The 56,686-nt window shown below is 72.8% G+C and carries 48 protein-coding genes and 2 riboswitches (1 of these 50 cut by a window edge); of the genes, 28 read left to right on the top strand and 20 right to left on the bottom strand.

The features are described from left to right. The 4 genes in view from ACVUH9_RS00240 to ACVUH9_RS00225 are tightly spaced (at most 5 nt apart) and all read right to left on the bottom strand, a layout consistent with a single transcriptional unit that may run on beyond the window. Window positions 1-43, bottom strand: partial view of a sugar ABC transporter permease gene (locus tag ACVUH9_RS00240; RefSeq protein WP_475752779.1) — the 5' portion only. It extends 1,229 nt beyond the left edge of the window; only the first 43 of its 1,272 coding nucleotides appear in the window; its start codon is at window positions 41-43; the stop codon falls past the left edge of the window. Beyond that, complete coding sequence (locus ACVUH9_RS00235; protein ID WP_475752777.1) at window positions 40-981, bottom strand: ATP-binding cassette domain-containing protein; 942 nt, start codon at window positions 979-981, stop codon at window positions 40-42. The genes ACVUH9_RS00240 and ACVUH9_RS00235 overlap by 4 nt, the downstream gene beginning before the upstream one ends. Before the next feature lie 5 nt (window positions 982-986). Next, on the bottom strand, window positions 987-2,126 hold the full coding sequence (locus ACVUH9_RS00230; RefSeq protein WP_475752775.1) for an ABC transporter substrate-binding protein: 1,140 nt from the start codon (window positions 2,124-2,126) through the stop codon (window positions 987-989). Further along, the gene (locus ACVUH9_RS00225; protein WP_475752773.1) at window positions 2,123-3,337 is read right to left on the bottom strand and encodes an ROK family transcriptional regulator; all 1,215 of its coding nucleotides are present in this window, start codon (window positions 3,335-3,337) and stop codon (window positions 2,123-2,125) included. Before ACVUH9_RS00225 ends, ACVUH9_RS00230 begins: the two co-directional genes overlap by 4 nt. Before the next feature lie 260 nt (window positions 3,338-3,597). Between ACVUH9_RS00225 and ACVUH9_RS00220 the strand changes: the two genes are divergently transcribed. The 3 genes from ACVUH9_RS00220 to ACVUH9_RS00210 all read left to right on the top strand — a co-directional run bounded on the left by ACVUH9_RS00220 (window position 3,598) and on the right by ACVUH9_RS00210 (window position 6,359). Continuing rightward, window positions 3,598-4,308, top strand: a complete 711-nt coding sequence (locus ACVUH9_RS00220; protein WP_475752771.1) for a FadR/GntR family transcriptional regulator — start codon at window positions 3,598-3,600, stop codon at window positions 4,306-4,308. After that, on the top strand, window positions 4,305-5,552 hold the full coding sequence (locus ACVUH9_RS00215; protein WP_475752769.1) for a CynX/NimT family MFS transporter: 1,248 nt from the start codon (window positions 4,305-4,307) through the stop codon (window positions 5,550-5,552). The genes ACVUH9_RS00220 and ACVUH9_RS00215 overlap by 4 nt, the downstream gene beginning before the upstream one ends. 147 nt (window positions 5,553-5,699) lie before the next feature. Then, the gene (locus ACVUH9_RS00210; protein ID WP_475752767.1) at window positions 5,700-6,359 is read left to right on the top strand and encodes a glutathione S-transferase family protein; all 660 of its coding nucleotides are present in this window, start codon (window positions 5,700-5,702) and stop codon (window positions 6,357-6,359) included. 15 nt (window positions 6,360-6,374) lie between these two features. Here the strand turns inward: ACVUH9_RS00210 and menD are convergent, their stop codons facing one another. Continuing rightward, the gene (gene menD, locus ACVUH9_RS00205; RefSeq protein ID WP_475752765.1) at window positions 6,375-8,183 is read right to left on the bottom strand and encodes a 2-succinyl-5-enolpyruvyl-6-hydroxy-3-cyclohexene-1-carboxylic-acid synthase; all 1,809 of its coding nucleotides are present in this window, start codon (window positions 8,181-8,183) and stop codon (window positions 6,375-6,377) included. 54 nt (window positions 8,184-8,237) lie between these two features. Between menD and ACVUH9_RS00200 the strand changes: the two genes are divergently transcribed. Continuing rightward, window positions 8,238-8,990, top strand: coding sequence for an alpha/beta fold hydrolase (locus ACVUH9_RS00200; RefSeq protein WP_475752763.1), 753 nt, complete (start codon window positions 8,238-8,240; stop codon window positions 8,988-8,990). Window positions 8,991-9,004: 14 nt separating this feature from the next. Here the strand turns inward: ACVUH9_RS00200 and ACVUH9_RS00195 are convergent, their stop codons facing one another. Together ACVUH9_RS00195 and ACVUH9_RS00190 are read right to left on the bottom strand one after the other, a co-directional pair. Beyond that, window positions 9,005-9,232, bottom strand: a complete 228-nt coding sequence (locus ACVUH9_RS00195) for a peptidoglycan-binding domain-containing protein (RefSeq protein ID WP_475752761.1) — start codon at window positions 9,230-9,232, stop codon at window positions 9,005-9,007. 321 nt (window positions 9,233-9,553) lie between these two features. Further along, window positions 9,554-10,447 carry a deoxyribonuclease IV gene (locus ACVUH9_RS00190; protein ID WP_475752759.1) on the bottom strand — a complete coding sequence of 298 codons (894 nt, stop codon included), beginning with the start codon at window positions 10,445-10,447 and terminating at the stop codon, window positions 9,554-9,556. 120 nt (window positions 10,448-10,567) lie between these two features. On the opposite strand from ACVUH9_RS00190, the gene ACVUH9_RS00185 reads away from it, so the two are divergent. The 3 genes from ACVUH9_RS00185 to ACVUH9_RS00175 all read left to right on the top strand — a co-directional run bounded on the left by ACVUH9_RS00185 (window position 10,568) and on the right by ACVUH9_RS00175 (window position 13,112). Next, complete coding sequence (locus ACVUH9_RS00185; protein WP_475753974.1) at window positions 10,568-11,284, top strand: AzlC family ABC transporter permease; 717 nt, start codon at window positions 10,568-10,570, stop codon at window positions 11,282-11,284. Further along, the gene (locus ACVUH9_RS00180; RefSeq protein WP_475752758.1) at window positions 11,281-11,592 is read left to right on the top strand and encodes an AzlD domain-containing protein; all 312 of its coding nucleotides are present in this window, start codon (window positions 11,281-11,283) and stop codon (window positions 11,590-11,592) included. The genes ACVUH9_RS00185 and ACVUH9_RS00180 overlap by 4 nt, the downstream gene beginning before the upstream one ends. Before the next feature lie 161 nt (window positions 11,593-11,753). Then, window positions 11,754-13,112, top strand: a complete 1,359-nt coding sequence (locus ACVUH9_RS00175) for a cytochrome P450 (RefSeq protein ID WP_475752756.1) — start codon at window positions 11,754-11,756, stop codon at window positions 13,110-13,112. Between the two features lie 14 nt (window positions 13,113-13,126). Here ACVUH9_RS00175 and ACVUH9_RS00170 read toward each other — a convergent pair whose 3' ends face one another. From ACVUH9_RS00170 to menB, 4 genes are all read right to left on the bottom strand, one after another. Beyond that, complete coding sequence (locus ACVUH9_RS00170) at window positions 13,127-15,373, bottom strand: MMPL family transporter (RefSeq protein ID WP_475752754.1); 2,247 nt, start codon at window positions 15,371-15,373, stop codon at window positions 13,127-13,129. Window positions 15,374-15,585: 212 nt separating this feature from the next. Then, on the bottom strand, window positions 15,586-16,641 hold the full coding sequence (locus ACVUH9_RS00165) for a mandelate racemase/muconate lactonizing enzyme family protein (RefSeq protein ID WP_475752753.1): 1,056 nt from the start codon (window positions 16,639-16,641) through the stop codon (window positions 15,586-15,588). Between the two features lie 69 nt (window positions 16,642-16,710). Next, a complete protein-coding gene (locus ACVUH9_RS00160) occupies window positions 16,711-17,634 on the bottom strand; it encodes a 1,4-dihydroxy-2-naphthoate polyprenyltransferase (protein WP_475752751.1) in 924 nt (307 codons plus the stop codon). A 28-nt stretch (window positions 17,635-17,662) separates the two neighbouring features. Next, window positions 17,663-18,571 (bottom strand): 1,4-dihydroxy-2-naphthoyl-CoA synthase, encoded by a 909-nt coding sequence (gene menB, locus ACVUH9_RS00155; RefSeq protein ID WP_475752749.1) that lies wholly within the window; start codon window positions 18,569-18,571, stop codon window positions 17,663-17,665. 68 nt (window positions 18,572-18,639) lie between these two features. Here menB and ACVUH9_RS00150 point away from each other — a divergent pair, with 68 nt between their 5' ends. The 3 genes from ACVUH9_RS00150 (at window position 18,640) to ilvC (ending at window position 22,047) form a co-directional block, all read left to right on the top strand. Beyond that, the gene (locus tag ACVUH9_RS00150) at window positions 18,640-19,965 is read left to right on the top strand and encodes a class I adenylate-forming enzyme family protein (protein ID WP_475752747.1); all 1,326 of its coding nucleotides are present in this window, start codon (window positions 18,640-18,642) and stop codon (window positions 19,963-19,965) included. 62 nt (window positions 19,966-20,027) lie between these two features. After that, complete coding sequence (locus tag ACVUH9_RS00145; protein WP_475752745.1) at window positions 20,028-20,909, top strand: class I SAM-dependent methyltransferase; 882 nt, start codon at window positions 20,028-20,030, stop codon at window positions 20,907-20,909. Window positions 20,910-21,045: 136 nt separating this feature from the next. Continuing rightward, window positions 21,046-22,047 (top strand): ketol-acid reductoisomerase, encoded by a 1,002-nt coding sequence (gene ilvC / locus ACVUH9_RS00140; RefSeq protein WP_475752744.1) that lies wholly within the window; start codon window positions 21,046-21,048, stop codon window positions 22,045-22,047. Window positions 22,048-22,353: 306 nt separating this feature from the next. Here ilvC and ACVUH9_RS00135 read toward each other — a convergent pair whose 3' ends face one another. After that, on the bottom strand, window positions 22,354-23,376 hold the full coding sequence (locus ACVUH9_RS00135; protein WP_475752742.1) for a hypothetical protein: 1,023 nt from the start codon (window positions 23,374-23,376) through the stop codon (window positions 22,354-22,356). A 52-nt stretch (window positions 23,377-23,428) separates the two neighbouring features. On the opposite strand from ACVUH9_RS00135, the gene ACVUH9_RS00130 reads away from it, so the two are divergent. Then, complete coding sequence (locus ACVUH9_RS00130) at window positions 23,429-23,854, top strand: DUF3052 domain-containing protein (protein ID WP_475752740.1); 426 nt, start codon at window positions 23,429-23,431, stop codon at window positions 23,852-23,854. A 102-nt stretch (window positions 23,855-23,956) separates the two neighbouring features. Here ACVUH9_RS00130 and ACVUH9_RS00125 read toward each other — a convergent pair whose 3' ends face one another. The 4 genes from ACVUH9_RS00125 to ACVUH9_RS00110 form a co-directional block, all read right to left on the bottom strand. Next, complete coding sequence (locus tag ACVUH9_RS00125; RefSeq protein WP_475752738.1) at window positions 23,957-25,435, bottom strand: carboxypeptidase M32; 1,479 nt, start codon at window positions 25,433-25,435, stop codon at window positions 23,957-23,959. 45 nt (window positions 25,436-25,480) lie between these two features. Further along, window positions 25,481-26,629 carry a carboxylate-amine ligase gene (locus ACVUH9_RS00120; protein WP_475752736.1) on the bottom strand — a complete coding sequence of 383 codons (1,149 nt, stop codon included), beginning with the start codon at window positions 26,627-26,629 and terminating at the stop codon, window positions 25,481-25,483. Continuing rightward, a complete protein-coding gene (locus ACVUH9_RS00115; protein ID WP_475752734.1) occupies window positions 26,626-28,038 on the bottom strand; it encodes a circularly permuted type 2 ATP-grasp protein in 1,413 nt (470 codons plus the stop codon). The genes ACVUH9_RS00120 and ACVUH9_RS00115 overlap by 4 nt, the downstream gene beginning before the upstream one ends. A 77-nt stretch (window positions 28,039-28,115) precedes the next feature. Further along, entirely contained in the window at window positions 28,116-28,889 is a 774-nt protein-coding gene (locus ACVUH9_RS00110) for a gamma-glutamyl-gamma-aminobutyrate hydrolase family protein (RefSeq protein ID WP_475752732.1), read from the bottom strand. Between the two features lie 128 nt (window positions 28,890-29,017). Beyond that, a riboswitch (ZMP/ZTP riboswitch) is annotated at window positions 29,018-29,108 on the top strand. 25 nt (window positions 29,109-29,133) lie between these two features. On the opposite strand from ACVUH9_RS00110, the gene serC reads away from it, so the two are divergent. Beyond that, window positions 29,134-30,309, top strand: coding sequence for a phosphoserine transaminase (gene serC / locus ACVUH9_RS00105; RefSeq protein ID WP_475752730.1), 1,176 nt, complete (start codon window positions 29,134-29,136; stop codon window positions 30,307-30,309). A 16-nt stretch (window positions 30,310-30,325) separates the two neighbouring features. Beyond that, entirely contained in the window at window positions 30,326-31,939 is a 1,614-nt protein-coding gene (gene serA, locus ACVUH9_RS00100; protein WP_475752728.1) for a phosphoglycerate dehydrogenase, read from the top strand. A 51-nt stretch (window positions 31,940-31,990) separates the two neighbouring features. Here the strand turns inward: serA and ACVUH9_RS00095 are convergent, their stop codons facing one another. Next, window positions 31,991-32,617 carry a malonic semialdehyde reductase gene (locus tag ACVUH9_RS00095; RefSeq protein ID WP_475752726.1) on the bottom strand — a complete coding sequence of 209 codons (627 nt, stop codon included), beginning with the start codon at window positions 32,615-32,617 and terminating at the stop codon, window positions 31,991-31,993. Between the two features lie 238 nt (window positions 32,618-32,855). On the opposite strand from ACVUH9_RS00095, the gene ACVUH9_RS00090 reads away from it, so the two are divergent. From ACVUH9_RS00090 to ACVUH9_RS00080, 3 genes are all read left to right on the top strand, one after another. Next, on the top strand, window positions 32,856-34,508 hold the full coding sequence (locus ACVUH9_RS00090) for a 2-isopropylmalate synthase (protein ID WP_475752724.1): 1,653 nt from the start codon (window positions 32,856-32,858) through the stop codon (window positions 34,506-34,508). 169 nt (window positions 34,509-34,677) lie between these two features. Beyond that, entirely contained in the window at window positions 34,678-35,403 is a 726-nt protein-coding gene (locus ACVUH9_RS00085) for a ferritin-like domain-containing protein (RefSeq protein WP_475752722.1), read from the top strand. A 214-nt stretch (window positions 35,404-35,617) separates the two neighbouring features. Then, window positions 35,618-36,970, top strand: coding sequence for an NCS2 family permease (locus ACVUH9_RS00080; protein WP_475752720.1), 1,353 nt, complete (start codon window positions 35,618-35,620; stop codon window positions 36,968-36,970). A gap of 534 nt (window positions 36,971-37,504) precedes the next feature. Here the strand turns inward: ACVUH9_RS00080 and ACVUH9_RS00075 are convergent. Beyond that, complete coding sequence (locus ACVUH9_RS00075; RefSeq protein ID WP_475752719.1) at window positions 37,505-38,122, bottom strand: RNA polymerase sigma factor; 618 nt, start codon at window positions 38,120-38,122, stop codon at window positions 37,505-37,507. 283 nt (window positions 38,123-38,405) lie between these two features. Here ACVUH9_RS00075 and ACVUH9_RS00070 point away from each other — a divergent pair, with 283 nt between their 5' ends. From ACVUH9_RS00070 to thiC, 6 genes are all read left to right on the top strand, one after another. Continuing rightward, complete coding sequence (locus tag ACVUH9_RS00070; protein WP_475752717.1) at window positions 38,406-39,011, top strand: helix-turn-helix domain-containing protein; 606 nt, start codon at window positions 38,406-38,408, stop codon at window positions 39,009-39,011. A 55-nt stretch (window positions 39,012-39,066) separates the two neighbouring features. Further along, window positions 39,067-40,482 (top strand): 3-isopropylmalate dehydratase large subunit, encoded by a 1,416-nt coding sequence (gene leuC, locus ACVUH9_RS00065; RefSeq protein WP_475752715.1) that lies wholly within the window; start codon window positions 39,067-39,069, stop codon window positions 40,480-40,482. A gap of 33 nt (window positions 40,483-40,515) precedes the next feature. After that, window positions 40,516-41,121 (top strand): 3-isopropylmalate dehydratase small subunit, encoded by a 606-nt coding sequence (gene leuD, locus ACVUH9_RS00060; protein ID WP_475752713.1) that lies wholly within the window; start codon window positions 40,516-40,518, stop codon window positions 41,119-41,121. Window positions 41,122-41,202: 81 nt separating this feature from the next. Then, on the top strand, window positions 41,203-42,054 hold the full coding sequence (locus ACVUH9_RS00055; protein WP_475752711.1) for a class I SAM-dependent methyltransferase: 852 nt from the start codon (window positions 41,203-41,205) through the stop codon (window positions 42,052-42,054). An 87-nt stretch (window positions 42,055-42,141) separates the two neighbouring features. After that, on the top strand, window positions 42,142-43,182 hold the full coding sequence (gene leuB / locus ACVUH9_RS00050) for a 3-isopropylmalate dehydrogenase (RefSeq protein WP_475752709.1): 1,041 nt from the start codon (window positions 42,142-42,144) through the stop codon (window positions 43,180-43,182). A gap of 104 nt (window positions 43,183-43,286) precedes the next feature. Beyond that, a riboswitch (TPP riboswitch) is annotated at window positions 43,287-43,395 on the top strand. Next, entirely contained in the window at window positions 43,384-44,766 is a 1,383-nt protein-coding gene (gene thiC, locus ACVUH9_RS00045) for a phosphomethylpyrimidine synthase ThiC (RefSeq protein WP_475752707.1), read from the top strand. (Overlaps the previous riboswitch by 12 nt.) 44 nt (window positions 44,767-44,810) lie before the next feature. Here thiC and ACVUH9_RS00040 read toward each other — a convergent pair whose 3' ends face one another. Beyond that, window positions 44,811-45,023, bottom strand: a complete 213-nt coding sequence (locus ACVUH9_RS00040) for a hypothetical protein (protein ID WP_475752705.1) — start codon at window positions 45,021-45,023, stop codon at window positions 44,811-44,813. Window positions 45,024-45,243: 220 nt separating this feature from the next. Here ACVUH9_RS00040 and ACVUH9_RS00035 point away from each other — a divergent pair, with 220 nt between their 5' ends. The 5 genes from ACVUH9_RS00035 (at window position 45,244) to ACVUH9_RS00015 (ending at window position 51,220) form a co-directional block, all read left to right on the top strand. Further along, window positions 45,244-46,179, top strand: coding sequence for a branched-chain amino acid transaminase (locus ACVUH9_RS00035; RefSeq protein WP_475752703.1), 936 nt, complete (start codon window positions 45,244-45,246; stop codon window positions 46,177-46,179). 164 nt (window positions 46,180-46,343) lie between these two features. Next, window positions 46,344-48,005 (top strand): citramalate synthase, encoded by a 1,662-nt coding sequence (gene cimA, locus ACVUH9_RS00030; protein WP_475752701.1) that lies wholly within the window; start codon window positions 46,344-46,346, stop codon window positions 48,003-48,005. Then, complete coding sequence (locus tag ACVUH9_RS00025) at window positions 48,002-49,129, top strand: DegT/DnrJ/EryC1/StrS family aminotransferase (protein WP_475752699.1); 1,128 nt, start codon at window positions 48,002-48,004, stop codon at window positions 49,127-49,129. The genes cimA and ACVUH9_RS00025 overlap by 4 nt, the downstream gene beginning before the upstream one ends. Window positions 49,130-49,215: 86 nt before the next feature. Then, window positions 49,216-50,577, top strand: coding sequence for an argininosuccinate lyase (gene argH, locus ACVUH9_RS00020; protein ID WP_475752698.1), 1,362 nt, complete (start codon window positions 49,216-49,218; stop codon window positions 50,575-50,577). Between the two features lie 4 nt (window positions 50,578-50,581). Continuing rightward, window positions 50,582-51,220: a DNA-3-methyladenine glycosylase gene (locus ACVUH9_RS00015; RefSeq protein ID WP_475752696.1), complete on the top strand. Its 639-nt coding sequence runs from the start codon at window positions 50,582-50,584 to the stop codon at window positions 51,218-51,220. 85 nt (window positions 51,221-51,305) lie between these two features. On the opposite strand, the gene ACVUH9_RS00010 is transcribed toward ACVUH9_RS00015, so the two are convergent. Further along, the gene (locus ACVUH9_RS00010) at window positions 51,306-53,972 is read right to left on the bottom strand and encodes a transglycosylase domain-containing protein (RefSeq protein ID WP_475752694.1); all 2,667 of its coding nucleotides are present in this window, start codon (window positions 53,970-53,972) and stop codon (window positions 51,306-51,308) included. 92 nt (window positions 53,973-54,064) lie between these two features. Here ACVUH9_RS00010 and tyrS point away from each other — a divergent pair, with 92 nt between their 5' ends. Beyond that, complete coding sequence (tyrS, locus tag ACVUH9_RS00005) at window positions 54,065-55,252, top strand: tyrosine--tRNA ligase (RefSeq protein WP_475752692.1); 1,188 nt, start codon at window positions 54,065-54,067, stop codon at window positions 55,250-55,252. Window positions 55,253-56,686: the final 1,434 nt, after the last annotated feature.

Genomic DNA, 56,686 nt, shown 5'->3' with positions numbered 1-56,686 from the left:
CGGGGGTCGCGTCGGATCCGGGGCCCGGCGTGGTGGTGCTCATGAGGACGTCCCGGGGTCGGGGGTGGGCGGGGCTTCCGGCCCGGTGTCCGGCCCGGTGTCCGGCCCGGTGTCCGGCCCGGTGTCCGGCCCGGTGTCCGATCCGGTGTCCGGTCCGGCTTCCGGTGGGGCCTTCGGCGGGATCTCCGGTGCGGCCTCGACCTCGTCCTCGCCGACGCCGGTGATCGCCGCCACGACCCGCTGGCGCTGGTCGTCGGTGCCGCCGAAGCTGCCGCCGTTGCGGCCGAGCCGGAGGACCTCGATCCGGTCGGCGACCTGGAAGACGTCGACGAGGTTGTGCGAGATCAGGATCACGCCCATCCCGCGCTCGCGCAGCCGGCCGACGAGCGCCAGCACCTGCTCGGTCTGGGCGACGCCGAGCGCGGCGGTCGGCTCGTCGAGGATCGTCAGCCGCGGGGCACCGATCATCGCCCGGGCGATGGCGACCGTCTGGCGCTGTCCCCCGGAGAGCATCCCGACCTCGGCCCGGACGGACCGGAGGGTCCGCACGGCGAGCGAGTCGAGCAGGCTGCGGGCCGCGCGTTCCATCGCGATCTCGTCGAGCAGCGGGCCACGGTGGCGCTCGTGCCCCAGGTGCAGGTTGGCGACGACGTCGAGGTTGTCGCAGAGCGCGAGGTCCTGGTAGACGACCGCGATCCCGAGGTGGCTGGCGTCGCCGGGGCCGTTGATCTTGACGTTGTGGCCGGCGAACTCGAACTGGCCCTCGTCGGCGGGGGTCGCGCCCGAGATCGCCTTGATCAGCGTCGACTTGCCGGCACCGTTGTCGCCGACCAGCGCGACGACCTCGCCGGCGTAGACGTCGAGGTCGACGTCCTGGAGGGCCTGGACGGCACCGAACCGCTTCGACACGCCGCGCAGGCGCAGCAGCGGTTCGGCGCCGGCCGACGCCGGGGTGGCGTCAGCCTGCGTCTCGGTGGACATGGCGATCAGCGGCTCTCCGTCAGGCCGGCGGCCTTGCAGTCCGCCGCGTACTGCTTCGTGCAGATCTGCGCGACGGTGTACGTGCCGCCATCGACGACGGTGGCCTTGATGTTGTCCTTGGTCACCGCGACCGGCTCGAGCAGGACCGACGGGACGTCGACCTTGCCGTTGTTGGTCTTGCCGTTGACCAGCCCGGCCGGCGCCTGCTGGCCGGTCGCGAGCGCGTAGGCCAGCTTCGCCGCCGCCTCGGTCTCCGGCTTCGGGGCCTTGTAGACCGTCATGTACTGCTCGCCCGCGACGATCCGCTGGATCGCGGCGAGCTCGGCGTCCTGGCCGGTCACCGGGATCTTGGTCGGGTCCATGCCGGCACCCTTCATCGCCGCGATCGCGCCGCCGGCGGTCCCGTCGTTGGCGGCGTAGACCCCGTCGATGTTGTCCTTGCCGAGCGCCGTGATCGCCTGCTCCATCTCCGTCTGGGCCTTGTCCGGCGACCAGTCGGGCGTGTCGTAGGACTTCGCGATGTCGACCCCCGAGGGTTCGAGCACCGACAGCGCGCCCTTCTTGAACATCGCGGCGTTGGAGTCGGTCGGGGCACCGTTGATCATCACGATCGGCTTGCCCTTCGGCTCGCCCAGCGCGTTGACGAGCGACTGGCCCTGGAGCTTGCCGACCTTCAGGTTGTCGAACGAGACGTAGTAGTCGACCGGGGCGTTGGCGATCAGCCGGTCGTACGAGATCACCGGGATCTTCGACTGCTGGGCGCGGGTGACCATCGCCCCGGCGGACTCGGCGTCGACCGGATCGAGGACGAGCACGTCGGCCCCGTTCGTGATCGCGGACTCGGCCTGGCTCTGCTGCTTCGAGGCGTCCTGGTCGGCGTTGGAGTAGATGACCTTGCAGTTGGGACATTGCTGCTTGAGCGCGTCGGTGAAGCCCGGACGGTCCTGGGCCTCGTAGCGGGCGGTCTTCGACTCCGGCAGCAGCAGTGCGACGGTCTTCGACGCGCCTCCGCTCCCGGTGCCCGTCGTCGTGCCGGTGGTCGACGAGTCCTTGTTGTCGTCGCCGCCGCAGGCGGTCAGGCCAAGGCCTGCGGCAGGAACCAAGGTCGCCAACAGCAATGCGGTCCTGAACCTCGTCGAGATCATGAGGTAGCTCCCTGTGGGGATGGTGGGGTATGGGTGCGTTTCAGAGGCGTGTTGCCGTCCAGGAGCCGGGCGGCGAGACGGAGGGTCCCGACCACCTGGCCGCGGTCCCCGAGCTGGGCGGGGGCGAGTAGGACGTCGGCGCCGCCACCGGGCAGGCGCCGTCGATCGAGCTCCTCGCGGACGCCGGCGAGCACCGGGTCGGTCGCGAAGGCCGGATCGCCCCCGAGCACGATCATCGAGGGGTCGAGCAGGTGGCAGGCGCCGGAGAGGGCGCGACCGAGAGCGCGCCCGGCGTCGGCGAGCAGGCGCGTCACGCGCGGGTCGCCGCCGTCGAGGGCGGCGAGCAGGTCGTCGGCGGGGATCGTGTCGCCGGCGGTGGCGTGCAGCTGGCGGCGGACGGCGGGGGCCGAGGCGACCGTCTCCAGGCATCCGCGACCGCCGCAGCGGCATGGCAGGCCGTTGGTCACGACCGCGACGTGACCGATCTCGCCGGCGATCCCGGTGCCGCCGCGGAGCAGGCGGCCGCCGCTGATCAGCCCGGCGCCGACGCCCGAGGAGACCTTGACGTAGATCACGTCGTCGACCCCGCGGGCGGCCCCGGCGGCCTGTTCTCCGAGGGCCCCGAGGTTGGCGTCGTTGTCGACGGCCACGGGCACGCCGAGCCGCTCTTCGAGGGCCGTCGCCAGGACGGTCCCGCCCCAGCCGGGGAGCAGCATCGTCGAGCCCACGCGACCGCTGGTGCGGTCGACCGGGCCGGGGACGCCGGCGCCGCAGGCGAGGATCTCGTCGGTGTCGACGTGGCCGTCGGCGATGACCAGGTCGGCGAGCCGGCGGGCGGCGCGGAGGGCGGCCTCCATGCCGCGGTCGACGTCGACCTCGGCGGTCCGCACGCTCAGCACCCGTCCGGCCAGGTCCCCGACGGCGACCCGCACGTGCTGATGTCCGAAGTCGACGCCGAGCACGGCTCCCGCTCGGCGGGTCAGGCGCAGCCGCTCCGGGCGTCGTCCGCTGCGTCCGTCGCGGACCGGGCCGCTGACGCTCTCGAGCAGGCCGGCGCCCTCCAGTTCGCGGATCAGGCTGGAGACGGTCGCGCGGGAGAGGCCGGTGCGGGCGGCGACCTCCGCGCGGGTGCTCTCTGGCGCCTGGCGGAGGGCGTCGACGACCCGCTGGGGCGAGCCCCGCCCAGCGTGATCTGTGCGAATGCTCCCCATAAGGCCAGCATCCTGGACCTATCCGGTAGACCCGTCAAGGGTATTTGTCTGAATCGCGCCAAAACGGGGTACAAACTACGGACTGTTCTGTCGAAAATAGACAGAAGATCAGCCTTGTGGCTGGCAGGCGGCGTGTTCGGCCGGGCGCGCCGCGGATGCGGACGGCGTGCACGCGTTGCCGGAGGGCGGGAGGTCGTTCGACGGCAAGCCTCGGGAGACATGGGATGTTAGGATCATCCGGGTTCTACGAGAGGATCCCCGTGCCGCTGCGATCGACGACCCGCCCCAGCCTGACCGAGCAGGTCATCGCCCAACTCCAGGAGCTGATCGGCTCGGGCGAGTGGCCGGTCGGTCAGCGGATCCCGCCCGAGCCGCAGCTCGTGACGCAACTGGTGGTCGGCCGCAACACGGTCCGCGAGGCGGTCCGGGCGCTGGTCCACGCCGGGCTGCTCGAGACGCGCCAGGGCGACGGGACCTACGTGCGGGCGACCAGCGACCTGCACGCGGCGCTGGGGCGGCGGCTGGCGCGGACGAGCATGCTCGAGGCGATCGAGGTCCGGGCCAGCCTCGAGCGCGACGCGGCGCGGCTGGCCGCGGAACGGCGCACCGACGACGACCTGCGGGCGATCGACGAGGCCTGGGAGCGCCGCAACCGCCTGCGCGAGGGGGACGACCTCGACGGATTCGTCGACGCTGACATCGACCTCCACCTGGCGATCGCCGCCGCCGCCCACAACGCCCTGCTGCTCGAGCTGTACGAACAGCTGACCGAGACGATGCGGGACTCCCTGCGGACCTCGGAGCCGCCGGGGCCGGAGCGGGAGGAGACCGCCACGGCGCACGCCGATCTGGTCGATGCGGTCCGCCGCGGGTCCCCGACCGATGCCGAAGGGGCGATCGCGCGGCTGCTCGACGCGGCCCGCGAGCAGGTCGAGCGGGTCGTCGACGGCGACCGGGAGACTCCGGCATGACCCGCAACCGGGCGCTGCTGCTGGTCGGCGCGATCGTGCTCGTCTCGCTCAACCTGCGGGGGGCGGTCGTCGCCGTCTCGCCGCTGCTGGACGAGATCCGGGCCGCGACCGGGATCTCGGGCGCGGGGGCGAGCCTGCTGACGACCCTGCCGGTGGTCTGCTTCGGGGCACTCGCCCCGCTCGCGCCGCGGCTGGCCCGACGGTTCGGCGGCACGACGGTGATCGCCGGGGCGATGGTGGTGCTCGCCGCCGGCATCCTGCTGCGGCTGATCCCGTCGACGCCGCTGCTGTTCGGGGGCACGATCCTGATCGGCGGCGGGATCGCCGTCTCCAACGTGCTCCTTCCGAGCATCATCAAAGGCAGCTTCGGCCTCCGCTCCGGGCCGGTCATGGGCGCCTACGCCGCTGCGCTGAGCGCCGGGGCCGCGATCGCGGGCGCGACGGTGATCCCGATCCAGCGGCTCGCCGGCACCGATTGGCGCGGGGCGCTGGCGGCCTGGGCGCTGCTCGCGGTCGCGGCGGCGCTGGTCTGGCGGGCGGTGGCCCCGCGGGAACCGCGTCGGGCCGCGGCCGACCGACCCCGCCACGTCCCGATCGGGCTCTGGCGGGACCCGGTCGCCTGGCAGGTGACCCTCTTCATGGGCTTCCAGTCGCTGCAGTTCTACGCGGCGGTGGCCTGGCTGCCGACGATCTTCATCAGCCACGGGATGGCCAGCTCGGACGCGGGCCTGCTGGCCGGCCTGTTCGGGGTGACCGGGATGCTGGCCTCGCTGGTCGTCCCGGTGCTCGCGACCCGCGCGACCCGGCAGAGTCACCTGGCGGTGATCGGGGTACTGCTGTTCGGCTCCGGCTGGGTCGGCGTGTTGCTCGCCCCGATCGGCGGCGCCGTGGCCTGGACGGTCCTGATCGGGCTCGGCCAGGGGACCGGGATCGCGGTCGCCCTGACCCTGATCATGCTCCGCGCCCCCGACGCCGAGCACGCGGCTGAGCTCTCGAGCATGGCCCAGACGCTCGGCTACCTGGTGGCGGCCTCCGGACCGCTGCTGATCGGCGTGCTGCACGACGCGACCGGCGGCTGGAGCGTGCCGATCACGGTGATGCTGGCGCTGCTGGTGCCGACGTTGGTGTTCGGGGCCCTGGCCGGCCGGCCGCGGTTGGTCGGCGGCGTGTCGGCGGGCCCGGGCGATGCGGCCTCCGCGCGGGCAGGCCGGGCGTCGACGGCGACCGGCGTGAGCGGGGACTGAGCGGGCCGGAGGTGAGCGGGACGGTGTCGGGGTGCGTCCCGGGGCCGGCCCGCCGCGGCGCGCTGCACGCGGGAGCGAGCACGAGCCGTCCGGCGTTCCCGCGCCGGGGTGGATCGCCGGAAGGCCCCGGGGCCGTACGATCCGGCGATGGCCGACGTCCGCGTCCTCCGGGTCCCGTTCTCGACGAACGTCGAGCGGGTCGCCCTCGCGGCCGCGCACAAGCGGCTCGACGTCGAGTGGGTCGACGTCGACCCCGACGACCGCCGCGCCGTCCGCGAGGCGAGCGGGCAGGAGCTGGTGCCGGTCGCGATCGATCCCGAGAGCGGCGAGGTCGTCGTCGACTCGCCGCAGATCCTGGCCTGGATCGAGGAGCGTTGGCCCGAGCCGCCGCTGTGGCCGAGCGATCCCGGCGACGCGGCGCTGGCCGACGTCTTCTGCCACCGCTTCAACGAGGTCTGGAAGGGGCCGCCGAACCGGTTGGCGACGCTGCTCGCTCCGGTCGGCTTCGAGGTCGAGCGGCTGCGGGACGCCGACCGCCGGGCGGTCGACGACGACCGCGCCCGGATGCGGGTCTGGCTCGACCGCTTCGAGGAGCGGCTCGACGGACAGGACCACCTCGGCGGCGACGGCTTCGGCATCTGCGACGTCACCGCCTACCCGTTCCTGCGCTACGGGGCCACGGCACCGCCGGTCGACGACGTCGACCCGTTCCACCGCGTGCTCCACGAGTACGGCGGCTTCGACGTCGACTCGCATCCGCGCCTGACCGCCTGGGTCCGGCGGGTCGCCGAGCGGCCGCAGGCGTAGCGCCGGCCCGCCGCGCTAGCCCTCGTCGGGCGCGGCAGCCTCGGCGAGCGCCGCGTGCACGGCCTCGCTCAGCTGGCGGTGCAGCGCGCGGTTCGCGGACCGATCGGTGCGGACGTAGAGCAGCGACAGTCCGTCCTCGGCCGCCGCCGCCCGCAGCGCGGGCACCAGCTCGGCACGGGTCTCGACCCGGTGCAGCCGGGAGCCGGCGCCGGCGACCGCGGCGATCGCCTCGATGTCGAGCCCGGTAGGGGTCATCACGTGCCGCTCGACGTCGGGAGACGGATCCGCGCCGACCGGCAGGAAGTGGAAGATCCCGCCGCCGTCGTTGTCGACCAGCACCACGGTCAGGTCGATGCCGGAGCGGCCGGCCGCGACCAGCGACCCGAGGTCGTGCTGGAGCGCGACGTCCCCGAGCAGGACGTAGACCGGTCCGTCGCCCGGCTGCCGGGCGAGCGCCAGGCCCCAGGCGGTGGCGAGGGTGCCGTCGATCCCGTTCGCCCCGCGGTTGGCGAGCACCCGGATCGCCTCGCGGGGGGCCATGAACCCCTCGACGTCGCGGATCGGCATCGAAGCGGCGACCAGCAGGGTCGCGGCCGGGGGCAGGCTCGCCACCAGCTCGCGGGCGAGCCACGGTTCGTTCGGAGCCGTCTCGTCGGCGCGGTCGAGGATCGCGCTCTGGGCGGCGGCCGCCTGGGCGTCGAGCGCCAGCCAGCGCGTCAGCCAGTCGCCGTCGCGGGCGACGTGCGCGAGCCGTGGCGCGAGCTCCTCCAGCAGCGGGAGCGGCGCGGCGACGAGCAGGTCGGAGAGGACGCCGTCCGGATCCTGCCAGGCCCCGTCCGCGGTCACGTGGACCTGCGGGACGTCGGCGGGCAGCGCGGCCAGCCAGCGCCGCAACGGCTTGCTCGTGGGCAGGTCGCCGAGCCGGACCACCAGCTCCGGGACCGGCAGCAGCCCGGGATCGGCGCCGAGCAGCGCGTCGTAGCGGGAGATCGCCGCCCGCCCGCGGCGGGCGCCGGACAGCGGGTCGGCCAGCAGCGGCAGCGACAACAGCTCGCAGAGGGCGGCCAGCGCCGGGCCGAGCTCGGGGTCGTCCTCGCGACGGCCGGCGACGACGACGGCACGCGGATGTTGCAACAGCAGCTCGCCGAGTCGCCGGACCGCCTCCGGATCGGGGTGCCCCGGGCCACCGCTGCGGGTTACCCACGGGCGACCGTCGGGGCGTCCTCCGCGGTCGCGCGGGGGCGCCTCCTCGGCGGGCACCAGCGGCTCGCGCAGGGGCAGGTTGAGGTGGACGGGCCCGGGGCCACGGCCGGCCGCCCCGGTCGCCGCCTGGAGCGCGCGGGCGGCGAGGGTGCGGGCGAAGCGGATGCCGTCGTCGTCGCCGGTGTCGAGGCCCAGCTCATGCGACCAGCGGACCGCATCGCCGAAGATCCCGCCCTGGGTGATCGTCTGCCCGGCGCCGACATCGCGCAGCTCGCTCGGCCGGTCGGCGGTCACGACCAGCAGCGGGATCCGCGCGTGGTGGGCCTCGACCACCGCCGGCAGGTACTGGGCGACGGCGCTCCCCGAGGTGCAGCAGAGCAGCGCCGGGCGTCCGCTCGCCTTGGCCAGGCCGAGCGCGACGAAGCCGGCCGTCCGCTCGTCGATCACGCTCTGGGCCCGGAACCGCTCGTCGGCGGTGATCGGCAACAGCAGCGGCGTGTTGCGGGAGCCGGGGGAGGTGACCACGTCGGTCACTCCGGCGCGGGCGAGCTCGTCGAGCAGCGCTCCGACGAGGATCCGGCTTCCGTGGCCGTCGCGGGGCGCTGAAGACGTTGCTGGCACAGTCCGAGGGTGCCAGAGAACGCGGTCGGTCGTCGCTCTGGGAAGCTCCCGACGATGGCGTCGCCGACGATCCTCGCCCTCCACGGCTTCGGTGGGTCCGGGCGCTCGTGGGACCCGGTCCGCGAGGCGTTGGCCCGCGAGCGACCCGACCTCCGGCTGGTGACGCCGGACCTGCGCGGTCACGGGGCGGCGGCCGACCGGCGGCCGGTCGACCTCGACGGGGTCCTCGAGGATCTGCTGCCGCTGCTCGCGGAGCTGGCGGCGGACGGGCCGGTCGCCGTGGCCGGCTACTCGCTCGGCGGTCGGATCGCGGTGCAGCTGGCGCTGGCCGCACCGGAACGGGTCGCGCGGCTGGTGCTGATCTCGTCGACCTCGGGTCTCGAGGACCCCGGCGAGCGGGCCGCTCGTCGTGCGCGCGACGACGAGCAGGCGACCTGGCTGGAGGCGCACGGAGCCACGGCGTTCGCCGCGCGCTGGGCGCGGCTGCCGCTCTGGGACGGCGATCCGCCTGACGCGCGGGAGCTTCAGCGTGCCGAGATCGCCGCGGGCGACCGCGACGGGCTGGCCGCGGCGCTACGCGGTCTGAGCCCGGGCACGGTACCCGCGGTGGGGCTTCGACTGGCGACGCTTGCGGTCCCGCTTGCGGTGGTCGTCGGAGCTCGTGATCTCCGTTACCGCGCGATCGGGACGCGCCTCCTCGGACTTGCGGCGGAACCGGCGGGCGAGGTCGTTGTTGCCGACGCCGGCCATGGCCTGTTGCGCGAGGCGCCGTGTGCGGTGGCTACGGCGTTGGGGGCGTGGAACTGAGGTCTCGGACTGGCTCATGAGGAGCTCCTCGTCGGGGGAGTGTTGGAGGTCCCCAGGAGGTGGTCAGCCGTGACGGCATCGACCAAGCCGTCGGCCCGCAGTCCGCGGGAGGCCTGCCAACGGGCGACGGCGGCGCCGGTCCGTGCGTCGTAGGCACCGGTGACGTGATCGGGGGTCAGGTAGCCCTCGCTCACGAGCCGCTGCTGGACCCGGTCGGCGTCGGCCGCTGGAGCGGTCGACATGCCGAGTCCGGTGGCGGACAGGGCAACGACCGAAGCCACGGCCAAGGGCCGGGCGGCGTCACGCACCCGGCGGACCGGGTGGCGGGAGGGTCGTCTGTTGGCGTGATCAGGTGTTTCAGACATCTCGATGACTCCTGGGGGAAGGGAATCGATCTGCCTGCATCCTGTCGTGGTTTCCTCAAGCCCAGATATGTGAAGCCGGAGCGCTTGGTGAAACTTGCGTCGAACAAGGGAGATCCCCGGCACGAAGTCGGGGAGAACCCTGACCCGTTCCGGGGGTTTCCCCGAGCGACGGACGTCGAGGAGCCTGTCGCTCGGCCCCTAGGAGGCGAGTCCGCGGGCGCGTCGGCCCTCGTCGCGCAGGCGCAGCGCGATCTCCATGTCGCTCCGCATCGGCTCCTTGCCGTCGATCCCCGGGCCCTCGAAGATCACCGGCATGCCGCCGAAGCGGGGCTCGCTCAGCACGGCGGCGATCCCGGCCTCGCCGATCTCGCCGGTCCCGAGCGGCGCGTGGCGGTCGCGGTTGGAGCCGAGCGGGGTCTGCGAGTCGTTGACGTGGATGCACTTGAGGCGATCGAGCCCGAACGCGGCGTCGGCCTCGGCCAGGACGCCGTCGAGGGCCTCGATGCTGGTCACGTCGTAGCCGGAAGCGAGCAGGTGGCAGGAGTCGAGGCAGAAGCCGATCCGGTCGTCGCCGCCGGTCGCGTCGAGCAGGGCGTGCAGCTCCTCGAAGGAGCGGCCGAGGGTGCCGCCGGCCCCGGCGGTGTCCTCCAGCAGCAGCGGGCAGCCCTCGGACTCGGCCAGCGCCTCGCGGAAGACGTCGCCGCAGCGCTCGATCGCCTCGCCGACGTGCCCGTCCTTCGCCGACCCCGGGTGCAGGACGACGCCGACGGCGCCGATCTGGCTGCCGACCCGCAGCGAGTGGGTGATCGCGGTCAGCGACTTCTCGCGCAGCTCGGGATCGGGGGTCGCGGCGTTCGAGAGGTAGAGCGCGTGGATCACGACCTGCTCGATCGGCGACGCCGCCAGGTCCTCGCGGAACTGGGCGATCGACTCGTCGCTGTGGTTGGTCGGGGCCCAGCGCCGCGGGGACTGGGTGAAGATCTGGATCGACTCGCAGCCGCGCTCGACGCCGCGCTCGACCGCCTTCGGCAGCCCGCCGGCGGGAGAGACGTGGAGGCCGATGAGGGGGAGGTCACTGGGGCGCTCGGGCATGGTCGGCGCGACCATAGCCGGGATCCTGCGGCGACGCGCGGCGCGTACGGCGCGGACGTTTCGTGTCTGTTCGGACGGCTCGCGTCGACGAGCCGAGCGACCCGCGGCGGCGGCATACTGATCGGCATACCAGTTCCTGCCGCCCTCGTTTCCCCCGCCGAGGAGGACCCTCCACGCGTCGCCTTCCGGCGCGGTCTCTCCGCCGGAGTCCCGTTCGCCACCGCCTCGGTGCTGCTCGCGCTGTCGTTCGGCGTGCTCGCCCAGGGCCAGGGCTTCCCGGCCCTGGCCACGATCGTGATGTCGGCCGTGGTCTTCGCCGGCTCGGCCCAGTTCGCGGCGATCGCGATCGTGGCCTCCGGGGGCGGTCTCGGGGCGGCGGTCTCGGCCGCGGCGCTGATGAACTCGCGGTACGTGCCGATGGGGATGGCGCTCGGCCCGTCGCTGCCGGGCCGGCCGCTGCTCCGCGGCCTCCAGGCGCAGGCGATGGTCGATCCCTCGTGGGTGATGGCGGCGCGCCCGGACGGCAGCTTCGACCGCTGGTTCCTGTTCGGGTCGACCGCGATCCAGTACCTCGGCTGGGTCGCGGGCACCGTCCTCGGCGTGCTCTGCAGCGACCTGATCGGCAACCCCGAGACGTTCGGGCTCGACGCGATCTACCCGACGTTCTTCCTCGTCCTGCTGATCCAGGAGCTGCGGAAGGGCCGCGGTCGCGGGGCCGCCGCGGTCGGCGCGCTGATCGCGCTCGCGCTGGTCCCGATCGCCCCGGCCGGCGTGCCGGTGCTCGCGGCCAGCCTCGGCGCCCTGATCGGCCTCCACCGTCCGTGGCCGAAGCGATGAGCGTCGACCCGTGGATCCTGGTCGCCGCGATCGCCGCGGTGACGGTGGCGATCAAGGCGGTCGGTCCGGTCCTGCTCGGCGGCCGGACGCTGCCGGTGCGTGCCAACGCGGTGGTCGCGCTGCTGGCCCCGGCGCTGCTCGCGGCGCTGGTCGTGACCGGGGTCGCCAGTCACGACGGCAGCCTGCGCCTGGGACCGGAGGCGGTCGGGGTCGCGGCCGGGGGCGCGGCGGGCCTCCGGGGCTGGCCGATCCTGAGCTGCGTGATCGTCGCCGCGGTCGTCACCGCGGCGTTGCGCGCCGTCTTCTGAGCGGGCCACCCGGCGGGGCCCCGGCGCGGCGAGCGCCGAGGTCGGGCGTTGCGGGGCGGACCGCGGCGGTGTCCTGAGGGGTTCGTCCGTGGACGCTTGCGATCGCCGGTACGCGGGTGTACCGTTGCCGCGTCCCGTTCTCTCGGCGCTCGGAACGACCCATGCCGCAATCCTCACCGCCTCGCTTCTCGTACCCCGACGGCCCCCGCAGTCCGCGCGGATGGCAGAGCCTGCTGGCCGTCGTCGCCCAGCTGCCGACCCTTCGGCGGTGGCGGCAGCGCTACGGCGACGCCTTCGGCATCGAGGTGGTCGGGATCGGCCGCGCGGTCGTGATCGCCGACCCCGCCCTGATCAAGCAGACGCTCACCGCGAGCCCCGACGTGCTCTATTCCGGCGAGCGCAGCCCGCTGCGGCCGATCCTCGGGAGCAGCTCGTTGCTGACGATCGACGGCGACCGGCACCTCCGGCAGCGCCGGCTGCTGCTCCCGCCGTTCCACGGCCAGCGGATGCAGGGCTACGAGCGGATCATCGAGGAGGAAGCACGCCGCGAGATCGACCACTGGCCCGACGGGCAGGAGTTCCCGACGCTCGAGCCGATGATGCGGATCACGCTCAATGCGATCCTGCGTGCCGTCTTCGGGGCCCACGGTCAGCAGCTGCGCGAGCTGCAGGAGCTCCTGCCGCCGCTCGTCACGCTCGGATCGCGGATGGCCTTGCTGCGGTTCGCCCAGCGCGACCTCGGGCCGTGGAGCCCCTGGGGCCGGTTCCTGCGGATGCGGCGGTCGTTCGACGCCCACGTCGACCGGCTCGTCGCCGCCGCGCGAGCGGACCCGCGGCTGGAGGACCGCAGCGACGTGCTGTCGCTCCTGGTGCAGGCCCGCCACGAGGACGGCAGCCCGATGAGTCGTGACGAGATCGCCGACCAGCTGCTGACGATCCTCGCCGCCGGCCACGAGACGACCGCCTCGACGCTGGCCTGGAGCGTGGAGCGGCTGCGACGCCACCCGGACCTGCTGCGCCGGCTGACCGATGAGGTCGAGGCGGGCGGGAGCGCGCTGCGCGAGGCGACGATCCGGGAGATCCAGCGGGTCCGGCCGGCGATCCCGATGTTCGGCCGCTACGTGGTCGCGCCGTTTCGGCTCGGCGAGTGGCTGCTGGAGCCGGGCAGCATGATCGTGGTCTCGGCGGTGCTGGTCCACGAGGATCCGCGGATCTACGACGATCCACTGCGCTTCCGGCCCGAGCGCTTCCTCGGGACCAAGCCCGACACCTACCGCTGGATCCCGTTCGGCGGCGGCGTCCGCCGCTGCATCGGGGCGAGCTTCGCCCACATGGAGATGGACATCGTCCTGCGGACGGTGATCGAACGGCTCGACCTCGTCCCGACCTCGGCCCGCGACGAACGCTGGTCGTACCGCGGCGTCGCGTTCGTCCCGGCCCGAGGGGGACGGGCGGTCGTGCGGCGCCGCGCGCGCCCGCTGACGGCGGAGACGCCGCCGGCGGTCGCGGTCGCCGGCTGACCGCGCGAGGTCGCTCAGCGGCCGGCGTCGGCGCTCGCAGCGCTCGCAGCGCTCGCGGTGCGGGCGTCGCGGGCGGCGAAGAACTCGTCGCCCTCGATCGAGATCCGCGGCGCGGCGCGCTGCAGCCAACGCGGCATCCACCAAGCGGCGGGTCCGAGCAACGCCATCGTGGCGGGCACCAGCACGCACCGGATCAGGGTCGCGTCGATCGCGACCGCCGCCGCCATCCCGAGCCCGAACTGCTTGATCGTCGGGTCGCCGCTGAGCAGGAAGGCGAGGAACACGGAGACCATGATCAGCGCCGCCGACGTGATCACCCGGGCGGTCCCCGCGAGCCCGTCGACGACCGCCTCGTGGGCGTCGCCGGTCGCGACGAACCGCTCGCGGACGTGGGTCATCAGGAAGACCTCGTAGTCCATCGAGAGCCCGAAGAGGATCGCGAACATCATCAGCGGCACGTAGGAGACGATCGGCTGCGCCCCGTCGAGGCCGAGCAGGTTGGCCGACCAGTCGTGCCCGAAGACGTAGGTCACGATCCCGAACGCCGCCCCGATCGAGAGCAGGTTCATCACCACCGCCTTGAGGGGGACGACGACCGAGCGGAAGGCGAGCAGCAGCAACACGAACGAGAGCGCGAGCACCACGCCGATCACCAGTGGCAGCTGGCCCGAGATCGCGTCGGCGAGGTCGATGTAGCCCGCGGTGATCCCGCCGACGTCGGCGGTCTGCCCCTGGCCCTTCGTGGCCTGCGGCAGGACCGTGTCGCGGAGGTCGTGGACGAGCGTCGCGGTCGCCTCGTCGGAGGGAGCGGTCTTCGCCTGGACCGTGTAGACGGCGGCGGTCGCGGCGGGGTCGACCAGCGGCTGGGAGACGGACTGCACGCCGGGCGTCCCGGCGATCGCCGTCCGCAGCTGCTGGAGGCCCGGATCGGACGCCGGCGAGCTCGAGCCGGAGGCGGGCTTGGCCGGCTTCGCCAGGGTCGCCGTGACCAGGATCGGGCCGTTCGAGCCGACCCCGAAGCCCGCGGTCATCTGGTCGTAGGACTGTCGCGCGTTGGTGTCCTTCGGCAGCGCGCCGGTGTTGCTCTGTCCGAGCTCCAGCTGGAGGATCGGGAGGGTCAGGATCGCCAGGACGACGACCGAGACGATGACCGCCGGCCACGGGCGGCCGGCGATCCAACGCGCCCAGCGTGCCCAGCCGTGCGGGCGCGGGTCGTGGTGCGGGCGCCTACCCGGCAGCGGCAGCGCGTTGATCTTGAGTCCGACGATCGCCAGCAGCGCGGGCAGGAACGCGATCGCGCCGATCACCGCGACGAGGACCACGATCCCGGCGGTGTAGCCGAGCGTGGTCACGATCGGGATCCCGGCCAGCAGCAGCGAGACGAGCGCGACGATCACGGTCCCCCCGGCGAAGACGACGGCGCCGCCGGAGGTCGCCGTCGCCCGGGCGATCGACTCGTCGCAGTCCATCCCCTCGACGAGCTGCTCGCGGTGGCGCGTGATCACGAACAGCGCGTAGTCGATCCCGACGCCGAGACCGATCATGGTCGCGAGTGCTGGCGCGGTGGTCGGGACATCGACGACGTGCCCGAGCAGGCCGATCATGCTGAGGCCGATCGCGAGGCCCAGGATCGCGGTGACGATCGGCAGGCCCATCGCGACGACGGTGCCGAAGGTGAGGACCAGGATCACGACGGCCGCGAGCAGGCCGACCACCTCGGACGACTCGTTCTCGGCCTTCGAGACCTTCAGGCCGAGGTAGCCGCCGGCGGCGGGATCGAGCCCGGCGACCGCGAGCGGGCTCGCCTTGTCGATCAGGGCATGGGCCTCGTCGTCGGTCAGATCGCCGGAGCTGTCCTTCAACTGGAGGGCGATGTAGCCGTGCGTCTTGCCGGGGCTGAGCTGGCCGGCGCCCTGCTGGTCGAACGGCCCGATCGCGCTGCTGACCTGGGCCGTGTCGTCCGCGTAGGCCTTCGTGACCTGCTTGATCGCGTCCTGCGCGTCGCTGTCGGTGAGCAGGTGCCCCTTGGGGGCGACGAACGAGATCGGGTTCATCCCGTTCGCCTGGGCCGGGAAGCGGTCGCGCAGCACGTCGCCCGCACGCTGGCTGTCGGCGCCCGGGAGCGAGACGTCGTCGCTGGTCTGGCTGCCGGCGCTGGTGACCAGGACGACGAGCACGGCGGCCAGGAGCAGCCAGAGTGGCGCGACCACGAAGCGGTGGCGGACGCAGAGAGTTCCGAGGCGGTACAGCGGACCGGTCATCGTGGCTCCTTCGGCCAGCAGTCCGCAGACGTGCGGACGGGCTGCCGCCTACTCGTACCGCGCCCCGTCCGGGCGGCCCGGGCACATGCTTGCGGGCGGGCCGGCACGATCCTGCTCCACCGCCGGGCGGCGCCGCTGCGATTCTGGGCGGTGCGGCGGTCGCGCCATCGCCCCGCGGTCGGCGGGGCGGGGGCCGCGGGGCCGGGTCGGGCCTAGACCAGTCCGGCGCCGCGGGGGACGCGGATCGTGCCGTCGCGGGCGGTCAGGCGTGCCGCCAGATCGCCGAGGCTCTCGTCGCCGATCCCGACCGCGTCGAGCGCGGCTGGCTCGAAGAGGGTCAGCGTGGCCAGACCCGACGCGTCGCGCAGACGCAGGGCGGCAGCGGCGTGGACCGCGGCGGCGACCCCCAGCGGACCGTCCCAGGCGGAGGCGAGCAGGACGTCGGCGCGGGTCGAGCGGGCGAGCGTCGCCCGTGCGAGCAGGCCGCCGATCCCACCGCTGCGGCCGATCTTGAGCACGACGGCGTCGGCGGCCCCGGAGGCGATCGCTCCCGGTTCGTCGGCAGTCTCGTCCATCGCGACCCGGACCGGAAGTCGATCGCGGATCGTGCGCAGGGCCTCGATCCCGTGGACCGGCTCCTCGACCAGCTCGACGCCGTAGGGGGAGAGGGCGGCGATCACGCTCAGCGCCTCGCCGGTCGACCAGGCGCCGTTGGCGTCCAGGCGCAGCGCGACGTCGGGGCCGATCGCGTCGCGGACGGCGCGCACACGCGCCTCGTCGTCGGGCAGGCCGACCTTCAGCTTGACGGTCTCGAAGCCGGCGTCGGCGGCCTCGCGGGCGTGCTCGGCGGCATCCTCGGGGTCGCCGGCGCCGATCGTGGCGTTGACGGGCACCCAGCGCGACGGCTCCTCGGTCAGCATCGAGGCGACCGAGCGGTCCTCGCGGCGCGAGGCGCGGTCCCAGAGGGCCATGTCGATCGCCGCGAGCGCGTGCGGCACGTCGGTGACCCGGCGGCAGCGCTCGAGCGCGTCGGCGCCGTTGCCGTCCGTCATCTCCCGCAGCGTCCGGCGGCAGCGCTCGAGCGCGTCCCGGCAACGATCGAGCGGGACGCCGTCGTAGGGCTCGAGCGGGGCAGCCTCGCCGCGGCCGATCAGGCCGTCGTCGTCTTCGAGCTCGACCAGCAGCATCCGCCGTTCGGTGACCTCACCCCATGCCGCACGCACCGGCTGCGACAGCCGAAGCGCCACTTCCTGGATCCGCAGCTCCACGCGCCGCAGCGTACGCACCCGCGCTCGCGGGGGTCGCCTGGGTCAGACCGGCCGGTCTGACCGACCCGATCAGGACAGCAGGATTCCCGCCGAGAGCAGCAGGCAGAACAGCAGCTCCAGCTGGCCGGTGCCGGCGAGCGCGCGGTTGAGGGTCGGGCCGTCGACGTGGCTCGAGACCGTCTGGACGAGCCGCAGCGCGATCGGGCTGCTGACCAGCACGATCAGCAGCCACAGCGAGAGGTCGCTGTCGATCGCCCCGACGAGCACGGCGATCACGTAGGCGGCGATCAGCAGACCGGCGTAGAGCTGGCGGGTCCGTTCGCGCCCCAGCCGGACGGCGAGCGTGCGCTTGCCGGCCCGGCGGTCGGTGTCGATGTCGCGGACGTTGTTGACGACGAGCACCGCGGTCGCCATCAGGCCCACCGGCACCGCGAGCGCGAGCGCGGTCGCGTCGAACTCCTCGGCCAGCACGTAGTGCGTGCCGGTCACGGCGACGAGGCCGAAGAAGAGGAAGACGAAGACCTCGCCGAGTCCCTCGTAGCCGTACGGGCGCGGCCCGCCGGTGTAGAGCAGTCCGGCCACGATCGAGGCCGCGCCGATCGCCAGGATCACCCAGCCGACGGTGGCGATCAGGTAGATCCCGCAGATCGTCGCCAGGCCGAAGCTGACCCAGGTCGCGACCAGCACCTGCTGGGGCGGGACGAGGTCGCCGGCGGTCACCCGCAGCGGCCCGAGCCGGTCCTCGGTGTCCGCCCCGCGACGCGCGTCGGAGTAGTCGTTGGAGAGGTTCGCGCCGACCTGGATGAAGAGCGCGCCGAGCAGCGCCGCGAGGAACCCGCCGAGCCGGAACGCGTCTTGGTGGATCGCCAGCGCCGTGCCGACCAGCACCGGGGCGAGGCCGATCGGCAGCGTCCGCGGCCGGGCGGCGAGGATCCAGATCCGGATCGGGCTCGGGCGGGTTCCTGATTCGGTGTGTTCGGCGTGGGTGCTCATCGGCTCGTGACGATCTCGGTGGTCGGGCCTAGGCCCGCTTGGGGAAGCGGCTGAAGTCCGGCTGGCGCTTCTGCTTGTAGGCGTCGCGGCCCTCCTGCGCTTCCTCGCTGCCGTAGAAGAGCAGGTTGGTGTCGTGGGCCAGCTGCTGGAGTCCGGCGTAGCCGTCCTCGGCGGCGTGGAAGCTGGCCTTCAGCAGCCGCAGCGCGAACGGCGAGTTCTGGAGCATCTCGTCGCACCAGGCGACCGTCTCCGCCTCCAGCTGCTCGAGCGGGACGACGGTGTTGACCAGGCCCATCTGGAGGGCCTCCTGCGCGCTGTACTGGCGGCAGAGGAACCAGATCTCCTTGGCCTTCTTCGGACCGACCGCGTCGACCAGGACCGAGGCGCCGAAGCCGCCGTCGAAGCTGCCGACCTTGGGGCCGGTCTGGCCGAAGCGGGCGTTGTCGGCCGCGATCGTCAGGTCGCAGATCAGGTGCAGCACGTGGCCGCCGCCGACCGCGTACCCGGCGACCATCGCCACCACCGGCTTGGGCATCCGGCGGATCTGGACCTGGAGGTCGGTGACGTGGAAGCGCCCGACCGAGGAGCCCGACGGCTGGCGGTCGGGGTTGTCCGGATCGGTGAGGTAGCCGGAGTCGCCGCGGACGCTCTGGTCACCGCCGGAGCAGAAGGCCAGCGGACCCTCGCCGGTCAGGACGACCACGCCGACCGAGGTGTCCTCGCGGGCGCGCTCCATCGCCTGCGAGATCTCGATGATCGTCTGCGGACGGAAGGCGTTGCGGACCTCGGGACGGTCGATCGTGATCTTGGCGATCCCGGCCGGGGCGTCGGACACCTCGTAGCGGATGTCGCTGTAGGTGTCCGCGGTCACACCGCTCGGGGTGCTCCAGGTCGTCTCGGACACGCTGTCTCCTCGGGATCGCTCGGTACGGCTCATGCGCGGGTCTGAGGCTAGATGAAACGCCGGGCGCACCACGTGAGCCGGCTTCCGTAGCCTCCGCGGTCGTGCTCGTCGAGTCCTGGCTCCTGCGTGCCGCCCGGCGGCGTCCCGACCACGAGGCGCTGGTCGGCACGACCTACGCCGCGCTCCTGCGCGAGGTCGACGACCACGCGCGACGGCTGGCGGCGCTCGGCGTCCGGCGCGGCGATCCCGTCGGCGTCGTGCTGCCTCCGGGCCCGGCCTTCGTGGTCACGCTGCACGCGCTGCTGCGGCTCGGCGCGCCCGTCGTCCCGCTCGACCCGCGGTTGCCGGAGGCGGAGCGGGCGCGGCGCCTGCGCGGGGTCTCGGTCGTCGTCGACGGCGGGACCGACCTGACCGAGGTCGCCCCGGACGTCGACGCGCCGCTGCTCGACCGCCACGACCTCGACGCGACGGCGATCATCGTCCACACCAGCGGCACGAGCGGCAGCGCCCGTCCGATTCCGCTGAGCTACGGCAACTGGCTCTGGAGCGCGCTCGGCTCGGCGGCGACGCTCGGCTGCCCGCCCGACGAGCGCTGGCTCTGCGCGCTGCCGCTGAACCACGTCGGCGGCCTCAGCGTGCTGCTGCGGAGCGCGATCGCCGGCACCACCGCGGTCGTTCACGAGGGCTGGGACACCGAGCGGGTGCTGGCCGCCCTCTCCGGTGCGGACGGGCCGGCCCCGACGGTCGTCTCGCTGGTCCCGACGACCCTCCGGCGGCTGCTCGACGCCGGCCTGACCCGGCCGCCGGCATTGCGCTGGGCCCTGCTGGGCGGTGCCGCGATCCCGGCCGGGATGCTGGAGGAGGCCGCCGAGGCGGGAATCCCGGTCGCGCCGACCTACGGCATGAGCGAGACCTGCAGCCAGATCGCGACCCTCGGGCCGCCGCTGTTCTGCACCCGGGTCGCGATCGCGGGGGAGGCGGGGACGCCGGACGCCGCGGTCGGGGCGGTCGGCGAGGTGCTGGTCGCCGGGCCGACCGTCTCGGTCGCGGTCCTCGGCGAGGACGGTTGGCTGCGGACGGGCGACCTCGGACGGCTCGACGCGCGCGGCCACCTCGAGATCGTCGGACGGACCTCGGACACGATCATCAGCGGCGGCGAGAACGTCCTGCCGCTCGAGGTCGAGCGGGTCCTCGAGGCCGACCCGGCGGTCCACGAGGCGGCGGTCTTCGGCCGGCCCGACCCGGAATGGGGGGAGCGGGTCTGCGCGAAGCTGGTCGCCGTCCCGGGAACGACCGTCGACGTCGCCGCGCTGCGGGAGTCGCTCGCGGCCCGGCTGCTCCCGCACCAGCGCCCGCGGGAGATCGAGGTCGTCGCCGGGCTGCCGCACACCGCGTCCGGCAAGCTGCTCCGCCGCGAGCTCTCCTGAGCGGCGCTCTCGGGGGTGCAGCGTCGGGCGTCCCGCGCCAACGTCCGTGCGACGATGGAGGGGTGAGCGCCGAGCCGGATTCCCCGACCCCCGACGACCTCCGGGCCGCCAGCCGTGAGCGCTGGGAGAGCCAGGCGTCGGAGTGGGAGACCCACCGCGTCTGGTTCCAGTCCGGCGTCGAGGCCGTCTCCCACGCGATGATCGAGGCGATCGCCCCGCAGCCCGGTCACGTGGTGCTGGAGGCCGCCGCCGGCGTCGGCGACACCGGCCTGCTCGCCGCCGAGCTGGTCCATCCCGGCGGCAAGGTGATCCTGTCCGACGGCGCCGAGGCGATGGTCGAGGCCGCCAAGCGCCACGCGGCCGAGCGCGGGATCGTCAACGTCGAGGTCACGCCGATGGAGCTGGAGTGGCTCGACATGTCGGCGGCGTCGATCGACGGCCTGCTGGTCCGGTTCGGCTACATGCTCGTGCCGGACCCGGAGAGCGCCCTCCGCGACGGCCGCCGGGTGCTGCGTCCCGGCGGTCGGATCGCGCTTGCCGTCTGGGACGTGCTCGACGACAACCCCTGGTATCGGGTCCCGATGGAGGTCCTGGCCCGCCACGGCCTCGTCGCCCCGTGGCCGCCCGCGCCGGACGAGCCGGGCCCGTACGCGCTCGCCTCCCGCGAGCGGCTCGACGACCTGCTCGGCGCGACCGGCTTCGTGCTGCCGCGGATCGAGCGGGTCGACGTGGTCTTCCGCTCCCCGGACGCCGCCTCCCACCGGACCCGGCTGCTCGCGCTCTCGGGCCGGGCGCGGACTGCGGTCGAGGCACTCGAGGCCGACGCCCGCACGGCGATCGAGGCCGAGATCGACGCCGCGTTGGCGGCCTTCCCGGACCCGGACGGGCCCGAGGGCGCGGTCGCCATCCCCGGCGCCGTGCTGGTGGCCGCGGCGGACGCCTGAGCCGCCGGACGCCGGGTCCGAGCGGGATCCGGGACGCCCGAATGGGATCCCGTACGCGGACCGCGGCTGGACGGGTGTGCGGCGGGCACGCGACCGGAGGGCGGCGAAGGCCCTCGCCCGCATACACTGGGCGCCTATGTTTTACGACGACGACGCAGACCTGACGCTGCTCGACGGCAAGACCGTCGCCATCATCGGGTTCGGCTCCCAGGGCCACGCCCACGCGCAGAACCTCAAGGACTCCGGGGTCAACGTCGTCGTAGGCCTTCGCGAGGGCTCGTCGTCGGTCCAGAAGGCCAAGGACGCCGGCCTCGAGGTGCTCTCGATCGCGGACGCCGCGAGCAAGGGCGACATCGTCCAGATGCTCGTTCCGGACGAGCTCCACCGCGACGTCTGGAACAACGACGTCAAGGACGGCATCGCCGCCGGCAACCTGGTCCTCTTCGGCCACGGCTTCTCCGTCCTCTACGGCGAGGTCGAGCCGCCCGCCGACGTCGACGTCGCGCTCGCCGCCCCGAAGGGCCCGGGCCACCTGGTCCGCCGTCAGTACCAGGAGGGCTCCGGCGTTCCGGGCCTGATCGCCGTCCACCAGGACGCGACCGGCAACGCTAAGGCGCTGACCCTGGCCTACGCCAAGGGCATCGGCTGCACCCGCGGCGGCGTCTTCGAGACGACGTTCAAGGACGAGACCGAGACCGACCTGTTCGGCGAGCAGGCCGTCCTCTGCGGCGGCGCGTCCGCCCTGGTCCAGGCCGGCTTCGAGACGCTGACCGAGGCGGGCTACCCCGCTGAGATGGCGTACTTCGAGTGCCTCCACGAGCTCAAGCTGATCGTGGACCTGATGTACGAGAAGGGTCTCGCCGGGATGCGGTACTCGATCTCGAACACCGCCGAGTACGGCGACCTGACCCGTGGCCCGCGCGTCGTCAACGACAGCGTCAAGGCCGAGATGAAGAAGATCCTGGGCGAGATCCAGGACGGCACCTTCGCTCGCGAGTTCATCGCCGAGAGCCGCGCCGGCAACGAGAACTTCAACCGGCTCCGCGAGGAGCAGGCCAAGACGCAGCTCGAGACCACCGGCAAGGAGCTGCGCAAGCAGATGGACTGGATCGACGACTCGGGCTTCGCCCAGGGCTGAGCGGTTCGTTCGAGGCAGCCGTCTCGCGGCGCCTCGCGGCACCCACCGATCCGGGGCGGGGACCACCTCTGCCCCGCCTCGGCGGTCACCGCGAGGCATCCACGATCCGGCCCCCTCGAACCGAACCGCGCGCGCTGTGATTCGCCTCTGCGCGTTCGCGGCTCGCGCTTGACGGCCCCGCTTCGGCGGGGCCGTTCTCGTTCTAGGTCTTGAGCCCCGCGCTGGGGTTCGTCTCTGGCGTTCGCGGCTCGTAATCGAAGGCCCCGCTTCGGCGGGGCCGTCGTCGTCTCGGGGTGGCCTGAGCGGCTAGAGCAGGGCGAGGGTGTCGGGGGAGAGGAAGAACGGCTCGAGGCGGCGGCGGAAGAAGGCGTCGACGAGGCCGCGCTCGCGGAGCACGGCGAGCGCCGGGGGCCCGAAGCGGAGCGCCTCCTCCAGCAGGTCGTCGCGACCGATCCCGAGATCGTCCAGCAGCTCCCGCAGGCTGATCTCGCCGTACTTGTCGAAGACGAGCGCGACGCCCTCGTCGATCATCGCGCGGACGTGGCCGGTCTCGCGCACGTCGAGCCAGAGCTCGTAGCCGATCACCAGCAGATCCTCGAGGTCGTCCTGCGAGACGATCCCGCGGAAGCTGCTGACGGGGTCGTCGGCGAGCTCGTCGTAGAGCTCGAGCACGGCCTCGGCCAGCGGCCCGCCGGCCGACGCCGAATCGTGGAGCCGCTCGGCTTCGCGCAACAACCGGCGGGCGACGTCCTCGGCCAGCTCGCGCAGCCGGGCGTCGACCTGCCGAGCGCCCCCGGGCGAGACCGCGCCGAGCGCCCGCCGGCCACCGGCCAGCAGCGGAGCGACCCCCGGCACCCGCTCGGACCGCTCGCGGGCGTCGGCCGCCAACCGCTCCAGCAGCCAGGTCAGCCAGCTGACCGCCACCGGACCGGTCATCAGCCGCTCCAGCAGGCGACGCCCCAGCGGCTCCTCGTCGAGCAGCTTGGTCACCAGCGCCGCGACGTGCTCGGGCGGCAGCAGCTCGCCGATCGAGTAGCGATCGTGCGCCGGGTGCTGGTAGAGGCGCGCGGCGACCTCGCCGATGATCTCCGGGATCGAGCCGGGGATCCGGACCATCACCGCGTACTTGGCGGCGACCGCCTGGACCTGCTCGCGGTCGACCACCTCGGCGAGCGTCAGCGACTCCGCTGCCCGCAACGCGTGGTCGATCTCCTCGGCGGCGAGCCGGGCGAACCGCTCGTCGGTCAGCTCGGCCGAGAGGAACGCCACCTGCGCGTCGAGCAGTCGCTGGGCCGTCTCACGCGGGCGGGGGACTCCGTCGTCGCTCATCCCGGCCAATCAAAGCACCCCCGCGTCCAGGTCGTGCGGGAACATGCCGGTGATGGCCGACGACCAGTGGGAGCAGGGCTACGCGAAGACGCCGCTGGCGAAGAAGCTCGGGGTCAAGCCCGGGTTGCGGATCGCGGTGCTCGGCGCCCCCGAGGGATTCGTCGCCCGCGGACTCGGCCCGCTGCCGGAAGGGGCGAGCGTGACCGAACGGCTCGACGGCCCCGCCGACCTCGCGATCAGCTTCGTCGACGAGCAGGCCGTGCTCGAGCAGCAGCTGCCCGCGCTCGCGCAGGCGACCGCACCCGACGGCGCGTTCTGGATCGCGTGGCCGAAGCGGGCGAGCAAGCTCCCGACCGACGTCACCGAGGACCGGATCCGCGACGCGGTGCTGCCGCGCGGACTGGTCGACGTCAAGGTCTGCGCGATCAGCCCGATCTGGTCCGGCCTCAAGATCTGCCTCCGGCGCGAGCTGCGCTGAGGCAGGGCGCGGCGGAGGAGACGACGGGGCCGACCCGCGCCGGTTCGCGCGGAGGCTTCCGCCACGTCCGGTCGGGCCGGTCTCGGTGTCCGCCGCCGTGCCCTACAACCCGTAGAGCGCCCCGTACTTCTCGTTCAGGTACCGCAGCAGCGGCCGCGAGTCGAGTCCGCCGCCGGTCACCTCGGCGAGGATCTCGCCGCCGGTGCGGGTGCGGCCGAAGCGGTGGACGTGCTCGCCGAGCCAGTCGCGCAGCGGCGCCAGGTCCCCGGCCGCGATCCGGGCGTCCAGCTCCGGCAGGGCCTCGTGAGCGGCCTCCCACAGCTGGCCGGCGATGATCGTCCCGAGCGCGTAGGTCGGGAAGTAGCCGAGCTCGCCGTAGGCCCAGTGGATGTCCTGCAGGACGCCGCGGGCATCGTCGGGCACGTCGACCCCGAGCAGCTCCTTCATCCGCCGGTTCCAGGCCTCGGGCAGGTCGTCGACCTCGAGCTTGCCCTCGATCAGGGCGACCTCCAGCTCGAACCGCAGGACCACGTGCAGGCAGTACGTGGCCTCGTCCGCGTCGACCCGGATCAGCGACGGCTCGACGGCGTTGATCGCCTCCAGCAGCCGGTCGACGGAGACGCCCTCCAGCGGCCCCGGGAACAGCTCGACCGCCCGCGGGTGCCAGTGCGACCAGAACTCGCGGGAGCGGCCGACCATGTTCTCCCACAGCCGGCTCTGGGACTCGTGGATGCCGAGCGACGTGCCGGTGCCGACGGTGGTCCGGTCCCAGCGGGCGTCGACCTGGTGCTCGTAGAGCCCGTGGCCGGTCTCGTGGAGCACGCCGAAGAGCCCGATCGCCAGCGTCGACTCGTCCTCCTTGGTGGTGATCCGGATGTCCTCGCGGCCGCCCGAGGTCATGAACGGATGCGCGGCCTCGTCGATCCGCCAGGCGCTGTCGTCGTAGCCGATCGAACGGGCCATCTCGAGCGCGAGCGTGCGCTGGGCGGCGACCGGGAACGGTCCGACCAGCGGCGCCGGAACCGGGCGCTCCGCGATCCCGGCGATCAGCGGGACGAGACCCTCCTGGAGGGTCGCGAAGACGGCCCGGACCTCACGCGTGGTCGCGCCCGGCTCGAACCGCTGGAGCAGCGCGTCGTAGGGATGCTCGACGTCGGGGAAGCAGGCCGCGTAGCGCCGGCAGAGCTCGACGTGGCGGCGCAGGGCCGGGGCGAAGCGCGCGAAGTCGGACGTCTCCTTGGCGGCCTTCCAGGCCCCCTGGGCCTCGACCGACAGCTCGGCGCGCGCGGTCACCAGGTCGCTCGGGACCCGCCGGGCACGCTCATGGTCCTCGCGGACGGCGCGCACCAGGCCGGGATCCTCGCCCGCCGCGAGCGCGGCGTCGAGCAGCTCGGCGAGCGCCGGGTCGGCGGTTCGCTCGTGGGCGAGCCGGTCGATCGTGCCGGCGGCGTTGCCGCGGGCGATCGCCCCACGCTCGGGCATGTACGTCTGCTGGTCCCAGCCGATGATCGACCCCGCGTGGTGCAGGTCGTCCAGCTCGGCGAGATGGGTGCGGAGGGCAGCGATCGGGACGTCGGTCACCGACCCATCCTGCCGCGGACCCCGGACGGTCGCCGGGCCGCCCGCTCAGAAGGCGCGGGACAACGCCTGCACCAGGCCCGGCAGCCGCCCCTCGCCGCGGGCCAGCTCGAGCTGCCGGATCGCCCCGTTCTCGCGCACCAGCGCGTCGATCCCGTCGAGCTCGGCGCGGCACCCCAGGTCGTCGGCGTGCGGTCGCAGGTGCGGCAGCAGCTCGGCGATCCGGTCCGCGACCGGCACCCGGATGCCCTCGGTGGCCACGATCAGCTTGGCGTGGACGCCGTCGCGGGCGGCGACGAAGCGGTTCTCCTCCCAGATCTCCTGCGGCGCGAACGACGCCTCCTCCGCCCACGCCTCGTGCAGCTCCATCCGCGCCAGGCACTGGACGAGCGCGACCAGCGAGGCGGTCGCGTCGAGGTCGGTCTGGGCGTCCATGATCCGGATCTCGAGCGTGCCCAGGCGCGGCTGCATCCGCACGTCCCACCAGAGGTAGGTCGAGTCCGGGAACGCCTCGCAGTCGACCAGCAGGTCGACCGCGGCCACCCACTCGGCGTAGGACTCGAAGCGGCGGGGGATGCCGACCCGCGGAAAGGCCTGGAAGAGCGGCGTACGGGCCGAGGCGAGGCCGGTGTCGCGGCCCTGCCAGAACGGCGAGTTGGCCGAGAGCGCCAGCAGCAGCGGCAGGTGGACGCGCATCCGGTTGAAGATCTGGACGGCGGAGTCGGCGTCGGGCAACGCCACGTGCACGTGCAGCGCGAAGGTCGGCTCGCGCCGGGCGAGCTCGCGCATCGAGCCGTAGACCTCGGCCTGCCGCTCGCCGCCGCCGACGGCCGTCTCGCGCCAGATCGCGAACGGGTGGGTGCCGGACGAGGCGACGGTCAGGTCGAGCGGCTCGCAGGTCTCGCGGAGCGCCGTGCGCAGCTTCCGCAGCTCGCCGACGGCGGTCGCGACGGTCTGGTGGATCCCGGTCTCGATCTCGATCGCGGCGGCGTGGGTCTCGGGCGAGACCTGCGCGCGGACCGCCTCGGGCAGCCGGGGGAGGACCTCGTCGGCCGCCTGCGCCAGCGCCCAGTCGCCCGGCGAGAGCAGCATCACCTCCTCCTCGACGCCGACGGTGAACGGGGCGGAGCCGCGATGCTCCGGCCACGCCGACCACGAGCCCGCGGCCGTGTCGTCCTTGCGCACGCCGCCGCTCATGAGCGCACCCACGTGTCCTTGGCGCCGCCGCCGCGCGACGAGTTCACGACCATCTCACCGTCGTCGAGCGCGAACCGGGTCAACGCGCCGGGCAGGGTGCGCCAGCCGCCGCGGCCGTCGGCGAGCACGAACGGCCGCAGGTCGACGTGCCGCGGCAGCAGCCGGCCGTCGATCGCGGTCGGGTGGGTCGAGAGCACGACCGCCTCCTGCGCGATCCAGGCCGCCGGATCGGTGCGCACGGCGTCGGTGACCGCGCGCAGCGCCGCGCGATCGGCCTGCGGACCGATCGTCACGCCCTCGCCGCCCTGGCCGTCGCGGGGCTTGAAGACGAGCTGGTCGGCCCGGTCGATCGCGGCCTCGCGCTGCCGCGGATCCTCGAGGTCGTACCCGGCCAGCCCGGAGAGGATCGGCGGCTCCCCGCAGAAGAACCGGATCAGGCCGTCGACGTAGGGGTAGACCGCCTTGTCGCCCGCGATCGCGGCGCCGGGTCCGTTCATCAGGCCGAGGGTGCCCGCGCGCAGCGGACCCAGCAGCAGCTCGCCGACGGTGCTGAGCCGGCCGTCCTTGCCGCGGAGGCTGGTGTCGTCCGTCCTCCGGTAGACCGCCGAGACCGGGGCCCCGCCGTCTCGCAAGAGGAGCCGGTCGCCGCGTGTCCGCAGCTCGTCGGGCAGGACGAGCGGGACCCCCATCAGCCCGGCGAGCTGCTGGTGCTCCCACCAGGCGGTGTTCGCCGGGCCGTCGGAGAGCAGCACCGCCGCACCGGGGTCGGCGCCGGCGGGGGTGGTGTTGCGGAGCGCGGTCAGCAGCGCGGGCCCGAGCTCGTCGTGGAGCGAGCGGACGTCGGCGGGCACGCCGATCGCCGCGTCGACCGCGGTGCGGGCTGCCAACAGGTACGCCAGCCCGGACGGGGTCCGGCAGTTGTCCTCGAGCACCCGGAAGCTGCCCGTGGCGTCGCGCACCAGGTCGGGTCCCGTGATCGCGATCCGCACGCCGGCGGCGAGCGTCGGGCCGTCGAGGTCGGCCTCGGCGGCGGGGGAGCGCTCGACGACCGACGCCGGGACGATCCCCGCGTCGATCGAGCGGCGCTCGCCGTGGACGTCGGCGACGAACGCGTCGAGCGCGCGGGCACGTTGGGCCAGTCCCCGTTCCAGCCGTCGCCACTCGTCGGCCTCGATCACCCGCGGCACCGGATCGACGGCGAACCGCTCGGCGTCCTCGCCGAAGCTGATCCCGAGCCGGTCGATCTCCGCGGCGACCCGCTCGACCGCGTCCGGCAGACCGATCCGGTCGAGCGCGTGCAGCGCCGCGGCGTGGGAGTGGCGGAGCACGCCGTTCGCGTCGACCGCCTCGTCCCACGCGTCGGGGGCGCGCGCATCCGGTGCGTAGCGGGGGAGGGAACGGAGGGGCATGACGTCACCCGTGCCCGTTCTGGGGCCGCGGTACGCCTTGCGTGGCCGTTCGTTGCGTCCGCCGCGGCGCGCGTCGTTCAGCGGGCGATCCGCGCGTCCCGTGCGGCGGCGACGAGACCGCGGAACAGGCCCAGCTGTCGCGGGTCGGCGACCAGCGACTCGGCGTGCCACTGGACGCCGACCAGGAACGAGCGATCGCTCGCCTCGACCGCCTCGATCACGCCGTCCGGCGCCCAGGCGACGACCCGCAGACCACGGCCGAGCTCGCGGATCGCCTGGTGGTGGAACGAGTTGACGTCGAGCACGGACGGTCCCTCGTCCGACGCCAGGCCGGTCAGCTCGGCCACCAGCGAATCGCCGTCGACGGTCACGTCGTGGCTGGTCCGCGTGCCGGGCGTGGTCTGCCGGTGATCGACGGGCGACGGCCGTTCGCTCGGCAGGTCCTGCCAGAGCGTGCCGCCGCGCGTGACGTTGACCAGCTGCATCCCGCGGCAGATCGCCAGGATCGGCATGCCGCGCTGCTCGGCGGCACGGACGAGGTCGCACTCGGCGCGATCGGCCTCGCGCTCGACCGGGCCGAGCTGCGGGTGCGGGTCGGCGCCGTAGAGCGCGGGATCGACGTCCGGCCCACCGGAGACGAGCAACGCGTCGAGCCGGTCGAGCAGCGCGGCCCCGCCGAGGCTCATCGGCGGCAGGACGACGGGGACGCCACCCGCGGCGGTGACCGCATCGGGGTAGTCCATGCCGAGCGAGAGCTTGCGCTGCGGCGGCTCCGACTCGGGCGCGGGGATCGTGCGCTCGGGCGTGAACAGCTCCGCGGTGGTGATGCCGACGAGAACGGGATCGGACACATGTTGCAACCTACCCGGGCGGGTGCTGCGCCCCGCTCCGCCGGGATTTGCGGCCGCCGGCGCGTGTCCGTCCGGTGCACCCGGCCCGGGTTCGCCGAGAACCTGGTCGGTGCTTCGCTAGACTGCTGCCTTGCCGCCGCGACTGGCGTCTGCACCGGGGTGGAATCGACCACCAGGGAGCGGCGGCATCGAACACCGCCGCGCGCCTGGGCACCGACATCCCTCCTGAACACCGAGGAGCAGCATGACCGGACCCAGCACGAACAACGCCGCTACGGCGATCACCCTTCCCGACGAGCTCAAGCCGGCCGACGGCCGCTTCGGCTGCGGCCCGTCGAAGGTGCGTCCCGAGCAGATCACGGCGCTCGCCGAGCGTGGCGCGGCCCTGATGGGCACGTCGCACCGCCAGGCGCCCGTGAAGAACCTCGTCGGCCGCGTCCGCACCGGCCTCCGGGAGCTCTTCCAGCTGCCCGAGGGCTACGAGGTCGCGCTCGGCAACGGCGGCGCGACCGCCTTCTGGGACGCCGCCGCCTTCGGCCTCGTCCGCGACCGTGCGCTGCACCTGACCTACGGCGAGTTCTCGTCGAAGTTCGCCAGCGCGACCAAGGGCGCGCCGTTCCTCGGCGACCCGACCGTCGTCTCGGCCGATCCCGGCGCCGCGCCCGACCCGGTCGCCGCGGCCGCCGTCCTCCAGCAGGACGAGGTCGAGCCGGTCGACGCGATCGCCTGGGCCCACAACGAGACCTCGACCGGCGTGATGGTCCCGGTCCAGCGGGTCGGCAGCGGCGACCAGCTGGTCCTGATCGACGCGACCTCGGGAGCCGGCGGCCTGCCGCTGAACGCCGCCGACGCCGACGCGTACTACTTCGCCCCGCAGAAGTGCTTCGCCTCCGACGGCGGGCTCTGGCTCGCGCTGCTGAGCCCGGCGGCGCAGGAGCGGATCGAGCAGATCGCCGCGAGCGACCGCTGGATCCCGGACTTCCTCTCGCTGAAGACGGCGCTGGACAACTCGAAGAAGGACCAGACGTACAACACCCCTGCGGTGGCGACGCTGTTCCTGCTCGCCGAGCAGATCGACTGGTTCAACGAGAACGGCGGGCTCGACTTCGCCGTCGGCCGCACGACGGCCTCCTCGAGCCACCTCTACGCGTGGGCCGAGAAGACGTCCTACACGACGCCGTTCGTCGCCGCCCCTGCGAATCGCTCGCTGGTCGTCAGCACGATCGACTTCGACGACAGCGTCGACGCGGCCGCGGTCGCCAAGACCCTGCGCGCCAACGGCGTCGTCGACGTCGAGCCGTACCGCAAGCTCGGTCGCAACCAGCTGCGGGTCGCGACGTTCCCGGCCGTCGACCCCGCCGACGTCCAGCAGCTGACCGCATCCATCGACTACGTCGTCGAGCGGCTTCCCGCCGCCTGACCCAAGGAACCGACACATGACCCGCACGCCCAAGGTCCTCGTCAAGGAGAAGGTCGGCCCGTCCGGGATCGACGCCCTCCGCGACGCCGGTTTCGAAGTCGACCTCGGCATCGACTGGGACGACGACACGTTCCTGTCCAAGCTGCCGGAGTACGACGGCGTCCTGATCCGCTCGGCGACCAAGTTCACGCCCGAGCTGCTGGCCGCCGCCACCAACCTCAAGGTCGTCGGCCGCGCCGGCGTCGGCGTCGACAACGTCGACATCGAGGCCGCCACCAAGCGCGGCATCATCGTCGTCAACGCGCCGCAGTCCAACGTCGTCACCGCCGCCGAGCACACGGTCGCGCTGATGATGGCGCTGGCCCGCAACATCCCGCAGGCCAACGCGTCGATGCACCAGGGCAAGTGGGAGCGCTCGAAGTTCTCCGGCGTCGAGCTGTACGGCAAGACGATCGGGATCATCGGCTTCGGCCGGATCGGGCAGCTCGTCGCCGAGCGTGCCCAGGGGCTCGCGATGCGCGTCCTGGCGTACGACCCCTACGTCGCGGCCGAGCGCTACAAGGAGCTGGGCGTCGAGAAGGCCGCCGACAGCGACGAGATCTACGCGCAGGCCGACTTCATCACCATCCACCTGCCGAAGACGCCGGAGACCGCCGGCTGGCTCGGCGCCGAGGCGTTCACGAAGGTCAAGCCGGGCGTGCGCGTCCTGAACGTCGCCCGCGGTGGCTTGATCGACGAGCTGGCGCTGAAGGACGCGCTCGACAGCGGCCAGGTCGGCGGCGCGGCGCTCGACGTCTTCCCGTCCGAGCCGGTCACCGAGCATCCGCTGCACGGCTACGACAACGTGATCCTGACGCCGCACCTCGGGGCGTCGACGGCCGAGGCGAACGATCGCGCCGGCTTCCAGGCCGCCGAGCAGATCGTCGCCGCGCTCAGCGGCGGCACGGTGATGACGGCGGTCAACGCACCGGCCGTCGGCCGCGAGGACCTCGAGATCCTGCGTCCGTTCCTGCCGCTGAGCACGCGGCTGGGCCGGATCGCGGTCGAGCTGGCCGGCGGCTCCTCGATCGACGGGATCGAGGTCGAGGTGCTGGGCCGGATCGCCGAGCGCGACGTCCGTCCGCTCTCGCTGGCCGTCCTCCGCGGCGTGCTCGAGGGCTGGACCGAGGAGTCGGTCAACGACGTCAACGCGCCGTCGATCGCCAAGGAGCGGGGGATCGAGGTCTCCGAGACCACCCGCACCCAGGCGCGCGACTTCACCGACCTGGTGCGGGTGACGGTCGTCTCCGACGGCGTCCGGCACCGCGTGGTCGGCACGACGCTCGGGCGTCACGCCCGCGCGCACCTGCTCGAGGCGTGGGGGCAGAGGTTCAACCTCCAGCTCGAGGGCAACATCCTGATCCTCCGCTACGTCGACCGGCCCGGGATGGTCGGTCGGATCGGTGGGCTGCTGGGCGACGAGGGCGTGAACATCGAGCAGGCCGCCGTCGGCTACCACCAGGACGAGGAAGGCACCCGCGGCACCGAAGCGGTGATGGTGATCACGACCGACAAGCCGGTCGCGCCCGCCGTCCTCGCCGGGATCCTGGCCCAGGACGACTTCGCCGACGGGCGCACCCTCACGCTGTAGAGCGGGCGATCGGTGGGGCCAGGACCGCGGTCGCGGCCCTGGCCCACCCGCTCAGATTGTCGTGACGACCTCGTGGTGCTCCAGCCGCGGGGACCGCGGGAACCAGGCGTCGGGCCCGGGGTGGCCGATGTTGACCACGACCAGCGACTGCCGGTCGCCCTCGGGGAACAGCTCGGCGTCGAGTCCGGCGCTGTCGAAGCCGGCCATCGGGCCGGCGGCGAGGCCTGCCGCGCGGACACCGAGGATGAAGTAGCCCGCCTGGAGCGCGCCGTTGAAGCGGGCCATGCCGACGGCCGCCTCCGGGTTGCCGGCGAACCGGGCGCCGCCACCGGGCATGTGCGGGAACAGGCGATCCCAGTTCTCGTAGAAGCGCGTGTCGGCGGCCAGCACGGCGGTCACCGGGGCGGCCTCCGTCTTGGCCCGGTTGCCCTCGCTCATGTGCGGGAGCAGGCGCGCCTTGCCCTCGGGCGAGCGGACGATCACGACCCGCAGCGGCTGGGTGTTGGCGGCGGTCGGGGCCCACTGGACGAGGTCGTAGATCGCCTGGATCTGCTCGTCGCCGACGGGCTCGTCGGTGAAGCTGTTGGCGGTCCGGGCCTCGCGGAAGAGGAGGTCCTGGGCGTCGCTGGGCAGGGCCAGCAGGTCGCTGTGCGTCGGGGAGGTGGGAGAGCTGCTCATCCTTCCACTACAGCATAAGCGGACCACGGCCCGTTTAGGCCTCGGGCTGGTGCCTGGTCGGCCTCCGTTCGAGGTGCGGGGAGGACGCTGGTACGATCGAAGACGTCATGGCGCTGTGCCTCGACCTCTCCCTGCTGCTTCTGCTCCCCCCTCGGGGGGAATAGCGCGTGGCGGCCGCATGTAGCCGCGAACCACTACCGAGCAGGCCCTGAGGACGAAGCACACGAGAGGACCACGCATGACCATTCCCGCTGACCCGAACCGGGTCGTCATCTTCGACACCACGCTGCGCGACGGCGAGCAGTCGCCGGGCATCTCGCTCAACACGACCGAGAAGCTCGAGATCGCCCACCAGCTGGCGCGCCTCGGGGTCGACGTGATCGAAGCGGGATTCCCGATCGCGTCCCCCGGCGACTTCGAGGCGGTCCAGGCGATCGCGCGCGCCGACTTCGGCCCCGACCGCCCGGTGATCGCCGGCCTGGCCCGCGCGCAGCCCGGCGACATCGCCCGCGCGGGAGAGGCGATCCGCGAGGCGGCCGCCGACGGTCGCGGACGGATCCACACCTTCATCTCGACGTCGGACATCCACATCGAGCACCAGATGCGCAACACCCGCGCCGACGTGCTGGAGGGGGCGAAGGCGGCGGTCGCGCACGCCAAGTCGCTGGTCGACGACGTCCAGTTCAGCCCGATGGACGCGACCCGCTCGGATCCGGAGTTCACCGCGCAGGTGCTGCAGATCGCGATCGACGAGGGCGCGACGACGATCAACGTGCCCGACACCGTCGGCTACGCGACGCCCGACGAGTACGCGGCCTTCCTCGCCCAGCTCTACGAGTACACCCCGGCGCTGGCCGACGTGGTCCTCTCCGTCCACTGCCACGACGACCTCGGTCTGGCCGTCGCCAACTCGCTGGCCGGGGTCGCCGCCGGGGCCCGGCAGGTCGAGTGCGCGGTCAACGGGATCGGCGAGCGGGCCGGCAACGCCGCGATCGAGGAGGTCATCATGCTGCTCGAGACGCGGCGCGACCGGCTCGGCTACACCACCGGTGCGGTCACCACCGAGATCGCGCGGACCAGCCGGCTGGTCTCGCGCCTGACCGGCTACGCGGTCCCGCCGAACAAGGCGATCGTCGGCCGCAACGCCTTCAGCCACGAGTCCGGGATCCACCAGGACGGCGTGCTCAAGGAGCGATCGACCTTCGAGATCATGGATCCGGCGGCGATCGGCATCGACGACGTCGAGCAGCTGGTGCTCGGCAAGCACTCGGGCCGCGCGGCGCTCAAGGACGCGCTGGAGAAGCTCGGCTACACGCTCGACGGCGAGGCGCTGCGGCAGGCGTTCGGCCGCTTCAAGCAGGTCGCCGACCGCAAGAAGCAGGTGACGGCGATGGACCTCGAGGCGCTGGTCGCCGACGAGCTGCGCGAGGAGCCCCAGGTCGGGAGCTTCCAGCTGGTCAGCTACGCGGTCGAGGCGAGCGCCGACGCTCGTCCGCCGCACGCCCGGGTCGTCGTGACCACGCCGGAGGGCGACGAGCGGCACGGGTCGTTCACCGGCGACGGGCCGGTCGACGCGGTCTTCCGGGCCCTCGACGCGGCGGTAGGGGTCGACGCCCGGCTCCGCGAGTACCGGGTCGAGGCGGTCACCGGCGGGCAGGACGCGCTGGCCCAGGCCTCGGTCGTCGTCGAGCTGGGCGCCCCCGGCGCGGTGCGCTCCGAGCTGCCGGGCGTCACGGGCGGCGAGCGCGTGACCGGCGCCGGGCAGGGGGTCCACACCGACACGATCCGGGCCTCCGGGATCGCGTACCTGCGGGCGCTCAACGCCGGGCTCCGGCGGATCGCCGTCGCGGACGCCGTGGTGTCGGCGGCCACGCTCGAACCGACCCCCTAGCGCGCGGCAAGGCGTCCGGAGCCGGGGGAGCCCGTACGGGCACCGGTTGCGGACGCCGTTCGCGAGCCATCGACCCAGGAGTGCATCCGAATCCGGCGGGTGGTCGTTCCAAGACCACGAGAGGCCGCTCACCGCGGCGTTCGAAACCACCGAACTTCAGGAGAGCCCTGTGTCGCACCACATCAATCTGGACAAGCTCGACGTCAACGGCGACGTTCGCGAGACGGCGGAGAGTGCCGGCTTCGATCGCGGCACGTTCCTCCGCAACGGGGCGTTGGCCGGGGTCGGCGTGGTCGCGGGGGCGTCGATCTTCGGTCTGCCCTCGATCGCCGACGCGAAGATCTCGTCGACCCGGCCGTCGACCAGGAACGACATCAAGATCCTCAACTACGCGCTCACGCTGGAGTACCTGGAGGCGGCCTTCTACGCCGCCGCGGTCTCGCAGAACGACTTCGCCTCGCCCGAGCTGAAGCAGTTCGCGACGATCGTCGCCGACCACGAGGCCAAGCACGTGACGTTCCTCGAGAAGGGGCTCGGCAAGGCGGCCGTCAAGGCGCCGACGATCGACATGGCGGCCGCCGGGACGGCGATCTCCCCGGCCAACTTCGGCGCGACGGCGATGGCGCTGGAGGACACCGGCGTCGCCGCCTACGCGGGCCAGGGACCGAACCTCAAGACCCGCGCCTACGTCAAGGCGGCGCTCTCGATCCACTCGGTCGAGGCACGCCACGCGGCCTGGATCCGCTACATCCTCGGCGGCGGCGCCCCCGGAGCCGACCCGAAGTCGTACCCGGCGCCGGCCACCTTCGACAAGCCGAAGAGCGAGGCGGCGGTGCTCAAGATCGTCGGCAGCACGAAGCTCGTCGCCGGCGGAATCGAGCTCGACAAGATCTAGGATCGGCGGGCGCCAGCCCACCGAGACGCGTGCGCCGCGGCGGACGCGCGGGCATCACGCACGACACGGGCCCCGGTCGCGACCGCGACCGGGGCCCGTGTGCCTGCCAGGGCCAAGCACTTCGGGCGCCGTTCGCCCTACCCTTGCTTGCTCCACTGCGGTCGCCCGGGGCCGGCTGCGGTGATCCCCCGTTCGACGCCCCGACGAGGACCTCATGGATCGCTTCTTCCGCATAAGCGAGCGGGGCAGCTCGGTACGCACCGAGGTGCTCGCCGGGCTCGCCACGTTCGCGACGATGGCGTACATCCTGGCCGTCAACCCAGCCATCCTCGGTGGCGTGGCCGACGGGACCGGGCTCAAGCTCGACCACACCCAGCTGGTCACGGTCACCGCGCTCGTCGCCGGCCTGATGACGATCGCGATGGGCCTGTTCGCCAACGTGCCGATGGCGCTCGCGGCCGGGCTCGGCATCAACGCGTTCGTGGCCTTCACCCTGGTCGCCGGCAAGGGCCTCGACTGGCCCGAGGCGATGGGCGTGATCGTGATCGAGGGCGTGATCATGCTCGTGCTCGTGATCGCCGGTCTGCGCGAGGCGATCATGAACGCGATCCCCGACTCGCTCAAACGGGCGATCGGCGCCGGCATCGGGCTCTTCATCGCCTTCATCGGCCTGGTCAACTCCGGGATCGTCGAGCACCCGAAGGACGGCGGCACGATCGTCGCGCTCGGCCATGACCTGGCGAGCTGGAACACCCTGGTCTTCGTGGTCGGCCTGGTCGCGATCGGCGTGTTCGTCGCCCGCGGCATCCCGGGCGCGCTGCTGCTCGGGATCGTGCTGGCGACGGTGCTCGCGATCGTCGTCAACGCGATCGCCAGCGGCACGCCCGTGCCCGGCGCCGAGCTGCCCAGCTCGGTCACCGCGACACCGGACTTCGGGCTCGTCGGCGACATCTCGTTCAACATCTTCGACACGCTCGGCGTGGCCGCCGCGGCGGCCGTGATCGTGGCCGTGCTGATGGCCAACTTCTTCGACGCGATGGGCACCGCGCTGGCGATCGGTCGCAAGGCCGAGCTGACCGACGAGCAGGGGCGGCTGCCGATGCTGCGCCGGGTGCTGCTGGTCGAGTCGGCCGGGGCGATCGTCGGCGGCGCCGCCTCGGCCTCGTCGAACACGATCTACGTCGAGAGCACCGCGGGCGCCGCCCAGGGCGGCCGGACGGGCCTGGCCAACGTCGTCACCGGCGTGCTGTTCCTGGTCGCGATGTTCCTCTCGCCGCTGGCGTCGGTGATCCCGTCGGCCGCGACCGGCCCGGTGCTGGTCGTCGTCGGCGCCCTGATGATCGGGCAGATCGCCGAGCTCGACTGGGACGACATCGGGATCGCGCTGCCCGCGTTCGTGACCGTCGTGCTGATGCCGTTCACGTACTCGATCGCCAACGGCGTCGGCGCCGGGATGATCCTGTTCGTCCTGATCGCCGTGCTCCGCGGACGCTGGCGCGAGGTGCACCCGCTGCTGGTGGTGGTGGCGGCGATCTTCGTCTGGTACTTCATCCACGGCACCGTCTAGGAGGTGGTCTGAGGCGGCCGTGGACGCTTCGCATCTCGGCACGCGCGACGCTCGGCAGTGCTGGCGCACAGCTCTCGCGTCGCGCGCACCGACCCTGCTTGGTCCACGAACGCCTCGCCTCCCAACTCGCGGGGTCGGTAGTGCTCTCGCGTCGCGCGCGCCGACCTGCTTGGTCCACGACCACCTCAGACGCACCTCCGCCGCTTTGGTGTTCGACCGCCTTTCCCACGAACGCCTCGCGTCCCAACTCGCGGGGTCGGTAGTGCTCTCGCATCGCGCGTACCGACCTGCTTGGTCCACGACCACCTCAGACGCACCTCCGCCGCTTTGGTGGCAGTGCGTCTCAGCGGGGCCCGGAGCGCGGGCGTCGCCAGACGGCCGCCGAGGCGCGCCGGAGTGGGCTGCGCCAGGTCGCGCGTCCGGTGATCGCCGTGTGGGCCTGACGCACGGCGGTCTCCGAGCGGACCGGCGGCTGTGCCTCGCGGATCGGGGCGAAGAGCGCGCGGAACGCGTCGTCGTCCTGCGTCCGCCGCCTCACTGGTCGCCTCCGGCCGGCGCGTCGGCCTGGTCGAGCGCGAAGCGGAGCGTCGCCCGTCCGCGGGCCAGCAGCGAGCGGACGGTGCCGACCCGCCACCCGAGCGCGCGAGCGATCGCGCGATCGTCGAGGTCGTGCACGTACCGCAGCGTCATCGCCGCGCGCTGGCGGGGCGGGAGTCCCGCCAGCAGCCGCCGCGCCGGACCGGTGTCCGGGCCGCGGTCGTCGGCGGCCGCCGGGGTCGGCTGCCCGAAGTCGTCGTCGGCGGCCCGGCGGGCGGTGCGCCGACGGGCCTCGGTGATCGCGGCCCGGACGGCCGTCCGGTGCAGCCAGGCGTCGAGCGCGGCGGGATCGCGGAGCGTCGCCGCGCGCCGGATCGCCGCGATCGCGACCTCCTGGGCGACCTCGGCGGCGAGGTCCTGGTCGCGGATCACCGCGAGGGCGGTGCGGTAGGAGAGCTCCAGCGCCCGCTCGGCGACGCGCTGGGTGTGGGGTGGAGGGAGGAACGGGTCCGCGGGCCCGGCGGTCGCGGACGGCTCGACGGTGCGGGGGAGCGCGGGAACCGGGCCGGCGGGCGGTGGCCCCGGCACGCTCCGCGGGCTGACGGTGTCGGGCATCTACGACATAGAGCCGATTGGCGGGCGGTTTTGTTGCGCGAGTTGCCGATCCTGGACGCTGCGCATCGCCGAGGGGCCCGGGGCGCGCAGGGAGGGCGCCGTCGCCTGCGCGTCCAGCGGCGGGAGGGCGAGGACGAGACGACGCGGGCCCGCCACCGCCAATCCGTGTCCGCTGGTGTCTGCAAAGGGCACCGGGTCAACCTACCGACCCCGCCTCGCGATCGCCGCAGTCGCACGATCGTTCGCTTGAGCGCACGCTTGTACGTGATACCGTACGAGGGGCATGGCGACCACCCCTCTCATCCCGGTCGCGGACGACGAGCGGATCCAGATCGGTCCGCGGGTTCGCGCGCTGCGAGACAACATGGGCCTGTCGTTGCGGGATCTGGCCGAGCGCTGTGGCGTGTCGGCCACGACCCTGAGCCAGGTCGAGCGGGGGGAGACCTCGCCGACGCTGCAGGTCGCCGCCCGGATCGCGACCGGCCTCGGTCTGCGCCTGAGTCAGCTGCTGCGGCTCGACGAGGGCGGATCGGTGACGATCGTGCACGCGGACGAGCGCCGCCGCGGAGGCTCGCCCAAGCGCGGGCACGTCGTCGAGATCCTGACTGCGCCGCTGCCCGGTCAGCGCAGCGAGCTGACCCGCCACGAGCTGCGAGCCGGCGCCCGCACCGGCAACGTCGGCGACCCGCCGATGCACGAGCCGGGCACCCGCGAGATCGTGCTCGTCGAGCAGGGCGCGCTGCTCCTCCACTGCGACGGCGTCGACCATCCGCTCGTCGCCGGCGACTGCGTCACCTTCGACGCGGATCTCCCGCACCACTTCGAGAACCCCGGTCCCGACGGCGTGGTCTTCCTCGCCGTGGTCAACGCCGGACTCCGTCGCAGCTGACGGACGACCACCACCCTCACGTAGCCGCACCACCCTCCACCCTCACGAGCCGCATATGCCGAAGACACTGTTCGACAAGATCTGGGAGTCCCACGAGGTCGCCGACGGGCTGATCTACATCGACCTCCACCTGCTGCACGAGGTCACCAGCCCGCAGGCCTTCGAGGGCCTGCGCCTGGCCGGCCGGACGCTCCGCCGCCCCGACCGCACGATCGCGACCGCCGACCACAACGTCCCGACCGACGGCACGCCCGTCGCGGCCCGGATCAAGGACCAGCTCTCGCGGGTCCAGGTCGAGACGCTGGAGGACAACTGCGCCGAGTTCGGCGTTCCGGTCTTCTCGCTCGGCTCCAGCCGCCAGGGCATCGTCCACGTCGTCGGTCCCGAGCAGGGCCTGACCCAGCCGGGCATGACGATCGTCTGCGGCGACTCGCACACCGCCACCCACGGCGCCTTCGGCGGCCTCGCCTTCGGGATCGGGACCAGCGAGGTCGAGCACGTGATGGCGACCCAGTGCCTGGTCCAGAAGAAGCCGAAGTCGATGCGGATCACGTTCCAGGGCGACCTGCCCTTCGGCGTCACGGCCAAGGACATGATCCTCGGCGCGATCGGCCAGATGGGCGTCGACGGCGCGGTCGGCCACGTCGTCGAGTTCGCCGGTCCCGCGATCGAGCAGCTCTCGATGGAGGGCCGGATGACGATCTGCAACATGACCATCGAGGGCGGCGGCCGCGCGGGCATGGTGGCCCCGGACCAGAAGACCTTCGACTACGTCCAGGGCAAGCCGGCCGCGCCGAAGGGCGCCGACTGGGACGCCGCGCTGGCGCAGTGGAAGCAGCTCTACACCGACGAGGGCGCGAGCTTCGACCGCGAGATCGTCGTCGACGTCACCAAGCTGACCCCGCGCGTGACCTGGGGCACGACCCCGGACATGGTCGTCGGGATCGACGGCAACGTGCCGACGCCGGAGAGCTTCGACAACCCGGACGAGCGCGGCCAGGCCGAGCGCGCCCTGGAGTACATGGGGCTGGAGGGCGGCGAGTCGATCGAGGACATCAAGATCGACCGGGTCTTCCTCGGCTCCTGCACCAACGGGCGCCTGGCCGACCTGCAGGCCGCGGCCGAGGTCATCAAGGGCCGCAAGGTCGCCGACCACGTCTACGCGATGGTCGTCCCGGGCTCGGTCCAGGTCAAGATCGCCGCCGAGGCCGAGGGCCTGGACAAGGTCTTCACCGAGGCCGGCTTCGACTGGCGCGGCGCCGGCTGCTCGATGTGCCTGGGGATGAACCCGGACGTCCTGCAGCCCGGCGAGCGCTGCGCGTCGACGTCCAACCGCAACTTCCAGGGTCGTCAGGGCAAGGGCGGGCGCACGCACCTGGTCTCGCCGCAGATGGCCGCCGCCGCGGCGATCGCCGGCCACTTCGTGGACGTGCGCAGCTTCGACCCCGCCAACGAGCCGGCCGCCGTCTAGGCGCCCAGCGAACTTCGAGAGCAAGGACCCACCATGGATCCCGTGAACATCATCGAGGGCGCCGTCTCGGACCTGCCCCGTGACGACGTCGACACCGACCAGATCATCCCCGCCCGCTTCATGAAGCGGGTCGAGCGGACCGGCTTCGGCGAGTACCTCTTCCACGACGCCAAGCAGGCGCCGGACTTCAACGTCGAGATCGGCAACCCGATCCTGACCAGCGGCGCCAACTTCGGCTCCGGCTCCAGCCGCGAGCACGCCCCGTGGGCGCTCGAGGACGCCGGCTTCCGGGCGATCATCGCGACCTCGCTGGCGGACATCTTCTACTCCAACTCGACCAAGGTCGGGCTGCTGCCGGTGCAGCTGAAGGAGGAGGAGGTCCGCAAGGTCGCCGCCGCCGGCGACGCCAAGATCGACCTCGACGCCCAGACGGTCACCGCCGGTGGAGAGGTCTTCTCCTTCGACATCGACCCGGACACGAAGTACCGGCTGCTCAACGGCCTCGACGACATCGGCCTGACGCTTCGCCAGGGCGAGATGATCGACAAGTTCGAGGGCGATCGCGAGCAGCGCGGCTGGATCACGCCGAGCTCGCTCGAGCTGCCGCCCGAGCCGGTTCAGACGACCCCCGTCGCCTAGGAGGGACCGGATGACCGCTCCCCTTCAGACCCGTCCGGAGGGGGCGGCCGTCCGCCCCGCCCCGCCCCGGGAGTCGGCCGCATGAGCGCTGGCGACCAGGGCCCGACCGACGGCCCGCGCGACTGGCAGGCGGAGGTCTACGACCGCGTCTCCGTCCCGCACCGGGTCTGGGGTGGCGACGTCCTCGAGCGGCTGGAGCTGCGCGGCGACGAGACCGTCCTCGACGCCGGCTGCGGCACCGGCCGGGTGACCGCCGAGCTGGCCAAGCGGCTGCCCGGCGGCCACGTGATCGGCATCGACGGATCGCCGTCGATGATCGCCCAGGCCGAGCGGGTGCTGCCGCCCGAGGTCGAGCTGCAGGTCCAGGACCTGACCGAGCTGGTCCTGCCTGACCCGGTCGACGCGGTGATCTCGACCGCGACCTTCCACTGGATCGACGACCACGAGCGGCTGTTCGGCCGGATCGCGGCCGCGCTGCATCCGGGGGGTCGGCTCGAGGCGCAGTGCGGCGGCGCGGGCAACATCGCCAGCGTCGAGGCGGCGATCGAGCGGCTGCGAACCCATGCGCCGTGGGACCTGGCCCTGACCGGCTGGCAGGGCCCGTGGAACTTCGCGACCCCGGAGGAGACGACCGCGCGGCTGGAGGCGGCGGGCTTCGTCGAGGTCCGCTGCTGGCTGGAGCCGCGCCACGTCACGCCGGAGGATCCCTCGTCGTTCCTGCGGACCGTCGTGCTCGGCAGCCATCTCGAGCGGCTGCCGGTCGAGGCCCACGACGAGTTCGTCGAGGCCGTCCGTCACGAGCTCGGCGGCGACGAGCCGGGGGGCACGGTCACCCTCGACTACGTCCGCCTCAACATCAGCGCGACCCGTGCGGGAACGCCCCGCGGGCCGGAGACCGAAGAGCAGATCGCCGCCCGCCTGCGCGGCGGCTGACGTCGAGCGATCGACGTCCCACCACCCATTTCACCTTCCGCCGACCGTTGCCGCGAGCGACGGCGGCGGCTGACCAACTAGGAATACATGTCGCACGCGATCGCAGTTCTTCCCGGTGACGGGATCGGCCCGGAGATCACCGCTCCGACCCTCGAGATCCTCTCCGAGCTGGGGGACTTCAGCTACACCGAGCACGTCTTCGGCGGCGCGTCGATCGACGCCCACGGGACCGCGCTGACCGACGAGACGCTCGCCGCGTGCAAGGTCTCCGACGCGGTCCTGCTCGGGGCCGTCGGCGGCCCCAAGTGGGACACCACGGATCCGTCCAAGCCGCGCCCGGAGCAGGGGCTGCTCGGCCTCCGCAAGCAGCTGGGCCTGTTCTCCAACCTGCGCCCGGTCCGGCCCGTCCCGGCGCTCTACGACAGCTCGGCGCTCAAGCGCGAGGTCCTCGACGGGACCGACCTGCTGGTCGTCCGCGAGCTGACCGGCGGCATCTACTTCGGGGAGAAGACCCGCACCGCGACCGACGCGTCGGACCTCTGCCACTACACCGTCGCCGAGGTCGAGCGGATCGCCCGCTCGGCCTTCGAGGCGGCCCGCAAGCGCCGCAACCTGGTGACCTCGGTCGACAAGGCCAACGTGATGGAGACGTCGCGCCAGTGGCGCGAGGTCGTCCACCGCGTGCACGCCGAGGAGTACAGCGACGTCGAGCTGCTCGACCAGCTCGTCGACAGCTGCGCGATGGAGCTGATCGCGCGGCCGACCCAGTTCGACGTGATCGTGACCGAGAACCTCTTCGGCGACATCCTCTCCGACGCGGCGGCGATGCTCTCCGGCTCGCTCGGGATGCTGCCCTCGGCGTCGGTCGGCAATCCGGACGGCCCGGGCGTGTTCGAGCCGGTCCACGGCTCGGCCCCGGACATCGCCGGGCAAGGCGTCGCCAACCCGCTGGCGACCTTCCTCTCGGCCGCGATGCTGCTCCGCCACGGCCTCGGCCTCGAGGCGGAGGCGCTGGCCCTGGAGGCCGCCGTCGACGGCGCGCTCGGCGACGGCCTGCGCACCCGCGACCTCGGCGGCACGGCGACGACCGCCGAGGCGCTGGCCGCGGTCCGCTCGCGGTTGGGCTGAGGCCTGCGCGGGGTGGGAGGCGCCACGGCGTCGTCCCGCCCCGCTGCGGTTCGGGCGGCAGCCCGCCGCCGTGCCGGCCGCGGGCTGCGGTAGGGTCGCCGGACCACACACATCCGGGGGGTCCCAGGAAGGGGCTGAGATAGCGCTGTCACCGCGCTGACCCGACGACCTGATCCGGTTCATACCGGCGGAGGGAGCATCATGGAACGGCACGTCTTCACGGACGAGGGAACCCCGCGAACGCAGCTGCGCGTCGCACGCGACGGGGTCGTGACGCCGGAGGTGGTCCGGGTGGCCGAGCGCGAGTCGCTCGACCCCGAGACGGTGCGGGCGGAGGTCGCCCGCGGTCGGATGGTGATCCCGGCGAACCTGCACCATGCCGCGCTCGACCCGATGGCGATCGGCCTCAAGGCACGGGTCAAGATCAACGCCAACATCGGCTCGAGCCCGACGACCTCGTCGCTCGACGAGGAGGTCGAGAAGCTGGCGCTCTCGCAGCGCTGGGGCGCCGACACGGTGATGGACCTGTCGACCGGCAAGCGGATCCGGGAGACCCGCGAGGCGATCATCGGGGTCGCGACGGTCCCGATCGGCACCGTCCCGATCTACGAGGCGCTGGAGCGGGTCAAGAAGCCGGAGGACCTGACCCTCGAGCTGCTGCTGGAGGTGATCACGGAGCAGGCCGAGCAGGGCGTCGACTACATGACAATCCACGCCGGGGTCCTGCTCAGCCACCTCTCGCTCTGCCAGCACCGGACGACCGGGATCGTCTCGCGCGGCGGCGGGCTGCTGGCGCGCTGGATGGTCCACCACGAGCGGGAGAACCCGCTCTACGAGGGCTTCGACCGGGTCCTGGAGATCTGCGCCCGCCACGACGTGACGATCTCGCTCGGCGACGGGCTCCGGCCCGGATCGATCGCCGACGCCTCCGACGCGGCGCAGTTCGCCGAGCTCGACACGCTCGGCGAGCTCGTCCAGCGCTGCTGGGACGCGGGGGTCCAGTGCATGGTCGAGGGGCCGGGGCACGTGCCGCTCCACCAGCTCCAGGAGAACGTCGAGCGTCAGCAACGGATCTGCCAGGAGGCGCCGTTCTACACGCTCGGCCCGCTGGTGACCGACATCGCGCCCGGCTACGACCACATCACCTCGGCGATCGGTGCCGCCGTCGTGGGCTGGCACGGGACCTCGATGCTCTGTTATGTCACCCCGAAGGAGCACCTCGGCCTGCCCGACGCCGACGACGTCAAGCAGGGCCTGATCGCCTACCGGATCGCCGCGCACGCGGCCGACCTGGCGCGCGGGGGAGCCCACGGCGCGCGGGCGGCCCGCTGGGACCGCGAGCTGTCGCGGGCCCGGTTCGACTTCGACTGGAACCGCCAGTTCGACCTCTCCGTCGATCCCGACACCGCGCGCGAGATGCACGACGCGACGCTCTCCGACGACTACTTCAAGACGGCGGAGTTCTGCTCCATGTGCGGGCCGAAGTACTGCCCGATGCACAACTTCCGCGACGTCGACTGGGGCCGGCTGAAGGATCTCGGCACGCAGCGGGCGCGCGAGGCGGCGGGGTTGCCGGCGGCCTGAGCGGTGGGACCCGGCCCGGGATCGGGTCGGGTCCGTCCGGCCCCTCAGTCGTTGGTCCGGGCGCCCGGCCGCCAGCCGGTCTGCACCGTCACGCGGCAGTGCCCGAGGGCCTCGGCGTCGATCGGGTCGGGCGCGTGGCCGGTCTCGCCGAGCGCGTCCTCGAGCGCTCCGGCGCGCTGGGCGAGGCTGGTGCGGATGCGCTGGTCGCGGTCGCTGGCGTTGGGGGCCGCCACGGGGGCGGGGGTGCGGTTGGGCATGGTCCCTCCTGTGCGCCGGGGGACGAGTGCTGGCCCGGTTGGGCCCAAGCCCGACGCCTGCATCGACCGTACGCCGAGGTCGCGGCGGCGTCCACCGCCGTGGGCGACACGTGCACCGGATGGGGGGTCTCGATCACCGGGCCTTGGCGCTCGCGGTAGAGTCGTGCGTTGTGGGCTGCCAGACGGCGGTCCGCTGAGTGATCGCGACGGGAGCAACTCGGTGCCGCAGGCGGACGTCATCTGGAAGAACGGCGAGCTCGTCCCTTGGGACGACGCCAAGGTGCACGTGCTGACGCACGCCCTGCACTACGGCACGGGCGTCTTCGAGGGGGTCCGCTGCTACGACACCCCGTCCGGTCCGGCGATCTTCCGGCACCAGGAGCACGTCGACCGGCTGTTCAAGTCGGCCGAGCTCTTCTACATGCCGGTGCCGTTCACGCAGGAGCAGATCCGCCAGGCGACGCTCGACACCGTCGCCGCCAGCGGCCTCCGCTCCTGCTACATCCGTCCACTGGTGTTCCGCGGCGAGGGCCTGATGGGCCTCAGCCCGCTCGACGCTCCGGTCGACGTGATCATCGCCTGCTGGGAGTGGGGTGCCTACCTCGGCGATGAGGGCAAGGCCAACGGCATCCGCGCCAAGGTCTCCTCCTGGCGCCGCCTGTCCCCGGCCGGCCTGATCCCGCACGCGAAGGCGACCGGCCAGTACCTGAACTCGGTGCTGGCGAAGATCGAGGTCTCCAAGGGCGGCTACGACGAGGCGATCCTGCTCGACGAGCGCGGCTTCGTCTGCGAGGGCTCGGGCGAGAACATCTTCGTCGTCCGCGAGAACACGATCTTCACGCCGCCGCAGTCGGCGTCGATCCTCGACGGCATCAACCGTCGCTCGGTGATCGAGATCGCGCGTGACAACGGCTTCGAGGTCGTCGAGCGCGACATCGCCCGGGCCGAGATGTACCTGGCGGACGAGGTCTTCCTGACCGGGACCGCGGCCGAGCTGACGCCGGTCCGCGAGATCGACGACCACACGATCGGCAGCGGCGAGCCCGGCCCGATCACCAAGGCGGTCCAGCAGATCTTCGAGGACGCGCTCCACGGTCGTGACGAGCGCTACCTCCGGTGGCTCGATCCGGTCCCCGTGCGCGAGCAGATCGGCTGACGGTGGCCTGGGTGCGTCAGAGCGGCGGACGGCGAATTCCGTAGGGCACCGGGCCAGCACGGCTCGGTCGCCCTCGCGCCTGCATCCGCCGGCGGGACTGGTCCACGATCGCTCCCCGGCCGGCACGCCCTCTCGCCCTTCACCGATTCGACTTCGCACCACTCATGACCCACATCGTTCCCGCCCGGCCGTTCGAGCTCTACGACGCCACCCTCCGCGACGGCATGCAGGGGGAGGGCATGGCCCTCTCCGCCGAGGAGAAGCTGCGGGTCGCCAAGAAGCTCGACGAGCTCGGCGTCCAGCTCGTGGAGGCCGGCTTCCCGGCCTCCAACCCGAAGGAGCAGGAGCTCTTCGCGCTGCTCGCCCGGGAGACCTGGACGACGACCAAGATCGCCGCCTTCGGCATGACCCGTCGGCGCGACATGCGCGCCGACGAGGACCCGTCGCTGCGGATCCTGGCCGACTGCTTCTGCGACGTCACCACGATCGTCGGCAAGACCTGGGGCCTCCACCTGGAGAAGGTCGTCCGCGTCGATCCGGCGGAGAACCTGCGCCTGATCGCGGACTCGGTCGCCTTCCTCGTCGGTGAGGGCAAGCGCGTCATCTACGACGCCGAGCACTTCTTCGACGCCTGGCGCGACGACCGCGAGTACGCCCACCGCTGCCTGCGCGCGGCGATCGAGGCGGGGGCCGACACGGTCACGCTCTGCGACACCAACGGCTCGTCGCTGCCGACCCAGATCCACGAGGCGGTCGCCGCCGTCGTCGCCGAGCTCGGCGAGCACGCGCGGGTCGGCATCCACGCCCACGACGACGCCGGCTGTGGCGTCGCCAACTCGCTGCTGGCGGTCCAGGCCGGCGCGACCCACGTCCAGGGGACGACCAACGGGATCGGCGAGCGCACGGGCAACGCCAACCTGACCACGATCACCGCCGATCTCGAGCTGAAGATGGGGATCCCGGCGCTGCCCGAGGGGCGCCTCAGCAAGCTGACCGAGACGGCGCACTTCGTCGACGAGCTGCTCAACCGCTCGCCGCGGCCGACCCAGCCGTACGTCGGCCGCAACGCCTTCGCCCACAAGGGCGGGTTGCACGTCGCCGGGATCCGGTCCGACGCCAGCACCTTCGAGCACGTCGATCCGGCGACGGTCGGCAACGCGCGGGAGATCCTCGTCTCCGAGCTGGCCGGCAAGGGCACCGTGATCGAGAAGGCGGTCGCGGCCGGGATCGAGGTCGACGACGCCCAGGCCGCGCGCGTGATCGAGCGGGTCAAGCAGCTCGAGCACCGCGGGTACCAGTTCGAGGCCGCCGACGGCTCGTTCGAGCTGCTGCTGCGGCGGGAGACCGGGGCCTACGAGCCGCTCTTCACGCTCGAGTCGTGGCGGCTGATCGTCGAGCAGCGCGCCGAGGGCAAGGTCGAGACCGAGGCCACGATCAAGATCTGGATCGGCGGCGAGCGGTTCGTCCGGACGGCCGAGGGCAACGGCCCCGTGCACGCGCTCGACAACGCCCTGCGGTCGGCGATCAGCCAGGTCCATCCGCACATCGCCGCGATCGAGCTGACCGACTTCAAGGTCCGGATCCTCGACTCGGCCAAGGGCACCGGCGCGACCACGCGGGTCCTGATCGACGCCTCCGACGGCGAGCAGACGTGGGGCTCGATCGGCGTCGGCGAGAACATGATCGCCGCCTCCTGGGACGCGCTGGTCGACTCGTTGGCCCGCTCGGAGCAGGAGGGGCGCCGGGCGGCAGGTCCGGTCTCCCCGGTCTCCCCGGTCGCACCTGCGGCGGCCGCCAGCGTGACCGCGGCGGCCAACCCGGCATGAGCGACCAGCGCGAGCCGATCCCGGTTGCCCGCCCGGTGATCGGGGAGGCGGAGGAGCAGGCCGTGCTCGAGGTCCTGCGCTCGCGGCACCTGTCGCTGGGACCGCGGTTGGGCGAGTTCGAGCGGCTGTTCGCCGAGCGGCTCGGCGTGCCCCACGCCTCCGCGGTCTCGTCGGGCACCGCGGGCCTCCACCTGGCCCTGCGGGCGGTCGGCGTGAGCACGGGCGACGAGGTCGTGACCTCGCCGTTCTCGTTCATCGCGACCGCCAACGCGATCCTCTACCAGGACGCGACCCCCGTCTTCGTCGACGTCGACCCCGACACGCTCAACGTGACGGCCGAGGCGGTCGCGAGCGCGGTCAACGAGCGCACGACGGCGCTGCTGCCGGTCCACATCTTCGGGTACCCGGCCGACATCCCCGGGATGGAGCGCCTCGGCCTGCCGATCGTCGAGGATGCCGCCGAGGCGCTCGGCGCGGTCCACGCCGACGGCACCCCGGTCGGCGGCCGTGGCAACCCGTCGATCTTCGCGTTCTACGCCAACAAGCAGCTGACGACCGGCGAGGGCGGGCTGGTCAGCGGCGGCGACGCCGAGATCAAGCAGCGGATCGACAGCGAGCGCAACCAGGGCCGGGCGCCGGACATGCAGTGGCTCGACCACGACCGGCTCGGCTTCAACTACCGGCTCAGCGACATCCAGTGCGCGCTCGGGATCGCCCAGCTCGGGCGGCTCGACGAGATGCTGGCCGGCCGTGACCAGGTCGCGGCCTGGTACCGCGAGGCGCTGGCCGACCTTGCTGGTCGGACCGGCCTCGAGCTGCTGTGCGAGGACCGTGGCGGAGACCGCCGCTCGTGGTTCGTCTTTGTGGTGCGGACCCCGCACGGCGTCGACCGCGACGCGACGATCCGGGCGCTCGCCGACCGCGGGATCCAGACCCGCCCGTACCTGCCGGCGATCCACCTCTTCTCGTTCTACCGCGAGCGCTTCGGCTTCCGCGAGGGCCAGTTCCCGGTCGCCGAGGACGCCGCCGCCCGCGGCCTCTCGCTGCCGTTCTTCCCGGAGATGACCCAGGCCCAGGTGCTGCGCGTGGTCGAGGAGCTCACGGCCGTACTCACCGGCGACTAGAGGGGTCGGCCCGGGCGTCGCCTGAGTTAAAGGTCTCGCAACCAGGACGCGGACCTCGTCGGGGTCCACCTAGACTTCACGGGTGAATGTCACGCTTCGCTGAGCCTCAGGATCCCGTCTTCCGCGAGATGAACACCTCGCTCGGGTTCGACCGTCGGATGTGGCCGCAGGACATCCGCGGCTCCCGGGCCCACGCCACGATGCTCGCCGCCCGCGGCGTGATCGGCGACGACGACCTGCAGGCGATCCTCGGCGGCTTCGAGCAGATCGAGGGCGAGCTGCGCGAGGGCTCGTTCCCGTTCGAGCCGAACGACGAGGACATCCACATGGCGATCGAGCGTCGCCTGACCGAGCTGGTCGGCGACCCCGGTGCCCGGCTCCACACCGCCCGCTCGCGCAACGACCAGGTCGCGACCGACTTCGCGCTCTGGACGGGCGAGGCCGCCGAGCGCGCGATCGTGGCGATCGAGGCGTTGATGAAGACGCTGATCGAGGTCGCCGAGCGGCACGTCGACTGGCCGATGCCGGCCTACACGCACCTCCAGCGCGCGCAGCCGGTCTACCTCTCGCACCACCTGCTCGCCTACGTCTGGATGCTCGAGCGCGACCGCGCCCGCTTCCGCTTCACCCGCGAGCAGGCGCTGCGCCGGATGCCGCTCGGTGCCGGTGCGCTGGCCGGGGTCAACTTCGACACCGACCGGACGATGACCGCCGACGCGCTCGGCTTCGATGCGCCGGCCCCGAACTCGATCGACGCGGTCTCCAACCGCGACTTCGCGCTCGACTACCTGGCGGCCGCCGCGACCTGCGCCACCCACCTCTCGCGTCTGGGCCAGGAGATCGTCCAGTGGGCGAGCGAGGAGTTCGGCTTCCTGGTCCTGCCCGACGCGTGGTCGTCGGGCAGCTCGCTGATGCCGCAGAAGAAGAACCCCGACTGCGCGGAGCTGCTGCGGGCGAAGGCGCCGCGGATCGTCGGCCACCTGCAGGCGCTGCACGGCGTGATCCACGGCCTGCCGCTGACCTACAACAAGGACCTGCAGGAGGACAAGGAGCACGTGTTCGACGCCGCCGACACGCTCGAGCAGTCGCTGGCCGCCGCCGCCGGGATGATCGGCGGGGCGAGCTTCCGCGCCGACCGGATGGCGGCCGCCGCGGCCGACGAGCTGCTGGCCGCGACCGATCTGGCCGACGAGCTGGTCAAGCGCGGCGTGCCGTTCCGGCAGTGCCACGCGATCGTGGGCGGGCTCGTCCGCGAGGCGGTCGAGTCGGGCCGCAAGCTGTCGGAGATCTCCGACGACGAGCTGCGGGCTCAGAGCGAGCACCTCGGTCCCTGGATCCGCGAGCTGCTGGAGCCGCTCTCGCTGCTGGAGCGCAAGCAGAGCCAGGGTGGGACCTCGTCGACCCGGGTTCGCGAGCAGCTCGACCTGGCGCACGCGCTCCTGGGCTGAGCACGTGGCTGCCGCCCCGCCGCTCGCACGCGCCCTGCCGCGCGGCTTCTACGCCCGTCCGGTGGTCGACGTCGCGCGCGAGCTGCTCGGCTGCGTGATCGTGCACGGCGGGGCGGCGGGACGGATCGTGGAGACGGAGGCCTACCACGAGACCGAGCCGGCCTGCCACGGCTACGGCCTCCCGCCGCGCCCGACGGCCCGGACCACGACGCTCTTCGGGCCTCCCGGCCACGGCTACGTCTACCGCTCGTACGGGATCCACGCGATGCTGAACGCGGTCTGCGAGGCGGAGGGCACCGCCGCCGCGGTCCTGATCCGAGCGGTCGAGCCGACGGCCGGGATCGATCTGATCCGCGAGCGCCGCCGTGGTCGACCCGACCGCGAGCTGGCCTCGGGGCCGGGGCGCCTGACCCTCGCGCTGGACATCGAGCTGGACCAGGACGGCGTCGACCTCGCCGCCGGTCCGATCACGATCATGGCTCCGGCGGACCACGATCGGCCGGTGGTCTGCGTGAGCGGCCCCCGGATCGGCATCACCAAGGCCGTCGAGCTGCCGTGGCGGTTCGCCGACGCATCGAGCGTCGGGGTCTCGCGTCCGTGGCCGGCGGCGATGCCGCGCCGCGGGCCGACGTCGTCGGGCTGAACGGGCGCAAGGCCGCCGCGAGGACGGCCCGACGCTGCGGAGGAGGGGCTTCCAGGGGCGGATCGCTCCGCCGGACGAGGACCGCTCAGCCGAGCGGGACGGCGCCGCCGGAGCCGCCACCGCCGGAGCCGCCACCGCCGGAACCCGAGCCGGATCCGCCGCCCGAGCCCGAACCGGAGCCCGCGGACCCGCCCGCTCCGGTGCCGGTCGATCCGCCGCCGGTGGCGGGCGGGGTCACCGGCGTCGCCGGCGGGGTCGACGAACCGCCGCCGCCCCCGGTGCCGCCGCCACCGCCGCCGGTCGTGTTGCCCGAGCCGGTGCCACCGCCGTCGACCCCGGTGCCGGTCGACCCGCTGCCGGAGCTGCCGGAGCCGTCCGAGCTGGTGGCCCCGTCGCCGTCGCCCTCGGCGGGTGCGGCGGGGGCCGCGCCGACCGTCGGCGTGCCCTCGTCGACCGGCACGTCGGAGCCCTTCGGCTGCTTGCGGCTGCCGGTCGGCGAGCGCGCGTCGAGGATCGAGGCGACCTGGCCCATGAAGGTGCCCCAGATCGCCGCCGGGTAGGTCCCGCCCGAGACCGGCTCCCCGTCGTACTCGGTCTGCATCGGCTTGCCGGAGTCGGGGTAGCCGACCCAGACGGCGACGGTCAGCTCCTTGCTGAACCCGACGAACCAGGCGTCGGCGTTGTTCTCCGTCGTCCCCGTCTTGCCGGCGGCGAACCCGCCGTACTGGGCGCGCTTGCCGGTGCCGGTGGAGACGACGGTCCGCATGATCGACGTCGTCTCGTCCGCGACGGCGGTCGGCAGCACCCGCTTCTTCTCGACGTGGTTGACCATCACGCGCTTGCCGGTGTCGACCCGCGTGATCCCGACGGGGCCGTCGTTGGGGGCGCCGAGCGAGCCGTTGATCCGCAGGCCGCGGGTCGCGAAGCTCTGGTAGGCGTGGGCCATGTCGAGCACCGTCACGCCCCGCTTCGGGGCGCCGAGGACGACGGCCGCGTTGTGCGAGACCGGGCTGCGGACGCCCATCCTCCGGATCAGCTTGGCGATCGGCTTGGTGCCGACCTTCTGGCCGACCTGGGCGTAGACCGCGTTGTCGGAGAAGGTCAGTGCCCGGGCGAGCGTCGACTGGCCGGAGTAGGCGCTCTCGTCGTTCGTCACCCGGAAGACCTCCTTGCGGCCGCGTTCGTCGCGGACGTGGAGCGCGAGCCGCTTCGAGGACCAGACGGAATCGGGCGAGATCCCGTCGCGCAGCGCCTGAGCGAGCACGAACGGCTTGAACGACGAGCCGGGCTGGCGGTTGCCCTGGGTGGCGAGGTTGAAGGGCTTCTTGCGGTAGTCGGGACCGCCGACCATCGCCCGCACCTCGCCGGTGCGGTTGTCGATCGCGACCAGCGATGCCTGCGGACCGTCGGGCCGCGTCAGGTAGGAGTTGACCGCCTTCTGGGCGGCGTTCTGGATCCCCTGGTCGATCGTCGTCTTGACCTTCAGCCCGCCCTCGTAGGTGCGCTGGGCGCCGAACCGGTCGACGAGCTGGGCGCTGACCCAGGACGCGAAGTAGGGGTTCTTGGCGTCGAGCGAGGGCGGCTCGATCTGGTTGGCCGGCGGCAGCGGCTCGGCTCGGGCGGCCTCGTACTCGGCGATGTCGATCTTGCCCTGCTGCTCCATCTTGAGCAGCACCGCGTTGCGCCGGCGGAGGGCGGCCTCCGGCTCGGTGACCGGGTCGAACCGCGAGGGCGACGCGATGATCGCCGTCAGCAGCGCGGCCTCGGCCGGGCGCAGCTGGGCGGCGCAGGGCTTCTTCGGCGGCGCGCAGCCGACGTGGTCGGGGCTCTTGCCGAAGTAGGTCTTCGCCGCCGACTCGACCCCGTACGCCCCGTTGCCGAAGTAGACCCGGTTGAGGTAGGTCGTGAGGATCTTCATCTTGCTCCACTGCCGCGTCATGTGGAACGCGAGCGCCGATTCGCGGAGCTTTTGCAAGACCGTTCGCTTGTTCTCGGCCTGGAGCGCCAGCTTGACCAGCTGCTGGGTGATGGTGGACGCGCCCTGCGCGGCCCGCCGGGAGATGATGTCCTGGACGAGGGCGCGGCTGATGCCGCGGAAGTCGACGCCGCTGTTGGTCCAGAACCGCTCGTCCTCCATCGCCACGACCGCGTTCTTCATCGCGGGCGCGATCTGCTTGGAGGTCACGATGTAGCGCGACGAGTCGGCCAGGATCCCGATCTGCTTGTTGTTGCGGTCGACCAGGATCGTGTTGCGGGCCGAGCGGAACTCCTTGGCGGTGTCCAGGTCGGGCAGGTCGCGCGAGACGGCCATCATCATCCCGAAGACCGTCGAGACGATCGCCAGCGCGCCGATCGGGATCAGCAGGCCGAGCAGCCGCAACCAGCGCAGCCGCAGCTTGGGGCGCGGCGGCGGGCCGTCGTCGCCGCCGTCGTCGGCGCCGGGTGCGCCGTCGCCGCCGTGATCGCCACCGCCACCACCGTCGCCGAACGGCGGGGGGCCGGATCCGCCGCCGACGGCCTGCTCGTAGGCGGCAGCCGGAGGGAGGCTCGGAGCCGATGGCGCGGCTGGGCCGTCAGCTGCTGACGGCGCGCGCGGGGCGGCGGCTACCGGCGCGGGCGTCTGGGTGGCGGACGTCGAGCCGCCCCACCAGGGGGCCTGGAGGTCGCCGACAGCGGGCGCCAGAGGAGCCTCGTCCGGGGAAGGATGCGCGGCAGGAACCGGCGCACCGGGATGTCCGGTGGGATCGATCATGTAGTGCTCGGGCGAGCTGGTCAGGCGATACGGCGGCAGGTGCCTGACCACGGCTCGCGGAGAGCGAGCCCAACTATCCTAACATCGACCGCATGTCTGACCCCCGTGCCGACGCCGCGTTCCTCGCCCGTAACGCTGCCGCGGTTCAGCCGAGCGGCATCCTCGAGGAACGTCTGGCCGCCGCAGCGCGTGACGGCCGACAGCTCCGGGTGAAGCTCGGGATCGACCCGACGGCCCCGGACATCCACCTAGGCCACGTGGTCGTCCTCCAGAAGCTCCGCGAGTTCCAGGACCTCGGTCACCGGGTCGTCCTGATCATCGGCGACTACACCGCGCGCGTAGGCGACCCGAGCGGCCGTTCGGCGACGCGGCCTGTCCTGACCGGCGACGAGATCGACCACAACGCCCGCACCTACCAGGAGCAGGCCCGCCGGATCCTGCGCGAGGATCCGGAGCTGCTCGAGGTCCGCCGCAACGGCGAGTGGCTCGACATGTCGATGGACCGCTTCCTGCGCCTGGCGCGGATTCCGAAGGTCGCGCAGCTGCTCGAGCGCGACGACTTCAGCAAGCGCTACGCCGGCGGCAAGCCGATCAGCCTGCTCGAGTTCGTCTACCCGCTGCTCCAGGGCTACGACTCGGTGGCGATCAAAGCGGACGTCGAGCTGGGCGGCACCGACCAGACGTTCAACCTGCTCTTCGGCCGCGACGTCCAACGCGCCGAGGGGGTGGCGGAGCAGACCGTCCTGACGATGCCGCTGCTCGTCGGCACCGATGGCGTCCAGAAGATGTCGAAGTCGCTGGGCAACCACATCGGCATCACCGAGCCGGCCGAGGAGATCTTCGGGCGGACGATGCGGATCCCCGACGAGCTGATCGACGGCTGGTGCGATCTGCTCGGCATCGACCTCGGCGACGAGTCGGCTTCCGACCCGCGCACACGGAAGCGCGCGCTCGCCCGCGCGTTGTGCGAGCGCTTCGCGGGGGACGGGGAGGGCGCTCGTGCGCAGGAGGCGTTCGACCGCGTCTTCCGTGACGGCGGGCTGCCGGAGGACATCCCCGAGCACCCCGTCACCGGCGGCGAGGTCCATCTCCCGGCGCTGTTGGCGGACGCCTTCGGGGTCTCTCGTTCGGAGGCCCGTCGCGCGATCACGCAAGGCGGGGTCCGGGTCGACGGCGAGGTCTGGCCGGCGGACCGGCTCGACGTCGACGCAACCGGGCTCGCCGACCGGGTCCTCCAGCTCGGCAAGCGCCGCTTCGCCAAGTTGGTCGTCAACGGCTAGAGGCCGCGACCGCGAGCCCGCTGTCGGGGCGTCGGCCTCCGGCGTCGTCGTACCGGGGGCACGCTGGGCGGTAACGGATCCGGGCGTTCCGTTCCGGGGATCCGGTTCGCTCCGGGGATCCGGGCCGAATCGGGGATCCGGGGCGAACCGGTGCCGGGACGTACCGGGGACCCGGGCCGCTCCGGGGATCCGGGGCGTCCGAGGGTCTGGGGCGTCCGGAGATCTGGGGCGCCCGGGGGGATGCCGGGGCGGTCGTCTCCGGTGTTCCGGTCTCGTCGGCACCCGGCACCCGGCACCCGGCACCCGGCACCCGGGCGCGCCGGCGGATCGGATGCCCGTCTGCATGCGGAGGGCCGACAAGGCTTGAACCGTCGCTCGGCCGCGTGGGGATCAGGGACGCGGGGGAGAGCTCGCGGGAGGACGGGGTCGGACCGCGACCGGGCCGTCGAAGGCGGCCGGAGCCGCGGCTGCTCCCAGGCGCCTTGGGCCCGCGGCCCGACTCGCCCACCGGCCGGGACACGCGGCTCGGCTCGCGACGACCCACGGCCGGACCTGGGACCGAACGCCGGTCTACAGACCGTCACCAGGGTGTCGAGCCGGAGGGACGGGCGGCCGAACGGCGGTCCGGCCACGGATCGACGGCGGTACGCACCGGAGCGCCGTCCGCACCGAGAGGACTCCGAAGGGCGTCTCCGTGCAGCTCGGCGAAGCGAGGGGCGGATCCGACCGGCCCGAACGACGGCAGCTCGTCGGCGGTCCCAGGAGGGAAGGCAGGGCCTGGGCCGCAGCGCCGCACGTCACGTCGTGCTCGAGACGGACGCCAGCCGTCCGCGGGGCAAGGCGCACGACGGCGCATCGCTCGGCGACTGCGGGAGATCCGCGGCTCGGGGTCGCGCGGACCAGCCGGACCTGGAGAAGTCGCCTGCGAGCCCGTTTCGCGCACTACAGGGCCCGACCGGCCCGCTGGAGAAAAGATCGAGAAAGATCTTTCGGCCCCGAAAGTGGCTTGGAACCTGGGCTTGTACGCCGTCGGCCGGCGCCGGGGGCCGGTTTTGGCCGCGTTTCGGGGCCGACCCGGCCGACATCGCTCAGGGCCCGTATGTATATTCATCGAGCCGCTGGTCACCGCGGCGCAGCGCCAAGCCGGAGCCCTCAACGAGAGCTTCACAAGCAGAAGCGACTGTGCTAGAGTGATTAGCCCGCGCCTGACACCGGTCAGGCGTGCGCCTCCAGAGTTTGAACACCTGGTCCTAAGGGCGCGTCGGTCTTTGAAAACGCAACAGCATGCGTGCGATTCTCGTAAGAGGATTGTACGTCCAGGTTCGATTATTCGAATCTGTCTTTTTGGCAGGTTCGGTTTTTGAATAGTACGTCTGACCTTTCGGGGTTGGACATTTTTCCGTCATGTTAGTGGTGCCGTAGTGTACTGGTGCC

This window comes from Patulibacter ginsengiterrae (assembly GCF_056269115.1).
Note: the sequence above shows the minus strand (reverse complement) of the source record. Positions and strands in the feature narration are given on the sequence as shown.

Coding starts and splice junctions, on each gene's coding strand:
- ACVUH9_RS00235 (WP_475752777.1), bottom strand. CDS start 981: ATGTCCACCGAGACGCAGGCTGACGCCACCCCGGCGTCGGCCGGCGCC.
- ACVUH9_RS00230 (WP_475752775.1), bottom strand. CDS start 2,126: ATGATCTCGACGAGGTTCAGGACCGCATTGCTGTTGGCGACCTTGGTT.
- ACVUH9_RS00225 (WP_475752773.1), bottom strand. CDS start 3,337: ATGGGGAGCATTCGCACAGATCACGCTGGGCGGGGCTCGCCCCAGCGG.
- ACVUH9_RS00215 (WP_475752769.1), top strand. CDS start 4,305: ATGACCCGCAACCGGGCGCTGCTGCTGGTCGGCGCGATCGTGCTCGTC.
- ACVUH9_RS00210 (WP_475752767.1), top strand. CDS start 5,700: ATGGCCGACGTCCGCGTCCTCCGGGTCCCGTTCTCGACGAACGTCGAG.
- ACVUH9_RS00200 (WP_475752763.1), top strand. CDS start 8,238: ATGGCGTCGCCGACGATCCTCGCCCTCCACGGCTTCGGTGGGTCCGGG.
- ACVUH9_RS00195 (WP_475752761.1), bottom strand. CDS start 9,232: ATGTCGACCGCTCCAGCGGCCGACGCCGACCGGGTCCAGCAGCGGCTC.
- ACVUH9_RS00190 (WP_475752759.1), bottom strand. CDS start 10,447: ATGCCCGAGCGCCCCAGTGACCTCCCCCTCATCGGCCTCCACGTCTCT.
- ACVUH9_RS00180 (WP_475752758.1), top strand. CDS start 11,281: ATGAGCGTCGACCCGTGGATCCTGGTCGCCGCGATCGCCGCGGTGACG.
- ACVUH9_RS00175 (WP_475752756.1), top strand. CDS start 11,754: ATGCCGCAATCCTCACCGCCTCGCTTCTCGTACCCCGACGGCCCCCGC.
- ACVUH9_RS00170 (WP_475752754.1), bottom strand. CDS start 15,373: ATGACCGGTCCGCTGTACCGCCTCGGAACTCTCTGCGTCCGCCACCGC.
- ACVUH9_RS00160 (WP_475752751.1), bottom strand. CDS start 17,634: ATGAGCACCCACGCCGAACACACCGAATCAGGAACCCGCCCGAGCCCG.
- menB (WP_475752749.1), bottom strand. CDS start 18,571: ATGAGCCGTACCGAGCGATCCCGAGGAGACAGCGTGTCCGAGACGACC.
- ilvC (WP_475752744.1), top strand. CDS start 21,046: ATGTTTTACGACGACGACGCAGACCTGACGCTGCTCGACGGCAAGACC.
- ACVUH9_RS00135 (WP_475752742.1), bottom strand. CDS start 23,376: ATGAGCGACGACGGAGTCCCCCGCCCGCGTGAGACGGCCCAGCGACTG.
- ACVUH9_RS00130 (WP_475752740.1), top strand. CDS start 23,429: ATGGCCGACGACCAGTGGGAGCAGGGCTACGCGAAGACGCCGCTGGCG.
- ACVUH9_RS00120 (WP_475752736.1), bottom strand. CDS start 26,629: ATGAGCGGCGGCGTGCGCAAGGACGACACGGCCGCGGGCTCGTGGTCG.
- ACVUH9_RS00115 (WP_475752734.1), bottom strand. CDS start 28,038: ATGCCCCTCCGTTCCCTCCCCCGCTACGCACCGGATGCGCGCGCCCCC.
- serC (WP_475752730.1), top strand. CDS start 29,134: ATGACCGGACCCAGCACGAACAACGCCGCTACGGCGATCACCCTTCCC.
- serA (WP_475752728.1), top strand. CDS start 30,326: ATGACCCGCACGCCCAAGGTCCTCGTCAAGGAGAAGGTCGGCCCGTCC.
- ACVUH9_RS00095 (WP_475752726.1), bottom strand. CDS start 32,617: ATGAGCAGCTCTCCCACCTCCCCGACGCACAGCGACCTGCTGGCCCTG.
- ACVUH9_RS00090 (WP_475752724.1), top strand. CDS start 32,856: ATGACCATTCCCGCTGACCCGAACCGGGTCGTCATCTTCGACACCACG.
- ACVUH9_RS00080 (WP_475752720.1), top strand. CDS start 35,618: ATGGATCGCTTCTTCCGCATAAGCGAGCGGGGCAGCTCGGTACGCACC.
- ACVUH9_RS00075 (WP_475752719.1), bottom strand. CDS start 38,122: ATGCCCGACACCGTCAGCCCGCGGAGCGTGCCGGGGCCACCGCCCGCC.
- ACVUH9_RS00070 (WP_475752717.1), top strand. CDS start 38,406: ATGGCGACCACCCCTCTCATCCCGGTCGCGGACGACGAGCGGATCCAG.
- leuC (WP_475752715.1), top strand. CDS start 39,067: ATGCCGAAGACACTGTTCGACAAGATCTGGGAGTCCCACGAGGTCGCC.
- leuD (WP_475752713.1), top strand. CDS start 40,516: ATGGATCCCGTGAACATCATCGAGGGCGCCGTCTCGGACCTGCCCCGT.
- ACVUH9_RS00055 (WP_475752711.1), top strand. CDS start 41,203: ATGAGCGCTGGCGACCAGGGCCCGACCGACGGCCCGCGCGACTGGCAG.
- leuB (WP_475752709.1), top strand. CDS start 42,142: ATGTCGCACGCGATCGCAGTTCTTCCCGGTGACGGGATCGGCCCGGAG.
- thiC (WP_475752707.1), top strand. CDS start 43,384: ATGGAACGGCACGTCTTCACGGACGAGGGAACCCCGCGAACGCAGCTG.
- ACVUH9_RS00040 (WP_475752705.1), bottom strand. CDS start 45,023: ATGCCCAACCGCACCCCCGCCCCCGTGGCGGCCCCCAACGCCAGCGAC.
- cimA (WP_475752701.1), top strand. CDS start 46,344: ATGACCCACATCGTTCCCGCCCGGCCGTTCGAGCTCTACGACGCCACC.
- ACVUH9_RS00025 (WP_475752699.1), top strand. CDS start 48,002: ATGAGCGACCAGCGCGAGCCGATCCCGGTTGCCCGCCCGGTGATCGGG.
- argH (WP_475752698.1), top strand. CDS start 49,216: ATGTCACGCTTCGCTGAGCCTCAGGATCCCGTCTTCCGCGAGATGAAC.
- ACVUH9_RS00010 (WP_475752694.1), bottom strand. CDS start 53,972: ATGATCGATCCCACCGGACATCCCGGTGCGCCGGTTCCTGCCGCGCAT.
- tyrS (WP_475752692.1), top strand. CDS start 54,065: ATGTCTGACCCCCGTGCCGACGCCGCGTTCCTCGCCCGTAACGCTGCC.